The organism is Bradyrhizobium diazoefficiens (genome assembly GCF_016616885.1).
In the GTDB taxonomy this organism is placed as follows: domain Bacteria; phylum Pseudomonadota; class Alphaproteobacteria; order Rhizobiales; family Xanthobacteraceae; genus Bradyrhizobium; species Bradyrhizobium diazoefficiens_F.
In genome coordinates this window covers 1138541-1196211 of the sequence record NZ_CP067102.1, presented here as the reverse complement: position 1 = coordinate 1196211, position 57671 = coordinate 1138541, and the positions used below count along the sequence as shown (strand labels likewise).

Annotated in this window: 50 protein-coding genes, 1 tRNA gene and 1 pseudogene (2 of these 52 running past the window's edge); 23 read left to right on the top strand and 29 right to left on the bottom strand. The window is 64.3% G+C overall.

Going from position 1 to position 57671, the window contains the following annotated elements; all coding sequences use genetic code 11:
* On the top strand, positions 1-876 hold the 3' portion of the coding sequence (locus JJC00_RS05570; RefSeq protein WP_200471726.1) for an AMP-binding protein. Its footprint begins 687 nt before the window's first position; only the last 876 of its 1563 coding nucleotides appear in the window; its start codon lies off the left edge, out of view; it ends in the stop codon at positions 874-876.
* Between the two features lie 343 nt (positions 877-1219).
* Here the strand turns inward: JJC00_RS05570 and JJC00_RS05565 are convergent, their stop codons facing one another.
* The 7 genes from JJC00_RS05565 to JJC00_RS05535 all read right to left on the bottom strand — a co-directional run bounded on the left by JJC00_RS05565 (position 1220) and on the right by JJC00_RS05535 (position 6674).
* The gene (locus tag JJC00_RS05565; RefSeq protein ID WP_200471725.1) at positions 1220-1993 is read right to left on the bottom strand and encodes a thioesterase family protein; all 774 of its coding nucleotides are present in this window, start codon (positions 1991-1993) and stop codon (positions 1220-1222) included.
* An 11-nt stretch (positions 1994-2004) separates the two neighbouring features.
* Positions 2005-2973 carry an NAD(P)H-dependent flavin oxidoreductase gene (locus JJC00_RS05560; protein WP_200471724.1) on the bottom strand — a complete coding sequence of 323 codons (969 nt, stop codon included), beginning with the start codon at positions 2971-2973 and terminating at the stop codon, positions 2005-2007.
* A gap of 155 nt (positions 2974-3128) precedes the next feature.
* A complete protein-coding gene (locus JJC00_RS05555) occupies positions 3129-4529 on the bottom strand; it encodes an aspartate ammonia-lyase (RefSeq protein ID WP_200471723.1) in 1401 nt (466 codons plus the stop codon).
* Positions 4530-4566: 37 nt separating this feature from the next.
* Positions 4567-5097, bottom strand: coding sequence for a hypothetical protein (locus JJC00_RS05550; protein WP_200471722.1), 531 nt, complete (start codon positions 5095-5097; stop codon positions 4567-4569).
* Positions 5098-5145: 48 nt separating this feature from the next.
* Positions 5146-5748, bottom strand: coding sequence for a YqaA family protein (locus JJC00_RS05545; protein ID WP_200471721.1), 603 nt, complete (start codon positions 5746-5748; stop codon positions 5146-5148).
* A 36-nt stretch (positions 5749-5784) separates the two neighbouring features.
* Positions 5785-6189 carry a phosphoribosyl-ATP diphosphatase gene (gene hisE, locus JJC00_RS05540; protein ID WP_200471720.1) on the bottom strand — a complete coding sequence of 135 codons (405 nt, stop codon included), beginning with the start codon at positions 6187-6189 and terminating at the stop codon, positions 5785-5787.
* A gap of 107 nt (positions 6190-6296) precedes the next feature.
* A complete protein-coding gene (locus JJC00_RS05535) occupies positions 6297-6674 on the bottom strand; it encodes a hypothetical protein (protein ID WP_246774091.1) in 378 nt (125 codons plus the stop codon).
* Between the two features lie 227 nt (positions 6675-6901).
* On the opposite strand from JJC00_RS05535, the gene JJC00_RS05530 reads away from it, so the two are divergent.
* From JJC00_RS05530 to JJC00_RS05505, 6 genes and pseudogenes are all read left to right on the top strand, one after another.
* Positions 6902-7942, top strand: coding sequence for an ABC transporter substrate-binding protein (locus JJC00_RS05530; RefSeq protein WP_200471719.1), 1041 nt, complete (start codon positions 6902-6904; stop codon positions 7940-7942).
* A gap of 85 nt (positions 7943-8027) precedes the next feature.
* Positions 8028-9836 carry a glucan ABC transporter ATP-binding protein/ permease gene (locus JJC00_RS05525; protein WP_200471718.1) on the top strand — a complete coding sequence of 603 codons (1809 nt, stop codon included), beginning with the start codon at positions 8028-8030 and terminating at the stop codon, positions 9834-9836.
* A 186-nt stretch (positions 9837-10022) separates the two neighbouring features.
* A complete protein-coding gene (locus JJC00_RS05520; RefSeq protein ID WP_200471717.1) occupies positions 10023-11519 on the top strand; it encodes a D-alanyl-D-alanine carboxypeptidase family protein in 1497 nt (498 codons plus the stop codon).
* A 195-nt stretch (positions 11520-11714) separates the two neighbouring features.
* The gene (locus JJC00_RS05515; RefSeq protein ID WP_200471716.1) at positions 11715-13400 is read left to right on the top strand and encodes a long-chain fatty acid--CoA ligase; all 1686 of its coding nucleotides are present in this window, start codon (positions 11715-11717) and stop codon (positions 13398-13400) included.
* A 17-nt stretch (positions 13401-13417) separates the two neighbouring features.
* Positions 13418-13995: pseudogene (locus tag JJC00_RS05510) on the top strand (DUF924 family protein).
* Positions 13996-14103: 108 nt separating this feature from the next.
* On the top strand, positions 14104-14589 hold the full coding sequence (locus tag JJC00_RS05505) for a peroxiredoxin (RefSeq protein WP_007597501.1): 486 nt from the start codon (positions 14104-14106) through the stop codon (positions 14587-14589).
* A gap of 193 nt (positions 14590-14782) precedes the next feature.
* On the opposite strand, the gene rnhA is transcribed toward JJC00_RS05505, so the two are convergent.
* The 3 genes from rnhA to ispH are packed head-to-tail and all read right to left on the bottom strand — an operon-like array spanning position 14783 to position 17214.
* On the bottom strand, positions 14783-15247 hold the full coding sequence (gene rnhA, locus JJC00_RS05500; protein WP_200471715.1) for a ribonuclease HI: 465 nt from the start codon (positions 15245-15247) through the stop codon (positions 14783-14785).
* Positions 15244-16239: a homoserine kinase gene (locus JJC00_RS05495; protein WP_200471714.1), complete on the bottom strand. Its 996-nt coding sequence runs from the start codon at positions 16237-16239 to the stop codon at positions 15244-15246. The genes rnhA and JJC00_RS05495 overlap by 4 nt, the downstream gene beginning before the upstream one ends.
* A gap of 6 nt (positions 16240-16245) precedes the next feature.
* Positions 16246-17214, bottom strand: a complete 969-nt coding sequence (ispH, locus tag JJC00_RS05490; protein WP_200471713.1) for a 4-hydroxy-3-methylbut-2-enyl diphosphate reductase — start codon at positions 17212-17214, stop codon at positions 16246-16248.
* Positions 17215-17479: 265 nt separating this feature from the next.
* On the opposite strand from ispH, the gene JJC00_RS05485 reads away from it, so the two are divergent.
* Positions 17480-18175: a DUF1013 domain-containing protein gene (locus JJC00_RS05485; RefSeq protein WP_200471712.1), complete on the top strand. Its 696-nt coding sequence runs from the start codon at positions 17480-17482 to the stop codon at positions 18173-18175.
* Positions 18176-18291: 116 nt separating this feature from the next.
* Here JJC00_RS05485 and JJC00_RS05480 read toward each other — a convergent pair whose 3' ends face one another.
* From JJC00_RS05480 to JJC00_RS05465, 4 genes are all read right to left on the bottom strand, one after another.
* The gene (locus JJC00_RS05480) at positions 18292-18561 is read right to left on the bottom strand and encodes a hypothetical protein (protein ID WP_148749945.1); all 270 of its coding nucleotides are present in this window, start codon (positions 18559-18561) and stop codon (positions 18292-18294) included.
* A gap of 156 nt (positions 18562-18717) precedes the next feature.
* Positions 18718-20628, bottom strand: a complete 1911-nt coding sequence (locus JJC00_RS05475; RefSeq protein WP_200471711.1) for a propionyl-CoA synthetase — start codon at positions 20626-20628, stop codon at positions 18718-18720.
* A gap of 184 nt (positions 20629-20812) precedes the next feature.
* Entirely contained in the window at positions 20813-22189 is a 1377-nt protein-coding gene (locus JJC00_RS05470) for a tetratricopeptide repeat protein (RefSeq protein WP_200471710.1), read from the bottom strand.
* A 108-nt stretch (positions 22190-22297) separates the two neighbouring features.
* Positions 22298-23062 (bottom strand): tetratricopeptide repeat protein, encoded by a 765-nt coding sequence (locus JJC00_RS05465; RefSeq protein ID WP_200471709.1) that lies wholly within the window; start codon positions 23060-23062, stop codon positions 22298-22300.
* A gap of 70 nt (positions 23063-23132) precedes the next feature.
* Here JJC00_RS05465 and JJC00_RS05460 point away from each other — a divergent pair, with 70 nt between their 5' ends.
* Both JJC00_RS05460 and JJC00_RS05455 read left to right on the top strand, forming a co-directional pair.
* Positions 23133-24710, top strand: a complete 1578-nt coding sequence (locus JJC00_RS05460; RefSeq protein ID WP_200471708.1) for a cation:proton antiporter — start codon at positions 23133-23135, stop codon at positions 24708-24710.
* A gap of 198 nt (positions 24711-24908) precedes the next feature.
* Positions 24909-25679 (top strand): hypothetical protein, encoded by a 771-nt coding sequence (locus JJC00_RS05455; RefSeq protein WP_200471707.1) that lies wholly within the window; start codon positions 24909-24911, stop codon positions 25677-25679.
* 62 nt (positions 25680-25741) lie between these two features.
* Here the strand turns inward: JJC00_RS05455 and JJC00_RS05450 are convergent, their stop codons facing one another.
* Entirely contained in the window at positions 25742-25987 is a 246-nt protein-coding gene (locus tag JJC00_RS05450) for a hypothetical protein (RefSeq protein ID WP_200471706.1), read from the bottom strand.
* Positions 25984-26466, bottom strand: coding sequence for an L-2-amino-thiazoline-4-carboxylic acid hydrolase (locus JJC00_RS05445; protein WP_200471705.1), 483 nt, complete (start codon positions 26464-26466; stop codon positions 25984-25986). The genes JJC00_RS05450 and JJC00_RS05445 overlap by 4 nt, the downstream gene beginning before the upstream one ends.
* A gap of 476 nt (positions 26467-26942) precedes the next feature.
* Here JJC00_RS05445 and JJC00_RS05440 point away from each other — a divergent pair, with 476 nt between their 5' ends.
* Entirely contained in the window at positions 26943-28229 is a 1287-nt protein-coding gene (locus tag JJC00_RS05440) for a heme-binding protein (RefSeq protein ID WP_200471704.1), read from the top strand.
* Between the two features lie 26 nt (positions 28230-28255).
* Here JJC00_RS05440 and JJC00_RS05435 read toward each other — a convergent pair whose 3' ends face one another.
* From JJC00_RS05435 to cpdR, 3 genes are all read right to left on the bottom strand, one after another.
* A complete protein-coding gene (locus tag JJC00_RS05435) occupies positions 28256-28483 on the bottom strand; it encodes a DUF2945 domain-containing protein (RefSeq protein WP_200471703.1) in 228 nt (75 codons plus the stop codon).
* 201 nt (positions 28484-28684) lie between these two features.
* Positions 28685-28759 (bottom strand) — tRNA-Val (locus JJC00_RS05430).
* A gap of 75 nt (positions 28760-28834) precedes the next feature.
* Positions 28835-29194 (bottom strand): cell cycle two-component system response regulator CpdR, encoded by a 360-nt coding sequence (gene cpdR, locus JJC00_RS05425; protein ID WP_007597092.1) that lies wholly within the window; start codon positions 29192-29194, stop codon positions 28835-28837.
* Positions 29195-29520: 326 nt separating this feature from the next.
* On the opposite strand from cpdR, the gene JJC00_RS05420 reads away from it, so the two are divergent.
* The 3 genes from JJC00_RS05420 (at position 29521) to JJC00_RS05410 (ending at position 32636) form a co-directional block, all read left to right on the top strand.
* Positions 29521-30411 (top strand): N-formylglutamate amidohydrolase, encoded by an 891-nt coding sequence (locus tag JJC00_RS05420; protein WP_200471702.1) that lies wholly within the window; start codon positions 29521-29523, stop codon positions 30409-30411.
* A 525-nt stretch (positions 30412-30936) separates the two neighbouring features.
* Positions 30937-31719, top strand: coding sequence for a histidinol-phosphatase (gene hisN, locus JJC00_RS05415; protein ID WP_200471701.1), 783 nt, complete (start codon positions 30937-30939; stop codon positions 31717-31719).
* A 122-nt stretch (positions 31720-31841) separates the two neighbouring features.
* Complete coding sequence (locus JJC00_RS05410) at positions 31842-32636, top strand: dienelactone hydrolase family protein (RefSeq protein WP_246774090.1); 795 nt, start codon at positions 31842-31844, stop codon at positions 32634-32636.
* Positions 32637-32678: 42 nt separating this feature from the next.
* Here the strand turns inward: JJC00_RS05410 and JJC00_RS05405 are convergent, their stop codons facing one another.
* A complete protein-coding gene (locus JJC00_RS05405; protein WP_200471700.1) occupies positions 32679-33572 on the bottom strand; it encodes a LysR substrate-binding domain-containing protein in 894 nt (297 codons plus the stop codon).
* A gap of 96 nt (positions 33573-33668) precedes the next feature.
* Here JJC00_RS05405 and JJC00_RS05400 point away from each other — a divergent pair, with 96 nt between their 5' ends.
* On the top strand, positions 33669-34421 hold the full coding sequence (locus tag JJC00_RS05400) for a sulfite exporter TauE/SafE family protein (protein ID WP_200471699.1): 753 nt from the start codon (positions 33669-33671) through the stop codon (positions 34419-34421).
* 29 nt (positions 34422-34450) lie between these two features.
* Here the strand turns inward: JJC00_RS05400 and JJC00_RS05395 are convergent, their stop codons facing one another.
* A complete protein-coding gene (locus JJC00_RS05395) occupies positions 34451-35083 on the bottom strand; it encodes a LysE family translocator (protein ID WP_200471698.1) in 633 nt (210 codons plus the stop codon).
* A gap of 228 nt (positions 35084-35311) precedes the next feature.
* Between JJC00_RS05395 and JJC00_RS05390 the strand changes: the two genes are divergently transcribed.
* Together JJC00_RS05390 and JJC00_RS05385 are read left to right on the top strand one after the other, a co-directional pair.
* The gene (locus tag JJC00_RS05390) at positions 35312-37102 is read left to right on the top strand and encodes an adenylate/guanylate cyclase domain-containing protein (RefSeq protein ID WP_200471697.1); all 1791 of its coding nucleotides are present in this window, start codon (positions 35312-35314) and stop codon (positions 37100-37102) included.
* 165 nt (positions 37103-37267) lie between these two features.
* Positions 37268-40075, top strand: coding sequence for a di-heme-cytochrome C peroxidase (locus tag JJC00_RS05385; RefSeq protein WP_200471696.1), 2808 nt, complete (start codon positions 37268-37270; stop codon positions 40073-40075).
* Positions 40076-40131: 56 nt separating this feature from the next.
* On the opposite strand, the gene JJC00_RS05380 is transcribed toward JJC00_RS05385, so the two are convergent.
* Positions 40132-41079, bottom strand: a complete 948-nt coding sequence (locus JJC00_RS05380) for an alpha/beta fold hydrolase (protein WP_200471695.1) — start codon at positions 41077-41079, stop codon at positions 40132-40134.
* A 236-nt stretch (positions 41080-41315) separates the two neighbouring features.
* Between JJC00_RS05380 and JJC00_RS05375 the strand changes: the two genes are divergently transcribed.
* Together JJC00_RS05375 and JJC00_RS05370 are read left to right on the top strand one after the other, a co-directional pair.
* Positions 41316-41777, top strand: a complete 462-nt coding sequence (locus JJC00_RS05375; protein ID WP_200471694.1) for an Hsp20 family protein — start codon at positions 41316-41318, stop codon at positions 41775-41777.
* Positions 41778-41929: 152 nt separating this feature from the next.
* Positions 41930-42700 (top strand): alpha/beta fold hydrolase, encoded by a 771-nt coding sequence (locus tag JJC00_RS05370; protein ID WP_200471693.1) that lies wholly within the window; start codon positions 41930-41932, stop codon positions 42698-42700.
* 58 nt (positions 42701-42758) lie between these two features.
* On the opposite strand, the gene JJC00_RS05365 is transcribed toward JJC00_RS05370, so the two are convergent.
* Complete coding sequence (locus JJC00_RS05365) at positions 42759-43511, bottom strand: hypothetical protein (RefSeq protein WP_200471692.1); 753 nt, start codon at positions 43509-43511, stop codon at positions 42759-42761.
* Between the two features lie 487 nt (positions 43512-43998).
* On the opposite strand from JJC00_RS05365, the gene gltB reads away from it, so the two are divergent.
* Both gltB and JJC00_RS05355 read left to right on the top strand, forming a co-directional pair.
* Positions 43999-48732: a glutamate synthase large subunit gene (gene gltB / locus JJC00_RS05360; protein ID WP_200471691.1), complete on the top strand. Its 4734-nt coding sequence runs from the start codon at positions 43999-44001 to the stop codon at positions 48730-48732.
* Positions 48733-48878: 146 nt separating this feature from the next.
* Positions 48879-50330 (top strand): glutamate synthase subunit beta, encoded by a 1452-nt coding sequence (locus JJC00_RS05355; protein ID WP_200471690.1) that lies wholly within the window; start codon positions 48879-48881, stop codon positions 50328-50330.
* Between the two features lie 88 nt (positions 50331-50418).
* Here the strand turns inward: JJC00_RS05355 and JJC00_RS05350 are convergent, their stop codons facing one another.
* Positions 50419-52164: an outer membrane beta-barrel protein gene (locus tag JJC00_RS05350; RefSeq protein WP_200471689.1), complete on the bottom strand. Its 1746-nt coding sequence runs from the start codon at positions 52162-52164 to the stop codon at positions 50419-50421.
* Between the two features lie 193 nt (positions 52165-52357).
* On the opposite strand from JJC00_RS05350, the gene JJC00_RS05345 reads away from it, so the two are divergent.
* Entirely contained in the window at positions 52358-53365 is a 1008-nt protein-coding gene (locus JJC00_RS05345) for a KpsF/GutQ family sugar-phosphate isomerase (RefSeq protein ID WP_200471688.1), read from the top strand.
* A gap of 11 nt (positions 53366-53376) precedes the next feature.
* On the opposite strand, the gene JJC00_RS05340 is transcribed toward JJC00_RS05345, so the two are convergent.
* Positions 53377-53928: a carboxymuconolactone decarboxylase family protein gene (locus tag JJC00_RS05340; RefSeq protein WP_200471687.1), complete on the bottom strand. Its 552-nt coding sequence runs from the start codon at positions 53926-53928 to the stop codon at positions 53377-53379.
* 71 nt (positions 53929-53999) lie between these two features.
* On the opposite strand from JJC00_RS05340, the gene JJC00_RS05335 reads away from it, so the two are divergent.
* Complete coding sequence (locus tag JJC00_RS05335; protein WP_200471686.1) at positions 54000-54338, top strand: winged helix-turn-helix transcriptional regulator; 339 nt, start codon at positions 54000-54002, stop codon at positions 54336-54338.
* A 21-nt stretch (positions 54339-54359) separates the two neighbouring features.
* Here JJC00_RS05335 and JJC00_RS05330 read toward each other — a convergent pair whose 3' ends face one another.
* The 4 genes from JJC00_RS05330 to hemH form a co-directional block, all read right to left on the bottom strand.
* On the bottom strand, positions 54360-54803 hold the full coding sequence (locus JJC00_RS05330) for an NfeD family protein (RefSeq protein WP_200471685.1): 444 nt from the start codon (positions 54801-54803) through the stop codon (positions 54360-54362).
* 57 nt (positions 54804-54860) lie between these two features.
* Positions 54861-55862, bottom strand: a complete 1002-nt coding sequence (locus JJC00_RS05325; RefSeq protein ID WP_200471684.1) for an SPFH domain-containing protein — start codon at positions 55860-55862, stop codon at positions 54861-54863.
* Positions 55863-56069: 207 nt separating this feature from the next.
* A complete protein-coding gene (locus JJC00_RS05320; RefSeq protein WP_200471683.1) occupies positions 56070-57038 on the bottom strand; it encodes an ABC transporter substrate-binding protein in 969 nt (322 codons plus the stop codon).
* 25 nt (positions 57039-57063) lie between these two features.
* On the bottom strand, positions 57064-57671 hold the 3' portion of the coding sequence (hemH, locus tag JJC00_RS05315) for a ferrochelatase (RefSeq protein ID WP_200471682.1). It continues 430 nt past the right edge of the window; 608 of the gene's 1038 nt are visible here — the last part of the coding sequence; its start codon lies beyond the right edge, outside the window; it ends in the stop codon at positions 57064-57066.

The following is a 57671-nucleotide window of genomic DNA, read 5'->3' as shown; positions in this document are numbered from 1 at the left end:
GGCGGCACCGTGCACATGCTGAAAGGTTTCGATCCCGAGGCTGTGCTCGCGACGATCGCGCGCGAGCGCATCAACTTCACGCTGTTCGTGCCGACCATGATCTATGTGCTGCTCGATCATCCCGCACTGAGCAAGACCGATCTCTCCTCGCTCGAGCTTGTGCTCTACGGGGCGTCCGCGATGTCGCCGAGCCGGCTGATCGAAGGCATCGATCGCATCGGCCCGGTGTTCTCGCAGCTCTATGGCCAGACCGAATGCTATCCGGTTTCAGTACTGCGCAAGAGGGATCACGATCCCAAGACGCCCGAGCTGTTTCTGTCGTGCGGTTTCCCGATTGCGGCCTGCGAGGTCAAAATTCTCGACGACAATGACCAGGAAGTGAAGACCGGTGACGTCGGCGAGATCTGCGTGCGCGCGCCGCATGTCATGGCGGAATACTGGAAGCGGCCTGACGTCACCGCCGAGACGTTGAAGAACGGCTGGGTCCACACCGGCGACATCGCGCGCCAGGACGAGCGCGGCTACATGTTCATCCTCGATCGCAAGAAGGACATGATCGTCACCGGCGGCTTCAACATTTTTCCGCGCGAGGTCGAGGACGTGCTGTCGCAGCACGCCGACGTCGCGATGGTCGCGGTCGTCGGCGTCCCCGACGAGAAATGGGGCGAGGCCGTCACTGCCATCGTCGTGCCGCGCGAGGGCGCAAAGCCCGATCCGGACGAGCTGATCAATATGGTGCGGACGCGTAAGGGTTCCGCGCATGCGCCGAAACAGATCCAGTTCGTCAAGCAGCTCCCGATGACCGGCGTCGGCAAGGTCGACAAGAAGGTACTGCGGGCGGGCTTCTGGAGCGGGCGGGACCGGATGGTGGGGTAAAACCCCGGGATTTTACGGAGTCGTTGTGGCTCCGACACCACAATGCGCGACGGAGTGCGCGTCCACGACGGCCTCGCGATTGCCGGCGAATCAGAGAATCAACTAGACCGCTGGACGGGGCTGGGAAGCGGAGTAAGCAATGAGAGTCGCTTCCCTGGAAAGTGCAGTCGCCGCGGTCACGTTGATCACGGCTATCATCGTGGTGCTGTGGGAGATCAAGATCTTCTACGGGGTATGAACAGGCAGGATGCCCTGGTCGAACACGACCAAGCATCCCTTCCGCGGCGGCGGAAGCCTGCCGTTCCATCGGCTCACGCCGCAACAGCAACGATTGCGGTGAGGCTTACCGCTTCTCGATCACCAGGCTCTGCACCGCACGGCCAAAGTATCCTTGGCGGTCGGCGAGCCGCGACATCGCAAGGCCGGTGCCATCGGGGCCGATCCAGGATTCGCCGTCGAGCAAGATCCAGTCGCCGACCGGCTGGCGCGCCAGGCTCACCGAGAGGTCGGCGTTGATGTAGGTCCAGGTGCGGAAGTCGAGGGTCGAGGCGGTGCCGTTGGAGAAATCGGCGGCGACCACGGCGCGCATCGTCTGCGAGACCGCCTCGCCCTCGACCAGCGGATGGTCGAGGCGAAACCAGATCGCGCCGGCACCGGCCTGGCCGAAGCGGCCGCGCGCGGCGCGCATCGAGACCATGCCCGCGAACGGACTGGTCGCGCCATGGCCGTCCTCGACCAGCGAGTCCTCGGGCGATGGCAGCGTGACCGGCAAATCCTTGACGTCATCGGGCAGCCGCTGCGACTGCCGCTTGATCTTGAGCACGGTGGCGCCGACGACCTGCACGCCGTCGGCAAGCAGCCTGACCTCACAGAGCTGTATCTTGCGGCCTTCGCGCAAAACCTCGGTCTCGATGGTGAGTGGCGCCACCGGCACCGGGCGCATCAGATCGATGGTGACGCGCGCGATGTTCATCGGCACGGGCGTCGGAATCCGCTCCGCCGCCCACGTCACCAGCGCTGATGGTGCCGATCCGTGCTGCATGCGCCGGTCCCACGGACCGGCGGCATCGGGGCTGGTGACGACGCTGTTGCCGTCGACGCGATAGATGGCGCTCATTGCCAACGCCATCACAACGGCGGATCGATCGCCTCGTCGTATTCCTTCTTGAAGCGCGCGATCATCTCGGCGGCGGGCACGATGCCCTCGACGCTGCCGATGCCCTGGCCGGAGCCCCAGATCTCCTTCCAGGCCTTCGGCTTGGCGCGTTCGCCGGAGGCATCGGTGCCGAAGTTCATCTTGGAGGGATCTGAGGTCGGCAGGTTTTCCGGATCCATGCCGGCGGCGAGGATCGAGGGCTTCAGATAATTGCCGTGCACGCCGGTGAATAGATTGGAGTAGACGATGTCGTCGGCCGTCGAGCCCGCGATCATCTCCTTGTACTTCTCGACTGCGTTGGCTTCCTTGGTCGCGATGAAGGCCGAGCCGATATAGGCGAAATCGGCACCGAGGATGCGCGCGGCACGGATCGCCTTGCCGTTACCGATGGCGCCCGACAGCGCGATCGGACCGTCAAACCACTTGCGGGTCTCAGCAACGAAAGCCAGCGGCGAGATGGTGCCGGCATGGCCGCCGGCGCCGGCCGAAACCAGGATCAGGCCGTCGGCGCCCTTCTCGATCGCCTTGTGGGCGAATTTCTGGTTGATCACGTCGTGGAAGACGATGCCGCCCCAGCGGTGAACGGCCTGATTGAGCTCCTCGCGCGCGCCGAGCGAGGAGATGATCATCGGCACCTTGTACTTGGCGCAGAGCTGCATGTCGTGGTCGAGCCGGTTGTTCGACTTGTGCACGATCTGGTTGACCGCAAACGGCGCCGACGGCTTGTCGGGATGGGCGCGGTCATAGGCCGCGAGCTCCTCGGTGATCCGCGCCAGCCACTCGTCGAGCAATTCCGGCGGCCGCGCGTTCAGCGACGGGAACGAGCCGACCACGCCGGCCTTGCACTGCGCGATCACGAGGTCGGGCACCGAGATGATGAAGAGCGGCGAACCGATCACGGGGATCGACAGGCGTCCCTTGAACAGAGCAGGCATGGACATTGCGGAACGATCCTTGGTTGGCAGACGCATTGAAGGTTGGGAGCCATACCAACAAGGCAATCTTTCCACTGTCAAGTATTGCGTTGTGACGCCGTGGCGGACGCCGTTACCGCAATTCCAACGCGCGGAATTCGCTCCTCGCGCGGCAGGCAGCGTTAGCCAAGCAAATCCGGATTGATCAGCCGCTCGAACGAGAACATCTCGTCCCATTTTTCCTGCGTCAGCAGCTTGCGCTCGGTCACCACGATCTGGTGCAGCGACTTGCCGCTCTTGTAGCCCTCGCGCGCGATCTCAGCGCATTGCTTGTAGCCGAGCAGCGGCTTCAGCACCGTGACGATGCCGAGCGAGTTCAGCACCATGTTGCGAGTGTGCTCCTCGTTGGCGGTGATGCCGACGACGCAGTTCTCGCGCAGGCTGTTGACCGCGCGCTCCATGGTGCGAATCGAGAAGAACAGCGCGAACGAGATCACCGGCTCCATCACGTTGAGCTGGAGCTGGCCGGCGCTGGCTGCGAGCGTCACCGTGGTGTCGAGGCCGATGACGAGGAAGCTGGTCTGGTTGACCACCTCGGGGATGACAGGATTGACCTTGCCCGGCATGATCGAGGAGCCAGGCTGCAATTGCGGCAGGTTGATCTCGTTGAAGCCGGCGCGCGGGCCCGAAGCCAGCAGGCGAATGTCGTTGCAGATCTTTGTCAGCTTGCTCGCGGTGCGCTTGAGCACGCCGGACAATTGCACATAGGCGCCGGTGTCCGAGGTCGCCTCCACGAGATCGCCGGCGAGAATGAAGTCGACACCGGTCAGCGCGCTCAGATGCCGGACCGCGAGTTTGGGATAGCCGACCGCCGCGGTGACGGAGGTGCCGATCGCGGTGGCGCCGAGATTGATCTCGCGCAGCAGCGCGCGCGCCTCCGAGATGCGTTCGACCTCCTCGCCGATCGTGGTGCCCCATCCGCGGAATTCGGCGCCGAGCGACATCGGCACCGCGTCCTGCAGATGCGTGCGCCCCATCTTCAGCACGCGCTCGAATTCGCGCCCCTTGGTGAAGAACGCTTGCTGGAGTTGGCGCAGCGCCGTCATGTAGCTCTCGAGCCGCAGGACCAGCGCCAGCCGAAACGCGGTCGGATAGGTGTCGTTGGTCGACTGGCCGTAATTGACGTGGTCGTTCGGGCTGACGTGCTGGTAGTCGCCCTTTTTGAAACCGAGCGATTCCAGCGCGAGGTTGGCGATCACCTCGTTGGCATTCATGTTGGTCGAGGTACCGGCGCCGCCCTGGATGAAGTCGGTGACGAACTGGTCCATCATGTCGCCGGCGATGACGCGGTCGCAGCCGAGGATGATCGCATCGGCGACCTTGGCGTCGATCGCGCCGAGATCGCGGTTGGCCATGGCCGCAGCCTTCTTCACGTAACCCAGCGCCTTCACGAAGTAAGGCTCCTGGTTCATGGGAATGCCGGTGATGTGGAAGTTCTCCTTCCCGCGGATGGTCTGGACGCCGTAGTAGATGTCGTCGGCGATCTCACGCTGTCCGAGGAAGTCCTGCTCCGTGCGGCTCATGGGCGCTCCTTGCTGCTCGCGCGCGGTGTCACTTGCATCAGTTCTGGCACAGCGCGCTGGTGACGAACGTATCGGTGCGGCAATCGTCCGGCTTGCGCTGCCGCCCAGGAATCAAAACCTTGGCCGAGCATTTTTCGACGGCGTCCGCGTTTAGGCTCTTGCCTTCGCGATAGCCCTTGCTCTGGCAAAGCTGATCGGCCGCGGGCTTGCAGTCGGGCCCACCGTTTGGCGAGGCCGGACAGACCATGCGCCCCGACACCATGGTGGACGGCCGCGCCAGGCGCGACAAATCGTTCATGGTCTCGCTCGGGCTTTTGATCGGCGGCAGGATCGAGGGCAGCTTGTCGAACAGCTTGCCCATTTCGTTGATCAGCCCGGGATTGTCCTCGCGCGACGGCGGAGCGGGCGTCGAAGGCGGCGGCGCGGCCTGCGGCCCCTGCTCCTGCAAGCCAAGCGACGGCGGCGCCGATTGCGACCATCCGGTCTCGCCGGCACCGAGCAGGAGCAGCAGCACTGCTGACATCAGCGTCCCAAGCCGCAAGCCCGGATTGCCGGATCGAACCATCATGACGGCAACCGTAGCCGAAGCCGGCCCAGCGGCAAAGCCGCCACTGCCCTAGATCAACTTGATTGCAACGACAAAGCCCAGCACCAGCACCGCGACACCGAGCGCCACCCACAGGCCGAGATGTTTCTCGATCCGGACCCGGATCCAGTCGCCATAGCGGTTGAGCAGGATCGCCACGATGAAGAAGCGCCCGCCGCGCGCGACGACCGAGCACAGGATGAAAAGAATGAGATTGTAGCCGGCAAAGCCCGAGGTGATGGTGACGAGCTTGTAGGGGATCGGCGTCAGGCCCTTGAGCAGGATGATCACCGCGCCCCACTCCGCGTAGGAGGCGCGGAAAGCATCGACCTTGTCGCCGAGACCGTAGACCTGGATCAGCCAATGGCCGACCGAGTCGAACAGCAGCGCGCCGATGGCGTAGCCGAGCAGGCCGCCGATCACAGACGTCACGGTGCAGATCGCCGCGTAGAGCCAGGCGCGCTGCGGGCGCGCCAGTGACATCGGGATCAGCATCACGTCCGGGGGAACGGGAAAGAACGAGCTTTCGGCGAAAGCCACGGCACCCATGATCCAGAGCGCGTAAGGCTTGTGAGCGGCGTCGATGCACCAGTCGTAGATACGTTTCAGCATGGCGCCGCGATGAAGCACCATGGGACGGATTTGTCCATCGCCAGTTTTGTGACGGTTTTAGTGCCGCTTGCGCCCCGCGCGGCCCTCGAGCGCGACAATTGGCCGCCGGGCAGAGATGCTCGGTGACGCGACTTTGGGCAGCTTTATCGGCGACTTCGGCAGCTTTTCGGCAATGCCCAACATGTCCTCACGCCGCGACATTTCCCGCCAGACGTCTTCGGGGCGCACGCCGGCGGAAGCCCAGAGCACGGTGAGGTTGTAGAGCAGATCGGCACTTTCCCGCACCACGGCCTCACTGTCGCCGTTGACCGCATCGATCACGACCTCGATCGCCTCTTCGGCCAGCTTCTTCGCCATTTTGGAGGGCCCACGCTGAAACAGCCGGGCAGTGCGCGATGTTGCCGGATCAAGGTCCCTGGCCGCGAGCACAGCCAGATATAGCCGCTCAAGCGAATCACTCATGGTCCTGAAAAAATACTCTAAACCAATGTGAGAGGCGTTAACACCTGACCATAAAAGCAAAAATCAAGCCGGCGCGACAAGCGCGCCGGCCTTTCGTGGTCAACGACTTACCAACAATTCGCGCCGCCTCGGCTGCAAGTGGCAAAGGGGTCGCGACCGACGCTGCCATTGCCCGGGTACTCGCGACTATGGCTGTAGTAATAGCTCGGGCCACTGTAGTAGACCGGGCCCTCATCGTAATAGACCGGACCGCCGCCGTAATAGGCCGGGGCATCATAGGCGTAGGCGTCACGGGTCGCGGCAATCGCAAGGCCGGTGCCGATGGCGCCGGCAATGGCTGCGCCGGCAAAGGCCGCGCCGCCGCCACCATGCCAGTGGCGGCCGCCTGCGAACGATGCGGTGGGGGCGACGGTGGTCAGCGCCAGCACCGCGGCGGTGGCGAGAACAGCCTTGCGGCCGGCAAATTTAGAAAATCGGTCGAACATGACGTGGACCCTCCTTGGGACCTTCATTGGTGCCTCGAGACAGGCTCATGTGTTTCAAACACCCGCATCCCATGTTGGGTTCCCCAACCCCAACAGAAGATGAACGGGGTTGCGTGATCGTGACGCAACCACCGCTCATCTGCCGTTCATGTTGATGCGGAGACAGTGTTCGTATGCCGGCGCTGCGAGCGTCACGAAACCACAACAATGCGGAACCGGCGCGACCGATGGTTGGATTCAAGACGATCGTCTCTCACTGCCTGCTGGTCCTCTCGATCGTGCTTGCCGCACGCGACGTCGATGCGGGCGAGGCCGCCGCGCCGTCTGTGGCGATCCACTTCACCTTCGACCGCCCGGTCGATGCGAGCATGGCGCCCTTCTTCATGGCCGCGAAGGACGGCAAGTTCGGCGCCGAGCACCTCAACGTCTCCTTCAACAACACGGCTGGATCGCCGGAAGCACTTGCGCGCGTCGCCACCGGCAATAGCCAGCTCGCGCTCGTCGACATCAACGAGCTCATTCGTTTTCGCGACAAGGCCGATGCGCCGCCGGTCAAGGCCGTGTTCGTACTGTTCAACCGCGCGCCCTATGCGATCGTCGCGCGCAAGAGCCGTGGCATCCATCTGGTCTCCGATCTCGGCGGCAAGACCGTCGGCGTGGCCGACACCGATCTGTCGATCCGGCTGTGGCCAGCGCTGGCACGGCAGAACGGCATCGACGTCGCGCATGTCAAATTCTTCAAGATGAGTGCGGCGGTGCGCGAGCCGGTGCTCTCGGCAGGACAGGTCGACGCCGTCGCCGGCTTCTCCTATCTCTCGGCCGTGAATTTGCGCGACCGCGGCGTGCCGGCCGACGATCTCGCCGTGCTGCGTTATGCCGATTATGGTTGCGAGGCCTACGGTTTTGCGGTCGTCGCCAATCCCGCCTTCGCCATGGCGAAGCCGGACGCACTGAAGGGTTTTGTCCGCGCGCTGATTGCGGGCATCAACGCAACTGCGAAGGAGCCGGCACGCGCGGCCGACGAGGCCGCCGGCCGCATCGACGACGGCGATCGCGACCTCGAGCTCGCGCGCCTGCGCACGGTGCTCGCCGACAACATCCTGACCGACGAGGTCCGCCGCAACGGCCTCGGCGGCGTCGATCCGGCACGCCTGGATCGTTCGATCGACCAGATCGCGGAGGATTTCAGATTCCGCAAGCGTCCAGCGGCGGGCGACATCTTCGACGGCCGGTTCCTGCCACCGGTCGAAAGCCGGCTCATCAATTGAGCAAAACCGGCAGCTTCCGCTGTATCTCGCGGGCAATCCCTGCTTAGAATATCGGCTCCGTGACCTGCCCGAGTTGCTCGCCCGCATGCCCATCCTCCGCCTCTACACCCGCGTTCTCGAGCTCCTCGGCAAGGAGGCGCGGCTGGGCTGGCTGCTGGCATTCGCCAACCTTCTGCTCGCAGGCTCGCAGTTCGCCGAGCCGGTGCTGTTCGGCAGGATCGTCGACGTGCTGTCCGGCAAGGCGGTGGCTGGCTCGAATTCGGCCTGGCCGTTCCTCATGGCGTGGGTGGCGTTCGGGCTGTTCACCATCGCCTGCAGCGCAATCGTGGCGTTGCAGGCCGACCGGCTCTCCCACCGCCAGCGCCAGGCAGTGCTGACCAGCTATTTCGAGCACATCCTGCAACTGCCGCTGACCTTCCATTCCGGCACCCATTCGGGCCGGCTGATGAAGGTGATGCTCAACGGCACGGACGCGCTGTGGCGGCTCTGGCTCGGCTTCTTCCGCGAGCACTTTGCCGCGATCCTGTCGGTGGTAGTGCTGCTGCCGCTGTCGCTGTACCTGAACTGGCGGCTTGCGATCCTGCTGTTCGTGCTCTGCATCGTCTTCACCGCGCTGACGACCTTCGTCGTGCGCAGGACCTTCGGGATGCAGATGGCGGTCGAGGAGCAATACAGCGAGCTCTCCGCGCGCGCCTCCGACGCGCTCGGCAACGTCGCGCTCGTGCAGAGCTTCGTACGCGTCGAATCCGAGGTGCAGGGCTTGCGCTCCGTCGCCGACCAGCTGCTCGCGGCGCAGATGCCGGTGCTGTCATGGTGGGCGCTCGTCACCGTGATCACGCGCGCTTCGACCACCATCACCGTGCTCGCGATCTTCACGCTCGGCATCGCGCTGCATGACCAGGGCCTGACCTCAGTCGGCGAGATCGTGATGTTCGTGAGCTTCGCAACGCTGCTGATCCAGAAGCTCGAGCAGGTCGTGAGCTTCATCAACAACGTGTTCATGGAAGCGCCGCGCCTGCGTGAGTTCTTCAACGTGCTCGACGCGGTGCCTGCAGTGCACGACCGGCCGGATGCGATCGATGCCGGCCGGCTCTCCGGCCTCGTCGAGTTCAACGAGGTCACCTTCTCCTACGATGGCAAACGGCCGGCGATCGAGGATCTCTCCTTCACCGCGCTGCCCGGCCAGACCATCGCGCTGGTCGGCCCAACCGGCGCCGGCAAGTCGACCGCGATTGCGCTGCTGCATCGCGCCTTCGATCCGCAATCCGGCTTCATCAAGATCGACGGCATGGACGCGCGCGGCGTCACGCTGACATCGCTGCGGCGAAACATCGGCGTCGTGTTCCAGGAAGCGCTCTTGTTCAACCGCTCGATCGCGGAGAATTTGCGCGTCGGCAAGCCTGACGCGACCGAGGCCGAGATGCGCAAGGCCGCCGAGCGCGCACAGGCGCTCGACTTCATCGAGCGCAGCGGCGGCTTCGAGACCAATGCCGGCGAGCGCGGCCGCATGCTCTCCGGCGGCGAACGGCAGCGGCTGTCGATCGCACGTGCGCTCTTGAAGGACCCGCCGATCCTGATCCTGGACGAAGCGACCAGCGCGCTCGATGCCCTCACCGAGGCCAAGGTGAACGCTGCTCTCGATGAAGTGATGAAGGGCCGCACCACCTTCGTGATCGCCCACCGCCTCTCCACCATCCGCAATGCGACACGGATCCTGGTGTTCGAGAACGGACGGGTGATCGAAAGCGGAACTTTCGATGAACTCGTAGCCAAAGGCGGCCATTTTGCCGAGCTCGCCAGGGCCCAGTTCATGGTGCAGGAGCGGGCACAGGCGAATGTGCGGGCCAGTGCGAGTGGCGCCGAGGCCGCGGCCTCTGCCGCCAAATCCCCTTAACAAGTCCCCGTGGCACCGTCGAAATTCAGCCTATTTCATTGCGGAATACGCAGCGGAAACCCCTATTCTCGACGCACGAGCCGGTATAGGTTTGCGCTGCCGCGAGCGGCGCTGGATTTCAAAACCGAACATCAGATCACGAGAACCGTCCGGAACCGGCGGATCTCCAAGGACCGGAATCGGATAGTGCACGCCTTTCGCCCGCTGCTTCGCAAATCCCTGTTCAACCTGTTCGCCGCGACGCTGGCCGTCGGCGCGTTGCTCGCACCGCGCGTCGCAAGTGCTGAAGCGCTGCTTCTGATCGAAGCCGACAGCGGCAAGGTGCTGCAGGCCGAGAACGCGACCATTCCCTGGTATCCGGCCTCCGTCACCAAGATCATGACCGCCTATGTGACGCTGAAGGCGGTGAAGGACGGCAAGATCACGCTCGACTCGATGCTGACGGTATCGCCGACGGCCGCCTCGCAATCGCCCTCGAAGATGGGCCTGCGTCCGGGAACGCAGCTCACCGTCGACAACGCGCTGAAGATGATGATGGTCAAGTCGGCGAACGACATGGCCGTGGTGCTGGCCGAAGGCATCGGCGGCTCGGTCGACGGCTTCTCCGTGATGATGAACGACACCGCGAAGAAGCTCGGCATGACGCAGACGAACTACGTCAATCCGAACGGTCTGCCTGCGGACGGACACGTCACCTCGGCGCGCGACCTCGGCATTCTCGCGCGCTCGTTCCTGCGCGACCTGCCGGAATACGAATACTTCGTGCACATTCCGGCGATCCGCTTCGGCAAGCGCGTCACCGGTAATTTCAACAAGCTGATTGGCCGCTATCCCGGCGCCGACGGTTTCAAGACCGGTTTCATCTGCGCCTCCGGCTACAACCTCGTGGCCTCCGCCACGCGCAACGGCCGCCGCCTGATCGCGGTGGTGCTTGGCGCCAATTCCGGCACCGCGCGCGCGGTGAAGGCGGCACAGCTGCTCGAGCGCGGCTTCAGCCAGGATAATCTGTCGTGGCTCCGGCCTTCGCTCGGCACCGTCGAGAACCTCGTGCCGGTCGACGCCTCGCCGCCGAACTTGCGCGAGGAGATGTGCGGCGGTCACCGCAAGCGGCCGGCCAGCGACGACGACGATGCGCTGATCGCGACCAATGGCGGCGGCACGAGCGGTTCTGCCACCGGCGGCGAGGCCCAGGTGACGTTCTTTACCGCAGGCCTCCAGCCGCCGCTGATGAAGGCGTCCGAGCTGATGGCCTCGGCGCCCGCGGCTGCAGAGCCCGTCGTGGTCTACACCGGCCCGACCCGCACCGGCGCTGCCCTGGTCGCGGCGGTCGCAGCCGACTCCGACCAGCAGAACCCGCCGAAGGCGCGTGGCAAGAAGTCGCGTATCGCCAAGAAGCCCGACGCCGGCAGTGATGCCAAGACCGACGCAAAGACTGACGCCAAGACTGATGCCAAGACGGCCGCGGTGAAACCGTCGGCCACCAAGCCAGACGCGACGGCCAAGAGTAACACCAAGAGTGACACCAAGAGCGCGGCCAAGTCGGCGGCGAGCAAGCACGCCGCGGCCAAGCCTGAGGCAGCGGCCAAGCCTGCGGAGAAGCCAGCGGCGAGTGGCGATCAGGCGGCCAAGCCGGCCAAGCCCAAGGCTGCCACCAAGCCGAAACCCGCGCCCAACAACAGCTAGATTAACGCTCCAGGCCCGCCAGGCTACGCCCGCACTTCGCACCTGCGGCAGCGATTTGCGACGATTCCAGTAGCCACTTTTCGGCCTTTGCCCTAAGCCTCGACCGCTTGCCAGCCGTTCCGGCAGGCTCGATACTGCCGGCAACGAGGCAAGCCCGAGACACAACGGGCTCTGGTGCAAGAGAGGGGAGTTTCCATGGAGCGCATCTGGCTCAAGCAATATCCGCCCGGCGTGCCCGCTGATATCGAGCCGACGCAATACGCATCGCTGGTCGACCTCCTCGAGGAGAGTTTTGCGAAGTTCGCCGATCGCAAGGCGTTCATCTGCATGGACAAGGCGATCAGCTATCGCGACCTCGACCAGATGTCGCTGGCGCTCGCTGCTTACCTGCAGGGACGCGGCCTGCAGCGCGGCGCGCGCGTCGCGATCATGATGCCGAACGTGCTGCAATATCCCGTTGCCACCGCCGCCGTGCTGCGCGCCGGCTTCGCCGTGGTCAACGTCAACCCGCTCTACACCCCACGCGAGCTCGAGCATCAGCTCAAGGATTCCGGCGCCGAAGCCGTGATCGTGCTGGAGAACTTTGCCCATACCGTCGAGCAGGTGATCGCCAAGACGCCGGTCAAGCACATCATCGTCGCCAGCATGGGCGATCTGCTCGGCTTCAAGGGCGTAATCGTCAATCTCGTCGTCCGGCGCGTCAAGAAGATGGTGCCGGCCTGGTCGCTGCCAGGCGCGGTCTCGTTCAACGACGCGCTTGCGGCCGGCCGTGGCCAGACCTTCAACAAGCCAAAGCTGTCGCCCGGCGACGTCGCCTTCCTGCAATATACCGGCGGCACCACTGGCGTCTCCAAGGGCGCTACGCTGCTTCACCGCAACATCGTCGCCAACGTGCTGCAGAACGACTCTTGGCTGCAGCCGGCGCTGGCCTCGCCGCCCCATGTCGATCAGCTCATGATCGTCTGCGCGCTGCCGCTCTATCACATCTTCGCACTGACGGCCTGCTACCTGCTCGCGGTGCGCGCCGGCGGCTGCAATCTCTTGATCCCCAACCCGCGTGACATCGCGGGCTTCGTCAAGGAGCTGGCAAAATACCAGGTCAACAGCTTCCCGGCGGTGAACACGCTCTACAACGGCCTGATGCACCACCCCGATTTCAAGAAGCTCGATTTCTCCAAGCTGAAGATCTCGAACGGCGGCGGCATGGCGGTGCAGCGACCGGTGGCCGAGCAGTGGAAGGCGATCACCGGGTGCTCGATCGCGGAGGGCTATGGCCTGTCGGAAACGGCGCCGACGCTGACTTGCAACACTGCGACCAATTCCGAGTTCAACGGCACGATCGGCATCCCCGTGCCCTCGACCTGGATCTCGATCCGCGACGACGACGGCAACGAGGTCCCGCTCGGCCAGCCCGGCGAGATCTGCGCCAAGGGTCCGCAGGTGATGTCGGGCTACTGGAACAGGCCGGAGGAGACCGCGAAGGTCATGACCGCGGACGGCTATTTCCGCACCGGCGACATCGGCGTGATGGACGAGAAGGGCTACACCAAGATCGTGGATCGCAAGAAGGACATGATCCTGGTCTCCGGCTTCAACGTCTATCCGAACGAGATCGAGGAGGTGATCGCGAGCCATCCGGGCGTGCTCGAATGCGCGGTGATCGGCGTTCCCGACAGCGGGTCCGGCGAAGCGGTGAAGGCTTTCATCGTGAAGAAGGACCCGAACCTCACGGCGGAGGACGTCATCAAGTTCTGCCGCGAGCAGCTCACCGGCTACAAGGTGCCCAAGCAGATCGAATTCCGTGCCGATCTGCCCAAGACCAATGTCGGCAAGATCCTGCGCCGCGAGCTGCGCGACGAGAAGAAGGCTGAGGCAGCGTAAGGCCGCCTCTCTGGTTCATGGCTGACATCGGCAACATGACGCCGGCCGGCATTCTCGCCTTCTGGCGCGAAGCGGGTCGCGAGCGCTGGTACAAGCACAGCGATGCTTTCGACGCGGAGGTCCGCCGCCGCTTTCTTCCGCTCTGGCAGAATGCCGCCGCAGACGAACTGGCCTCGTGGGAAGGCAGCGACGACGGCGCGCTCGCGCTCGTTATCGTGCTCGACCAGTTTCCCCGCAACATGTTCCGCGGCACGCCGGAAGCCTTCGCCAGCGACGCGCTGGCGCGCGAGGTCGCCCGCCGCGCCATCGAAAGAGGCACGGACCGCAGGATCGATCCCCTCCTGCTCGAATTCCTCTACATGCCCTTCATGCATTCCGAGCATCTGTCCGATCAGTTGCATTGCGTGGCGCTGTTTGAAAATACCGCCAATGCCGAAAACCTGAAATACGCCCGGGAGCATGCTGATATCATTCCTCTTCTGGATACTGCGCCAGCAGCCGCGACGAGCGCTTCCCCCACCGCAACCACCTGCTCGGCCGCGACACCACCGCGGAGGAGCGGGCTTTCCTCGACGGCGGCGGTTTTGCCGGCTGATGACATAACGGTGAAGAGGCGCCGGCCCCTCAGCTTCCCTCGCCCGCAATATTGTGCAGGCCCGCGCCACGGTCTAAAAAGCCCTACCGATTTTCAGGGAGACTGACGATGGCGATCCAGACTGGCGACAAGCTGCCCGAGGCGAAATTCCGCGTGATGACGGCGGAAGGCCCGCAGGTGAAGACCACCGACGATATCTTCAAGGGCAAGAAGGTGGCGCTGTTCGCGGTGCCCGGCGCCTACACCGGCACCTGCCACAAGATGCATCTGCCGAGCATCTTCCTCAACGCCTATGCCATGAAGGACAAGGGCGTCGACACCATCGCGATCGTCTCCGTCAACGACGCTTTCGTCATGAACGCCTGGAAGCGCGATACCGACCAGCGCGACGAGGCGATCTTCCTGGCCGACGGCAATGCCGACTTCGCCAAGGCGATCGGCATGGAGCTGGACGCCTCCGGCAACGGCCTCGGCATCCGCTCCAAGCGCTATTCGATGCTGGTCGAAGACGGCGTGGTCAAGAAGCTGAACTTGGAGGCGATGCCCGGCAAGGTCGAGGTATCAGGCGGCGATACGCTGCTGGGGCAGCTGTAAGGCTGCAGCTGTCAGGCCATCACGGCTTTCAGCGACAAATGACACTGTCATGCCCCGCCTTGTGCGCAATTGCGCACTGGAGCGGGGCATCCAGTATTCCAGAGGCGTCGAGATTCATCACAACTGCCGCGGCGTACTGGATCGCCCGCCTTCGCGGACGATGACAGTTGAGAGTGGAGCGCCGACCGCGCGCCTACTCCCCCACCCGCTGCTGCAACCGCGCCTTCACAATCCCATCCCGCGCAAGCTGATCCGCCCGCTCATTCTCAGGATGCCCGGCGTGGCCTTTCACCCAGTGCCAGCGCACCTCATGCGCCTTCAGCGCGGCATCGAGGCGCTGCCATAGCTCGACGTTTTTGACCGGCTTCTTGTCGGCGGTGCGCCAGCCGTTGCGCTTCCAGCCGTGGATCCAACCGGTGATGCCCTGCCGGACATATTGGCTGTCGGTGTAGAGATCGACCGTGCACGGCTTCTTCAGCGCTTCGAGCGCCGAGATCGCCGCCATCAATTCCATCTGGTTGTTGGTGGTGTGCGGCTGGCCGCCGTTCAGCTCTTTTTCCTTGTCGCCGAACTTCAGGATCGCGCCCCAGCCGCCTGGCCCGGGATTTCCCGAGCAGGCGCCGTCGGTATAGATCGTGACGTTGGGAAGCGTGCTCACGCGACCAGTCCTGACGGCGTCAGCCCGTAGTCGCGCGCGCTGGAGACGCTCTGGTGGAAGCGCAGCTTGCGAAAATATTCGAGGGGATCCTTCGGCTTGACCAGCGCGCCCGGCGGCACGTTGAGCCAGTCGACCAGCCGCGTCAGCAGGAAGCGGATCGCAGCACCGCGCGCCAGCAGCGGCAGCGCAGCCTCTTCCGCTGTGGTGAGCTTTCGCACACGGCCATAGGCATTGAGGAAAGCGCGCGCCTTGGTGACGTTGAAGGAGTGATCCGGCTCGAAGCACCAGGCGTTCAGACAGATCGCGATGTCATAGGCCAGCATGTCGTTGCAGGCGAAGGTGAAGTCGATGATCCCCGAGAGCTTGTCGCCGAGGAAGAAGACGTTGTCGTTGAAGAGGTCGGCATGGATCACGCCCTCAGGCAGATTGGTCGGCCAGACCCCGCCCGAGAGATAATCGAGCTCGGCCGCGAGGAACGCACGTAGGTCGGGCTGCACCTCGTCGGCGCGATCCGCCGCGGCATTGAACAGCGGCCGCCAGCCCGCGACTGACAGCGCGTTGCCACGCTTGATCGCAAAGTTCTCGCCCGCCAGATGCATCCGGGCGAGGCCCTCGCCGACGCCGGCGCAATGCGTCGCGTTCGGCTTGCGTGGCCAGACGCCTTCGAGAAAGGTGATGATCGCAGCCGGCCGTCCCTGCAGCTCGTGCAGCGCCTCGCCGTCTTTCGCCTTCACCGGCAGCGGGCAGCTGACGCCGTGCTCGGCGAGATGCGTCATCAGCGCGAGGAAGAACGGCAGGTCGTTCTTCGCCACGCGCTTCTCATAGAGCGTGAGGATGAACGAGGCCTGCCGGTTTCCTTGGCTGGTGTGCAGCAGGAAATTGGTGTTCTCGACGCCTTCGGCGATGCCCTTGTAGGAGAGCAACTCGCCGAGATCGTATTGCTTCAGGAAATCCGCAAGCTCGTCGGCGGCAACGTCGGTGTAGACCGCCATGCAGATTTACTCGGCGGCGGCTTCGGGGCGCACCTGACGCGGCAGCGGGAAGAACTCGTTTTCTTCCGCGGCCGAGACCGTCTCCACATGCAGCGTGTAGCGCTCGGCGAACGCATCCATGATCTCCTCGACGATCACTTCCGGCGCGGACGCGCCCGCGGTGATGCCAAGGCTCTTGATGTTGCCGAACCTGGTCCAGTCGATGTCGGCGGCGCGCTGCGCCAGCACCGCGATCCCACAGCCCTCGCGCTCGGCGACCTCGCGCAGGCGCTGCGAGTTCGACGAGTTCGGCGCCCCGACAACGATGAGCGCGTCGACCACCGGCGCCACCTTCTTCACCGCGAGCTGGCGGTTGGTGGTGGCGTAGCAGATGTCTTCCTTGTGCGGCCCGTTGATGTTCGGGAAGCGCTCCTTGAGCAGCGCCACGATCTCCGCGGTGTCGTCGATCGACAGCGTGGTCTGGGTCACGAAGGCGAGGTTGTTCGGATCCTTCGGCGTGATGGTCTTGGCGTCCTCGGCGGTCTCGATCAGGGTGACCGCGCCGACCGGCAGCTGGCCGAGCGTGCCGACCACTTCAGGATGATGCGAATGGCCGATCAGGAATATCTCGCGGCCGCGCTTGAAGTGGATCGCGGCCTCGCGGTGCACCTTGGTCACCAGCGGACAGGTCGCATCGAGCGAGAACAAATTGCGGGACGTCGCGTCGGCAGGAACCGACTTCGGCACGCCATGGGCCGAGAACACCACCGGCGCGGTCGTGCTTTCCGGAATCTCCGCGAGTTCCTCGACGAAGATGGCGCCCTTCTTTTTCAACCCGTCGACGACGTACTTGTTGTGCACAATCTCATGGCGAACATAGACGGGGGCCCCGTATTTATCGAGCGCCCGTTCCACGGTGTCGATCGCCCGGACCACCCCGGCGCAGAAGCCGCGGGGAGAACAAAGCACGATCTTGAGGTCTGGTTTGGCTGACATTGAGCGATCTCGGGACCGAATCACCCATTCGCCTTCTGGCGGGGGACGGTCGATGGATGGAAAAGGGCCTAAAACGGTCTGCTTGGACTTTATCGCGACTTGAGAGGGAATTGGGCCCCCTTTCGGGCGCTGTCAAGGCACTATCTATAGCAGAACCATTGCGTGGCTGCCCCCTCCCGGCTTATATAGCGCGAATTCCCTGTCATCGCTGATGACCACCGGTTTCGCCTCCTGAGGGGTGGGCGAAGCACAAAGGAGATTTGCCATGAGCAACGCACCTCTGATGCCCAAGGCGACTGCCGTCTGGCTGCTAGACAACACCGCGCTGACCTTCGACCAGGTCGCCGATTTCACCAAGATGCACCCCCTCGAGGTGCGCGCGATTGCCGACGGTGACGCCGCGCAGGGCATCAAGGGCATGGACCCGATTTCCAATGGCCAGCTGACCCGCGAGGAGATCGAGAAGGGCGAGAAGAACCAGGACTACCGGCTCCGTCTCCAGGAGAGCAAGGTCGTGCTGCCGCCCCAGCCCAAGCGCAAAGGCCCGCGCTACACCCCGGTGTCGCGCCGCCACGAGCGCCCCAGCGCCATCCTCTGGCTGCTACGCAGCCATCCGGAGCTCAAGGACGCCCAGATCATGCGCCTAGTCGGCACCACCAAGAGCACGATCGCCAGCGTCCGCGACCGCACGCACTGGAACACGTCCCAGCTGACCCCGATCGACCCGGTGACCCTCGGCCTCTGCTCGCAGATCGAGCTCGATTTCGAAGTAGCGCGCGCGGCCAAGGAAAAGCCGATCGACGCAGCCTATGGCGGCGCCACCCTGCTGCCGGCGTCCGAGACCACCAAGAAGGACGAGTACGAACCGTCGGAAAAGTCGAGCGACGATCTCAACGTCGACGCCGTGTTCGCCAAGCTCAAGACACTGGGCGGCAAGAAGCACGAGCAAGAGGAGGAGTAGTCCTCGCTCCCTTCAGCTATCGAACGCAAACAAAACGCGGCAAGGAAACTTGCCGCGTTTTTTGTGCGTGATCTCTCCGGCGTCGTCTTGGTGAAAGCGAGAACGTCGTTGACGCCTCACGGCCGATCGGGATGGTTCAGCATGTATTCGCCGAGATCGCGCTGGCGACGATCGGCGCGTGAGGTGGCGGCGCTGCGCTGCACGTCGCGGTCCTTTCGGCAGGCCACATATTCCGGCGAGCCCACGGCGTAACCGCGGCTCTGGCACACCGCATCATCGTCGTCACCGCCCATCGCCGTCGGCGTCTGGTAACGCGCCGAGCAGGCGGAGAGAGCGATGGCGAGCAGGACGGCTGCAAGCAGGCGCGGCGCGGTGGCGAGTGGCATACGAGGTCCCCTGATGGCCGGCCCTGTTTAGCGCGGAATGCGGAGAATGTAAGTCGTTTGGCACCGTCATTCCGGGGCGATGCGAAGCATCGAACCCGTAATCTCGAGATTCCGGGTTCGGCTCTTCGAGCCGTCCCGGAAATGACGGTGCAAATTTCACACCCGCCCCTTCAGCGCCTCCCCGATCTCGTCCAGCACCTTGGGATCCTCGATCGTGGCGGGCATGGTCCAGGGCTCGCCGTCGGCGATCTTCTTGATGGTACCGCGCAAAATCTTGCCCGAGCGCGTCTTGGGCAGGCGGCCGACGGTGATGGCGAGCTTGAACGCGGCGACGGGGCCGAGCCGGTCGCGCACCAGTGCGACGATCTCCTTTTCGATCTCGGCGGGCGCGCGCTTCACGCCGGCTTTCAGCACCAGAAAGCCGCAAGGCACCTCGCCCTTGATCGCATCCTTGACGCCGAGCACAGCGCATTCGGCCACGTCTGGATGCGAGGCCAAAATCTCTTCCATGCCGCCGGTGGAAAGCCTGTGGCCGGCGACATTGATGATGTCGTCGGTCCGGCCCATGACGAAGACATAGCCATCCTCGTCCTTGTAACCGGCGTCGGACGTTTTGTAGTAGCCGGGGAATTCGGTGAGATAGGCTTCCTTGAAGCGGTCGTCCTGATTCCACAGCGTCGGCAGGCAGCCCGGCGGCATCGGCAGCCTGATGACGATCGAGCCCATCGTGTTGGGACCGACAGGCTTTGCCGCTTCGTCGACGACATCGACCTGGTAGCCCGGCATCGGCACCGTCGGCGAGCCGCTCTTCACCGGCAGCTGGCCAAGGCCCATCGGATTGCCGGCGATGCACCAGCCGGTCTCGGTCTGCCACCAATGATCGACTACCGGCACCTTCAGCTGCTGCTCCGCCCATTCCACCGTCGGCGGATCGGCCCGCTCGCCGGCGAGGAACAGCGTGCGGAATTTCGACAGGTCATATTGCCGGATGAACTTGCCTTCCGGATCCTCTTTCCGGATCGCGCGGAAGGCAGTCGGCGCGGTGAAGAAGGCGACCGCCTTGTGCTGGCTGATCACGCGCCAGAACGCGCCGGCGTCGGGCGTTCCGATCGGCTTGCCCTCATACATGATCGAGGTCGCGCCATGCAGTAGCGGGCCGTAGATGATGTAGCTGTGGCCGACCACCCAGCCGATGTCGGAGCCGCACCACCAGACCTCGCCCGGCTTGACGCCATAGAGATTGAACATCGACCATTTCACTGCGACCAGATGCCCGCCATTGTCGCGCACGACGCCCTTGGGAATGCCTGTCGTGCCTGACGTATAGAGAATGTAGAGCGGATCGGTCGCGGCGACGGGCACGCAAGGCGCTTTCTTGCCGTCGTTCATCGCCTTGCGGCGCAGGCTCGTCCAGTCATAGTCGCGCTTTGGCGTGAGGTCGCAGATAAGCTGCGGACGCTGCAGCACGATGCAGGCCTTCGGCTTCGCGGAGGCGAGCTTGATCGCCTCGTCGAGCAGCGGCTTGTACTGCACGATGCGGCCGGGCTCGATGCCGCAGCTTGCGGACAGAATGAGTTTTGGCTGCGCATCGTCGATGCGGGTCGCAAGCTCTTTTGCGGCAAAGCCGCCGAACACCACGGAATGCACCGCACCGATGCGCGCGCAGGCGAGCATCGCAACCACGGCCTCCGGCACCATCGGCATATAGAGGATGACGCGGTCACCCTTGGCGACGCCAAAATCCTGCATGACGGCGGCGAGCGCCTGCACCTCGGCCAGCAACTCGGTGTAGGTGAACTTCGTGACCGAATTGGTCAGCGGCGAATCATGGATCAGCGCGACCTGGTCGGCGCGGCCGCGTTCGACATGACGGTCGAGCGCGTTGTAGCAGGTGTTGACGACGCCGCCGGTGAACCAGCGGCCGTAGACGCCTTGCGAGGCATCGAATATCTTTTTCGGCGGTTCGATCCAGTCGATCTCTTTCGCCGCCTCGGCCCAAAAGCCCTCGGGGTCGGCCAGCGAGCGCGCATGGACCTCGTGATAAAGACTCTTTCCCTGGGCATTCATGCAAGCGCTCCCGTTCCCTTTATTGGCCTCGCCTTGACCTGACGGCAGGGTAGAAGTCCCGCCATGACAGGGATCAAGTGCCGGCCTTGTTTGAGCGGTATTTTCCCGGGAACGGGCCGCGGTTCAAGCTGAAAAGGGTGGTGCGTGGCCTTCCTCACCTCGTTCTTACGGCGGAGAGGCGAACCTACCCCTCCATCGCATTCAACCGCTGCAACCGGTCCTGCATGACCTTCTTCAGATCGTAGCCGGGGCGGCGGAAGCTGGCGTCGCGGGTGGCGAGGAAATCGTGCTGGGATTTGCGCAAATCAGCGGCCGAGCGCCGACTCATCGATTTCAGCGCGCGCTCGTAGGCCTCGGCGAGCTGGCGGTCGAGCATGCCAAGCTGCGGATCGGCGCAGATCACTTTCTCCACTTCGCGCTTCGCTGACGTGCAATCGAATGACGGGCCGTTGCCGGAATTCGCAGCCAACGGCTGCGGTGGCGCGGCGCCAAACTTCGCGATCTCCGCCATCATGGTGCGGCGGCCGTCCGCGGCGTTCGTGTTGCCAGGGTCGAGCCGCAGCGCCGTCTCGTAGTCGGCCAGCGCCTTCTTGCGGTCGCCCATCTTGGTATAGAGCACGGCGCGGTTGTTGTAGGTCTTCGCGAAATTCGGATCGAGTTTCAGCGTGTCATTGTAGTCGCTGAGCGCTGCGCCGAACTCGCCCTTGAATTGATAGGAATCGCCGCGGTTGGTGAAGAAATTCGGCCGCGGCGCCAGCCGCAGCGCCTGGTCGTAATCGGCGATCGCCTTGTCGTAGTCTTTCATCGCGGCATAGGAGAGCCCGCGATTGTCGTAATATTCCGGCACTTTCGGATCGAGCCTGATCGCCTCGCTGTCGTCGGCGATCGACTTGTCGAGCTGGCCGAGCTTCTTGTAGGCCGCGCCGCGATTGGTGTAGCTGCGCGCCCGGTTCGGATCGAGCAGCAAGGCCTCGCTGAGATCGCTCACCGCCTTGTCGTTGTCGCCGTTGAGATAATAGGTCGCCCCCCGGTCGGACCAGGCCTGCGCATAATCCGGCTTCAGCTTGATCGCCTTGTCGTAATCGGCAAGCGCCCGGTCGAGCCGGCGCTGGTTGGTATAGGCCACGCCGCGCAGCTCGTAGGCCTCCGCATCCTGCGGATCGAGCTCGATCGCCTTGCTGAGATCGGCCGTGGCGCGGTTGAGATCACCGCCCGCCTCGCGCAACAGGTCGCCGCGCAGGCGCCAGGCGCGCGCATTCTTGCCGTCGAGCGCGATGGCGCGGTCGATATCCCGCAGCGCCTGCGTGAGACCGCCAGAGGTCCGCGCATTGGCATCGGTCCGAACCAGCAGCGCGGCGACGCGATCGGGACTTGGATTCGAGGCCTGGTCGATGACGGCGCTGCATGCCGTGATGATTTCGGCCGGCGCCGCCTTGCTGCCCATCACGCAATCGGCGGCGGCTGAGCTTGGCGCCACCAGAACGAGGCTCATCGCCGCGCCAAGCAGGAAGGCGCGCAGCGAGGTTTTGGATATTTGCGCGGAAGAACGCGTGCCGCACATGGCGTAAAGCTCCGTGACATCAGGTTTTCACCATTGTCGCGGCGGACGAGGGATCGGTTCAAATCGGGCCTGTTCCGGCCATGACGACGTCTCAGGTGGCGGAGGTCCTCAGTACCCGTCCACGCCGTTCAGCTTTTGCAGCCGATCCTGCATCGCCTCCTTCAAATCATACCCCGGCCGGCCAAATCCGGCATTGCGACGCGCGATGAAATCATCCTGCTCGCGCTGGAGTGTCCTGGCCTCGCCCTCGTTGCGCGCCTCGCGCAGCACGCGCGCATTGGCGGCATAGACTTCGCGGTCGAGGTCGGCGAGTTCGCGGTTTGCGCAGATCGCCTTCTCGACCGGGCGGCGCGCGCCGGTGCAATTGAAGCTGGGCTTGCCGGCGACCGCCATCTGCGCGCCGATCCGCTCGAGCTCACGCGCGATCGCCTTGTGATTGGCCTTGGCTTTTTCGTGGTTCGGATCGATCCGGAGCGCCGTGCCGAAATCCTGCACCGCCTTGGGCTTGTCGCCCTTCTTCAGCCAGAGCTCACCGCGCGCATTGAAGACATCAGCAAGCGTGGGATCGAGCAACAGCGCGCGGCTGTCGTCGGCGACGGCCCGGTCGATCTGGTCATGCCGCGCCAGCAACGCGCCGCGCGCGATCAGCGCCTTGATCAAATCTGGTTTTGCCGTCTTCTCGTTGTCGACGACGGCGGCGCAAGCCGGGCCCGCTTTTTCCATGTCATCGGCCGCGGTTGCGGACAGGCATGCCGCGACGTCGACCTGCACGACGGCGGCCGGCTCGCCCCCGGTCGCGGCCCGAGGGGCGCCGAGCGAAAGCGCAGAGAGCCCCACGGCTCCGGACAAATGAAGAAGTTTTTGAAAATGCATGCTCGCTGCTATCGGAAAGTCTTGCCTTGAGGCCGTACTGTCCATCATACGGCCGGATTGGTGCTAGCTTGTGGCGCCGCTCAAATCGGGTTCGGGGATCGTCGTGTCGACATTCGAATGGATCATCGCGCTTCTGCTCGGCGCCGTTGCATTATCGGCGCTGGCGCGGCGGATCAAGGTCCCCTACCCGACCTTTCTCGCCATCGGCGGCGCGCTGATCGCTTTCGTGCCTGAGAGCCCGACCTGGGCGCTGGAGCCGGATCTGGCGCTGGCGCTTTTTGTCGCACCGGTGCTGCTGGATGCCGCCTTCGACACCTCGCTGCGCGATCTCCGCAACAACTGGGTTCCGGTCTCGACTCTGGTCGTGGCCGCGGTCGGCCTGACCACGGTCGGCGTGGCCTTTGTCGCGCATCGGCTGATGCCTGATATGCCCTGGGCCGCCGCGGTCGCACTCGGCGCCATCGTGGCGCCGCCGGACGCGGCAGCCGCGGTCGCGATCCTGAGCCAGGTCAAGCTGCCTTATCGCATGGTGAAGGTGCTGGAAGGCGAAAGCCTGCTCAATGACGCCAGTGCGCTGCTGATCTATCGCATCGCCGTCGGCGCGGTCGTCATGGAGCACCTGAAATGGAGCGAGGTCGCGCCGACGATCGCACTGGGACTTGTCGGCAGCGTGCTGGCCGGCCTTCTTGCGGGGCGCATTATCCCGCCCATCATGGAGCGCGTCAGGGAGGTGCCGAGCGCGATCATCCTGCAATTCGCCACCACCTTCATGGTCTGGATCGCCGCCGAGCATCTCGGCCTCTCCGGCATCCTCACCATCGTCGTCTATGCCATCACGATCGCGCAGACGGCGCCGGCGCGCATCCCGGCGCGGCTGCGCGTGCCGTCCTATGCGGTGTGGGAAACGACGGTGTTTGTGCTCAACGTACTCGCCTTCATGCTGATCGGCATGCAGATGCGCCCAATCTGGACGAAGCTGGACGAGGACGTGCGCTGGGAATATTGCGTCGCCGCAGCCTGGATCCTGCTCACGGTCATCCTGGTCCGGCTGCTCTGGATCACCTTCTACCGCACGACGCTACGCGTGCTGATCGCGCATGGCATCTATCACCCCAAGGATCCGAAGCAGGTCGCTTCGCCCAAGGGCGGCCTCATCGTCTCCTGGTGCGGCATGCGCGGCCTGGTCACGCTCGCGACCGCGTTCGCGCTGCCGGAGAATTTCCCTTATCGCGACTTCATCGTCTTCATCGCCTTCGCGGTGGTGCTGGGATCGCTGATCATCCAGGGCCTGACATTGCGGCCGCTGATCCTCGCTTTCGGCCTCAGGGATGACGACCCTGTTGGCATCGAGGTCGCGCGCGCACGCGCCATCGCCTATCGCGCCGCGCTCGATGCGATCGAGGACGATCCGTCGGAGGAGGCCGAAATCCTGCGGCTCGAATATCGCGCCATCCTGATGCAGGCCGACGATGATCCGCACGGCGGCATCGCCAACGGCGAATTGCCCGCCGATCCCCTGCGCCGCCGCGCCATCGAAGCCGCGCGCAAATCGATCTTCAGCCTGCGCGCCACCGAGGTAATCGGCGACGACGCATTTCACCGGATCGAAGAGGAGCTCGATCGCGCAGAATTGAGCGCTGGGGGATGATGTCGTCCCGGCCTAGGTGCGCAATTGCGCACCGGGGGCCGGGACCCATAACGACGGCGCACGGTTTTGGCACGAAAAGGGCAACTCCGAATCTTCGCCAAACACGATCCTGTGGTTATGGGTCCCGGATCTGCGCTTCGCTTGTCCGGGACGACAGTGGTGCTTGAACCAAACGCACCCTGCCCAGACTCATTTCCGATGACAACCTTGATCGACGACCGTCGTGTACGCGCGCGTGATGCGTCGCCTGCACGATATTTTTATCTCCACATGGCGCTGGCTTGTGCGGCCACCGCGTTTCTCGGCTTCGCGCCGACCTATTTCGTCCCGCTCGCCCACCGGACATTTTCCGCAAGCCCGGTGATTCATTTTCACGGACTGTTGTTCTTCACCTGGTCTCTCTATTTCGTGATGCAGACCTGGCTCGCGGCGTCCGGCCGCGTGGTCAATCACCGTTCGTTCGGCATCGTCGGCGTCTCGCTTGCGACCGCGATGACGATCTTCGGCTTCCTCGCCTCCGTGCATGTGATGAAGCATTCGGCGGCGCTCGGGCAGCTCGAGGCCGGCATCGGCTTCTCGATCGTGCCGATGAGCGGCATCGCGTTCTTTGCGGTGGTGTTTGTGCTTGCGATCATGAACACGCGCAAGCCGGAAGTTCACAAGCGACTGATGCTGCTTGCCGCAGTCTCGATCCTCGATGCCCCGATCGCGCGCTGGTTCATCACCTTCCTCGCACCTCCGGGACCGCCCGGCCCGCCGCCGGTGCCGGTGACGATCGCGCCGGCCGTGGTCGCCTCGCTCCTGCTCGTCGTCGCCATGGTGCGCGACTGGCGCGCGGAGGGTCGCGTGCATCCAGTCTACATTTACGGCACGCTCGCGCTGCTGACGCTGAAGGTGTTGAACTGGCCAATCAGCGAAAGCGCGGCGTGGCACGCATTCGCCGGCGGGATATTGGCGCTGGCGCAGTAGTCCACTGAACCGCTGCAACGAAAACTCAAATGCAAATCCGTCACCCGGAAGGGTGACGGTATCTACCACACCTCCGCGCCGGGGATTTTCTTACGCACCGCCATGCGCTGGATCCAGATGCAGCGACGGACGGATCGATTGGAGCGCCCCACCGCGGATATGCCCTCGCCGGCCTGAAGCAACGGGGCCACGGTCTCGCGCAACGCGCGGCAGCGCTGCAGCTCGGCCTGCCAGTCGATGATCGCCGCGCCGGCGCTTGATGCCATCAGCGCTAGAGCCGCCACGGCAAGACAAATCGTCCGCATCATTCCCCTCCCTTTGACCCGTCCGCGACGCGCCGATAGCGGAAGTCGCAATGATCGGCGCCTTGCATGATGGTCTGCGTGCGCGTGAGCCTGATGTCGGGGCCGAACCCTTCGGCGGTCGCAAAATCGGCGGTGCAGACCATGAGGAAGCCGAGCTCAGGCTCACCCAGCGCCTTGTAGAATTCGGCATAGGCGCATCGCTTCACGTCGAAAGCGAAAGCATCCTGCGTCTGCTCGATCACATCATAGGCAAGCGCGTCGTCGCGCGCGTAGGTCTTGAAGGCGGAGGCGACGGCCTGGCCGAGATTGGGTTCGTTCTTCGCTGTCCAAAACTCCTCGCCGTAGCGGCGATAGAGATCACCAAGCGTGTTGCGCACCAGCGCGTTCGCACGCGCCTCGCCGAGCTCGGCCTGCAGCGCCTTGACCAGCGGCACCAGGACCTGCGCCTGGATTTTTGCCTGTTCGATGACCGATATGCTCATGGACAGCCTGCTCGTCTTAGAGACGTCGATGTGCGCTTGATCGGGCTCGCGCTGCAAGCCGCTCGCGCCGATCGTTCTCCTTGCTGCAACTCTTTCACCTGTGAAATGGAACACACTTGAAACACCCCTCAGGTTGTATCATTCTCAAGATGTAACCAAGCCGAACGGGGCGTACGACCCCGCATCTATTTTCTCGATCATTTCATTCTCGAACGCCCCTTGGAAGCGTCGTTTCGCGCTGGGCGGCACGGACGATCCCAGCGACACACGACGGGCCAGGAAGGCCTCTGAAGAGATCGCGATCGGTTTCGAAAAATTCGAACGTCTCGCCGAACCCGGCGATGCGACGGCCGCCTCGTGCGTGCGCTCGCGCGCGGCACGGCCTGACGAGGACGAGACAGTCATCAGCTCGGAACGCCGGCCCGGAGAGCGCTGCCGTCGACAGTTGCGCCTACAGCCATCGAAAGGACCGCCCCATGGACGAACCCAAGCCGCTCACCAGCGCCTTCAACAGAACCGCAAACTTCTCCATCCACCAGGTCGATAGCGTGTTCAGGGCCGCCGCACACGCCGCTGCCGTCCCCGCTGCCGTGGCGGTCACCCTGCCGCCGACGCTTGGGCCGCTGTCGGCCTTCACCGGCACATTCACGGGACAGGGATTCAACACGATCTTCCGGCCCGACAGCGCGACGACGCCGACCCAGATGCCGGGGCCGATCAACACCACCGACCCGCCCGACAACGTGCTGGAGCTGAACCTCACCGACGAGACCATGTCGTTCTCCAACAGTCTCGGCTCGATCCCCAATCGCGGCTCGGGACCGCAGGCGGATGCCTTCCTGAACGGCGTGCCCTATCTCCAGACCATCAACGACGTGACCACGGGGACGCCGGTCGGCATTCACTTCGAGCCCGGCATCTGGCTCGCGGTGCCGCCCAGCACCAATCCCCACGAACCGTTCACCGTCGCGCGGATGGCGTCGATCCCGCACGGCACGACGATCACCGCGCAAGGCAGCGCGCTGCCGGCCATCGCCGGCAAGCCGACCATCGCACCGGTCGACATCACGCCGTTCTTCGGCGGCAATCCGGCCAACAAGTTCACGTTCCAGAATCAGACCGCGGCCAACAAGACGACACGCAGGCTGCCGCAGGACCTCACCGCGCTGATCGCCTCCGGCAAGCTCACCCAGGCCATGATCACCGATCCGAACACGGTGCTGCGCCATCAGATCGCGCATCAGACCATCAGCCAGACCATCATCATCGAGACCTCGACAAAACCCGGCTCGCCGCTGTCAGGCGGACCGTTGCCGGCCGTCCCTTCGCCTGGACCGCATCCGCAGACGCCGAACTTCGCCGGCGGCACCGCGAACATCGCGTTCCTGCAGGGCGTGCCGGTGCCGCCGCCGGGCGGCAATGGCGCCAACGCCAACGCATTTCAGATGGATGCCGTGTTCTGGATCGAGACTGTCATCTACGACATCGACGTGCCGCGCACCGCGTCGGGCGAGCCACCGATCATCCTCCAGCCGCTGCAGAACGGCACGGTGCCGCTGGTGCCGAGCTTCGTCGCCACGCTTCCGTTCGTGCCGAACAAGAGCTTTGCCGGCGGCCGCGTCCGGGTGGCGACGACGCAGATCCAGTATTCGCAGAAGGTGATGCTGGATTTCAACGGCCTGACCTGGCCGCACGTCTCGGTCGCGTCGCTCGTGCCGGCCGCGCCGGTGCCGATCCCGGAGCATTTGCTGCCGCTGACGTGAGTGGGTGGGCTTGCGGCGGCGTGAGATCAGGAGTGCAGCAGCCGTAGCGCCCGGCCCTTGTGCAGAGCGACGTGATCGGTCTTGTCGCTCTTGATCTCGTACTGGGGATCGTCCGCCGTCGCGTGGTGGACGTATCCCTTGTAGTCGACGTCCTTGGTGTGCACGCGCAGGATATGCCCGCGCACGCGGCCGGCCTCGGAATTCCAGCTGACGTGATCGCCGCGCTTGAAGGACCTGTTGGAGGCTTTGGGCATGGCGGAACAATGCCGGGCGTGCGGGCGCGTTCCAAGGTGAGGAGCAAGACGCACCAGTCCGTCTACGCTCTTCGAGCTACGCCGGACACGCTTCGTCTTGGGATGAGTGAAGCGTGCCTTGCCTCGCCGTACGGCGGCAGCCCGCCTGCGCCCTATGGGCTTCGGCGCGGCATCCTTCACTCGGCTATCGCGAGCGAAGGATGGTGGGCACGACAGGGATCGAACCTGTGACCCCTACCATGTCAAGGTAGTGCTCTCCCGCTGAGCTACGTGCCCTAATAGTCCACTTACGTCGGGTGGGGTCCCTATAACGGCTCGGGGGAGCCGGTGCAAGGACGGAAGGGGGCCAATTTAGGCGGCCAGCATCTTGTTCACTTCGCTCACCAATTCGCGCAGGTGAACGGGCTTCGACAGCACCTTGGCGTTCTTGGGGGCGTCCGAATCCGAGTTCAGGGCGACCGCGGCGAAGCCGGTGATGAACATGATCTTGATGTCGGGATCGAGTTCCGAGGCCCGGCGGGCGAGCTCGATACCGTCCATCTCCGGCATCACGATGTCGGTCAGGAGCATCTCGAACGGCTCTTCCCGCAACCGCTGATACGCGGCCATGCCGTTGTCATGGGACGAGACCTGAAAACCGGCGTTTTCCAGCGCCTTGACCAGGAAACGGCGCATGTCGTTGTCGTCTTCGGCGAGCAGGATTTTTGGCATGGCAGGAACGTCGATCCCCAGAGGATATGCAGAGGTCACTAAGCCCGACAGAGGGTAAATTTCGGGTGAAAATCTTTACCATGGGCCCGACCGGCGCGACCCCTTGTGAACCCGAATGCAGCATGAATCAATCGAGTCGCGCCTGCACATCCCCGCCTCCCTGCCCGCACGGTTAAGACATGTTCCAGCGCCGATCACATCTTTTCGCTTGGCAGAATGGTTGCGATTCCGGACAATGACGACACATAAGAGCCGCTCGACCGGCCGAATCACTCGATCTGGACCCATGCTGGATCGCGCGGCGTGAAGGGACGAAGCCTGAGAAGATGACCCGGTTTGACGGCGACGCGTCGCCAGCCTTCGAGATCGCGGAGCCCGCCGAGTGGCGCGCGCCTGTTATCTTCAACTCGCCCCACTCCGGCTCGACTTACCCGGACGAATTCCTCGCGGCGTCGCGCATCGACCTGCCGCAACTTCGGCGATCCGAAGATTCCTTCATGGACGAGCTGATCGGCCATCTGAGCGATCGCGGCTTTCCGACCGTGCGGGTGAACTTTCCCCGCTCCTTTGTCGACGTCAATCGCGAGCCCTATGAGCTCGACCCCCGCATGTTCACCGGCCGACTGCCGAGCTTTGCCAACACGCGCTCGATGCGGGTCGCGGGCGGGTTAGGCACCATTCCGCGCGTGGTCGGCGACGGCCAGGAGATCTATCGCGACCGCATCCTGGTCGACGACGCGCTGGCGCGGATCGAGACGCTGTACAAGCCCTATCATCGCGCGCTGCGCCGGCTGATCAACAAGGTGCACCAGATGTTCGGCACCGTGGTGCTGGTCGACTGCCATTCGATGCCGTCGGTCGGCGTCAGCAGGGACGAGCCGCGCCGGCCCGACATCGTGATCGGCGACCGCTACGGCACGAGCTGCACGCCGCTGCTGCCCGACCGCGTCGAGGAAACCCTGACGGGGCTCGGCTATTCGATCGGCCGCAACAAGCCCTATGCCGGCGGCTTCATCACCGAGCATTACGGCAACCCGGCGAGCGGGCTGCACGCGGTGCAGCTCGAGCTCAACCGCGCGATCTACATGGACGAGCGCCGCCGCGAGCGCGGTCCGCGCTTTGCGCAAGTGGCGAGCGACTTCGGCGTCCTTGCCGATGTGCTGGCGACCACGATCCCGTTCGGCGATCTCGGCCCGTTCCAGGCCGCGGCGGAATAGACGCGACTCTTTCTCGAACGATCGTGCTGTCGGCGGGAGGTGCGAATGCGTTTTCGCTTCGCGAGCGTACGCGCGCTAAACTGAAAACAGAGCCCCAAGAAAAAAGGGCCGCTTCTGATGAAGAAGCGGCCCAAGTCTAGGGAGGAAACGCCCAAGGAGGGCAGCGGTAACGCGAGAAGCGCTACCGCACCGCAACAATATGCGGCCGCGCCGCACAAAGTGCAAGGGCTTTTGAGCCATTTCCCATGCAAAAACACATGGCTCATTTGCTTCCAGCGAAATCCAGATTCAGTTTCTTTGATAAGGAATTTCAATGGGTTGATAGTCATTTGCATACGAACGAGGCATTCAAGGAACTAAGTTCTCAACACTGTGATCGATATTTGGCCAGCATATGGCTCGCCTGAGGCAGACGGTATCCGCATCCAAAATACCAGGGTGCAAATCAAGACAGCGCTGCACGCGAGAGGCGAATTGAGCTAGGCAGATAAAAACTTCACCCTACTTTCGTTTTGAGGATGCGTCGTGACGGTGATCGACTTCTCAGCCTTCATCGGACGGCTTGCCACCGTCTCCGGCGAAACCATCCTGCCTTTCTTCCGGACCTCGCTGTCGATCGACGATAAGAGCAAGACCAAGGATTTCGATCCGGTGACGGAAGCCGACCGCGCGGCGGAGGCGGTGATGCGGCGGCTGATCAAGGCCAGCTTCCCACAGCACGGCATCGTCGGCGAGGAATTCGGCAATGAGCGCGAGGACGCCGACTATGTCTGGGTGCTCGACCCCATCGACGGCACAAAGTCCTTCATCGGCGGCTTTCCGATCTGGGGCACGCTGATCGCGCTGCTGCACAAGGGCACGCCGGTCTACGGCATGATGCACCAGCCCTTTATCGGCGAGCGCTTTTCCGGCGACAACGGCTCGGCCAACTATAAAGGCCCCTCCGGCGAGCGCCGGCTTCAGGTCCGCCGTTGCGCCTCGCTGTCGGAGGCGACGACCTACACCACCTCTCCGCTGCTGATGAACGAGCGCGATCGCGCCATTTTCGGCCGAATCGAACAGGGTGCGCGGCTGTCGCGCTATGGCGGCGATTGCTATTCCTACTGCATGCTCGCGGCCGGCCATGTCGATCTCGTGGTCGAGACCGAGTTGAAGCCTTACGACATCGCGGCGCTGATCCCGATCGTGACCGGCGCCGGCGGCGTCGTCACCACCTGGGAAGGCAAGCCGGCCCAGGGCGGCGGCCGCATCGTCGCGGCCGGCGACGCCAGAGTTCACGAGGAAGCACTCAAACTGCTCAACGGGTAGGCCGCGCCCCACGTACCTGCGCCACGGAACCACGGGCCTGTCTCGCATAGCACTGCTCTCACAATCTGGCGCAGCGATGCCCGGCATGGCAATGTAATTGCCTCAAACCGCAGGAGGTCAACATGCGGACGACGATACTGGGCGCATTGTGCGCCGTCGCAATGGTTACGAGCGCCAACGCGGCCATCAAAGAGGAGCCGATCACCTATACGGACGGCGAAACAACGATGAAGGGCTTCGTCGTGCACGACGACGCCAGCGAGGCCAAGCGCCCCGGAATCGTGATGGTGCATGAATGGTGGGGCATCACCAATCACATCCACAACGAGGCACTGAACTTCGCGCAGAAGGGCTACACGGTCTTCATTGCCGACATGTATGGCGATGCCAAGACCGCCGACAACCCGAAGGACGCTGGCGCGCTCTCGGGTTCGGTGATGAAGAACACTGCGACGATGGAGACACGCTTCAAGGCAGCGCGGGACCTGCTTGCCAAACAGGCTTCGGTCAACCCCCAGCGAATCGGCGCGATTGGTTACTGCTTCGGCGGCGAGGTGGTCTTGAACATGGCACGTGCCGGCGCCGACCTCGCCGCGGTTGCGGGCTTTCACGCAACCCTTGGTCTCAATACGCCTGCGCCAGCGCCAGGGGTCGTCAGGGCGAAAATCCTGATCCTGAACGGCGCGGCCGACCCCTTCGTGAAGCGCGAGCAGTACGCTGCACTCAAGAAGGATTTCGACGCCGCCAAGGTTGACTATCGGATCATCGAATATCCGGGCGCCGTGCACGCCTTCACGAACCCCGAAGCAACCGAGCTTGGCAAGAAGTTCAACCTGCCGCTCAGATATGACGCCAAGGCGGATCAGGAAGCGACGGCCGAGGCGACCAAGTTCTTCGCCGCCGACCTCCAGAAGTAGACAGAAAGGCCACCTTCCGGGTGGCCTTTTCAACGACTTGCCTCACCTCTGAACCTCGGCGCGCAGATGATCCACCAATTGCCTGGCAGGGCGCGGCAACGCCTTGAAACTGCGGGCGCAGATTGTCAGTCTGCGGTTGGCCCAGCCATCGCGGATCCGGATCGCTACGATCGGCATCGATCGCGCGCAACGCTTCGCCGCAGTTTCGGGAACAACGGCGAGCCCGACATCGGCAGCGACCATCTGACAGATCGCATCGAAATCGCGCAAGCGGGCACGGACGCGCAGTCGCGCGCCGAGCTTCGCCGCATGTCGCGATATATGAACCTGTAATGCGGTCGAGGCCGTAAGCCCGACGAAATCGCAGTCCGTCACCTCCTGAAAGTCGATCTGGCGGCGGCTGCCGAACTCGCTCCGGCGGGCAGCCACCAAGGTGAGCCGGTCTTCGCTGAACAAGAAACGTTCGATGCTGTCGGGCAGCGCGTGCTCCGCGGCAAAGCCGAGATCGGCGGCGCCGCTCGCAATCGCGGTGGCGATATCGGCGCTCTCGCGCTCCTCGACGTCGACGTTGATGTCGGGATGCCCGCGCAGGAAGGTTGCGAGCGCCCGCGGCAGATGCTCCGACAGACCCGACGTGTTGGCAAGCAACAGCACGCTGGCACGAACGCCGCTGGCATAAGCGGCGAGATCGCCCTGCAACGCCTCGACCTGGTGGATCACGACCCTCGCATGATCGAGCAGGCTCTCGCCTGCCACGGTCAACTCGACGCCGCGTCGGCCGCGCTTGAGTAGCGCAACACCGAGCGCATCCTCGAGCCCCTTGATCCGCGCGCTGGCCGAGGCCAGCGCCAGATGCGAGCGCTCCGCGCCGCGGGTGATGCTGCGCTGGTCGGCGACCGCAATGAAGAGCTGGAGATCGACGAGATCGAAGCGCACCGTTGCTTCCTCCAAACTTAGCCTTCGCTATCCGCGAAGGCTGTCTCCGTAACCTCCAGATTGTGCCCAGGCGCGGCTTCGGTCAATGTGCGGGTCATGATCGACCCGCTTCTCATTCTCGTCGCCGCCGTCTTCCTGGTCGCCGGATTCGTCAAGGGTGTCGTCGGGCTGGGCCTGCCGACCGTGTCCATGGGCCTGCTCGCGGTGAACATGGCGCCCAGCCGCGCGATTGCGATCGTGATCGTGCCCGCCATCGTCACCAACGTCTGGCAGACTTTTGTCGGCCCGCATTTGCGCGACATCCTGAGGCGGTTGTGGCCGCTGATGATCGGCACCGTGATCGGATGCTGGCTCAATGCCGGCGCGCTGACCGGCCCCTATGCCCGCTACGGCACCGTAGTGCTCGGCATCCTGCTCGTGATCTACGCCATCATCGGCCTCAGCAAATTCAAGTTCCACGTCGCACCTGAGAACGAGAAATGGGTCGGCGGCGTGGTCGGCGTGATCACCGGCGTGATCTCGGCCTCGACAGGCGTGCAGGTGATCCCCTCGATGCCGTTCATGCAGGCGATCGGGATGGAGAAGGACGAGCTGGTGCAGGCGCTCGGCGTGTTCTTCACCACCGCAACGCTGGCGCTCGCCTTCAACTTGACTACCGGCGGATTGCTGACGCCGGCCAATGCCGTGCCGGGCGCCGTCGCCATGGCCATGGCCTTTGCCGGCATGTTCATCGGCCAGACGGTGCGGGCGAAAATGCCGGCGGAAGCGTTCCGCCGCTGGTTCCTGGTCGCGATGATCCTGCTCGGCGTCTATCTCGCCGGCAGCGCGCTGCTGAAGGAATTCGCCTGAGGCGAGATCCGCTCATCCGTTCGGATGAGCTACCGCGTCTGCAGCATGGCGACGCGGATGCCGAGATAGATGAAGAGACCGCCGAGCGCGCGGTTGACCCGGGCGATCACGCCCTCGGACTGCCGCAGCCGGTGGGCTGCCCCAGCCGCGAACGCTGCCAGCACCAGACACCACAACGTGCCCGTAAAGATGAAGATCAGGCCGAGCGTCAGGAAGGCGAGCGGCTTGTGCGGTGCATCGGCTGCGACGAATTGAGGCAGGAAGGCCAGGAAGAACAGCGCGACCTTGGGATTGAGCGCGTTGGTGAAGACGCCCTGCAGGAAGACCCGCCGCAGCGAGCTCCGCTCGGCCTCGTCCTTGACCGCCGCAAGCCGCGGCCGCGACCACAGCATCTGGAGGCCGGTCAGGACGAGATAGGCTGCGCCGACCAGCTTCAGGATCGAGAACGCGGTGGACGAGGCCATCAAAAGCGCCGAAAGGCCGATCGCGGCGCCCGCGACGTGGAAAAAGCAGCCGCAACTGATGCCGAAGGCCGCCGCCGCCCCGCCGCGCCAGCCCATCTGCATGCTGCGGCCGATCACATAGACCGTATCCGGCCCCGGCGTGAGGTTGAGCAGCACGCCCGATAGGATAAAGAGCCAGATTTCGTGAATGCCCAGCATGAGAAAGGCCCTCCCGCCGCCCGGCCGGGCGGTCTCAAGGGACTGGCCTTAATCGGTTCGCACCCCGCCGTCCACCACCGGGAATGCTTAGGATTTGCGTCGAATTTGCAATGCGGATCATACTTTCGCTCGGCCTCATCTGCTCTATAAAGGCACGGTTCTTGAAATGCAGGATTCGAGGCGACTGCCACGCCGTGGCCGGTCCCATATCCCTTGGAGCTCCGGATTATGGAAAGACGTCTGGCCGCCATCGTCTGCGCAGATGTCGCCGGCTATTCGCGGATGATGGGCAGCGACGAGGCCGGCACCCATGCCGCCTTCAAGGCCCATCGCAGCGCGATCCATCCGATCATCCTCAATCACGGCGGCCGCGTCGTCAAAAACACCGGCGACGGCTTCCTGCTGGAATTCCCCTCCATCGTCGGCGCCGCCGAGGCCGCGATCGCGATGCAGGTGCTGATGGCGGAGCGCAATCATCATCTGCCCGCCGACCGCGCCATGCAATTCCGGCTCGGCATTCATATGGGTGACGTCATCGCCGACGAGGACGAGGTGTTCGGCGACGATGTCAATATCGCCGTCCGCCTCGAATCGGTGGCAAGCCCCGGCGGGTTTGCGATCTCGGCCAAGGCCTACCGCGAGGCCAGCAAGCATCTCACCGTGCCGCTGGTCGACGCCGGCAACCACCGCTTCAAGAACATCAAGGATCCGGTCGGGGTCTTCACCTGGTCGCCGGAGGGTGCGCAGGCCGCGCAGGTCATGGATGCCCCGGCCCTGGCGCAGCAATACCGCACCGCGATCGTCGGCGTGCTGCCCTTCGCCAATCTCAGCGACGCCCAGGACGAATATTTCTCCGACGGCCTGACCGAGGACCTGATCCACGCGCTGTCGCTGCAATCGTTCTACCGCGTGCTGAGCCGCAACTCGACCTTCGCCTTCAAGGGCAAGAACGCGAGCACGCGCGTGATCGCGCGCGAGATCGACGCCACCTATCTGATCCAGGGCTCGGTGCGGCGCGCCGGCGCCAAGATCCGCGTCACCGCCGAGTTGATCGCGCCGGAGACGGGCGAGCAGCTCTGGACCGGCCGTTACGACCGCGATATCGGCGACCTCTTCGCGATGCAGGACGAGATCACGACCAATCTGTCTGCGGCCATCGCCACCGAGATCGTCCGGGCCGAGGCCTCCGCGCCCGCGCGCCCCACCAACGACATCACCGCCTGGGACCGCTTCCTGAAGGGCCTGTCGCATTACTACCGGCAGACCAAGGAAGATCTGAGCACGGCCGTCGACCTGTTCCGGGAGGCGATCACGCTCGATCCCAAACTGTCGATCGCGCATGCCTATCTGGCCACGATCCAGATCCAGAGCATCCAGTTCGGCTGGGTCAAGGGCACGCGCGAGATGTGGGCCGAGGCGATGCAGCACGCCGAAACCAGCGTGCGGCTCGACCCGCGCTCGTCGTTCGCATTCTCGATCCTGTCCTGGGCGCATGCGATGGAAGGCCATGACGAGGCGGCGATGGACGCCGCCAAGCGCGCGGTCGCGCTCAACCCCTACGACATGGGCGCGCGCGGCGTGCTCGGCATCTGTCATTTCGTCACCGGCGAGCACCGCCAGGCGATCGAGCTGTTCTCGATGGCCGCCCAGCGCGACAACAGCGACCCGCGCTATCAATGGGCGGCGCTGAACGCCTTCAGCCACTATCTCGTCCGCCAGTATGACGCGACCCTGTCGTGGGCCCGCGAGCAGCTCTACGTCAATCCGAACCACATGCAGGCGCTGGCGATCCGCGCCGCGGCACTGGCGCAATTGGGCCGGACCGGCGAGGCGGCCGAGGCGACGGACGTGCTGATGAGCAATTACCCGACCCTGAATGTGGACCGCCATTTGCGGAATTTTCACTGGAAGCGGGCCGAGGACATCGCGCATTATCGCGAGGGGCTGCTGAAGGCGGGCGTGCCTGCCTCCAAGCTCACTCTGGTCCAGAGCGGCATCAAACGCGCCGCCGAATCCTGAGGGCGGATCACGGCTCCTCGCGTCTGCTTTATTGACACAAGAGTGAATTCAGCCACACTTCGCCACACGCTGAAGTAGTATAGCCTGCTGTCTGTTTGTTAGGACTTTCTGCGCTTGATCGGCGCGTCTGCATTTCACGATTCGCTGTTTTCAGGATTTTGGGCCATGAACGACCGCCCCTCGAAGCCCCCCTTCGACCCCTCGATCCAGGTTTCGCCCAACAATCCCTGCCCGTTCCTGCGCGGCCTTGTCGGCGAGGGTCTTGTCGACGGCGGGACCGTCCCGCTCCGGACGCTGTCACAGACCATCGCGAATGCAAGCGGCGAGGCGGGGCTGAAGAAGGCCTCGGCCCGCGTTCAGGTCCGCGGCGTTGCGCTCATCGCCAATGGCGCCTGTCACATCCTGCAAAGCATCTTCTGGGGCGCGCAGCTCAATGCACTGCGCGGCGGCCCGCTCGACAAGCTCGGTGCCGGCTCGCGCATCCTCGGCGTCGACGGGCGCGTCAACGAAGACGAGATCGCGCGGCTCGCCGGTTTCGGCGGCACCTATGCCGATCCCGATGGCGGCACCGAGACCGGGCTCAATGCCTCGCAAATCCAGACCTTCATGGACGACAATCTCAAGCGCGCCGGCAATCAGTCGCGCTGGTACTACCCGATCCTGATGAAATTCGAATGGCCGGTCCTCCTCAAGATCATGGGCAAGGGTCAGGGTGATGACCGCTATCTCAGCGTGGCCGAGGTGAGGACATTGTTCAACGAGCGCAAATTTCCTGACCGGATCACCCAGCGGGTCGTCAGCCAGCCGGTCACTCCGCCCTCGCTCATCTTGCGCGTTGCTGGCGGTCTTGTCGCCGCGCTCCTCGTCTTTGGCGTCGTGGCGCTGCGCTTTCCCGATCAATTCCAGCCGATGCTGCCCGGCATCCTCGGGGACTTCGTGACGCCGCCATTGCCTGAGCACGTCGAGCCCCGGGCCGCGTACTGGCTCGAGCAAAACTGGGCGCTGGAGGACCGGCACTGGTTTCATCACGCCAGCCAGGGCACCGCCACCTTCCCGCTGCCCTATAGCTGGTTCATGGCGCTCGAGCAGCCGCGGCTTCATTTCTTCGCCAAGCCCGGGATGCTGCATGACAGCGACCATCTGCAGCGCTTCGGCTTCATCCCCAGCCCGCAGACGATCAACACCGACGACGCCACGTTGCGCCGGTTCGGCTATGCCAACGTCTACGACAAGACGAAGCCGGTGCCGGCGCGGCTCTGGGACCCGCCGGTTAACTGGGGCAGCCAGGCTGAAAACGTCGACGGTCTGCCCGTCGGCTTTGCGCGCATGACCGGCGTGCCCGATCCTGCGACCGGCCAGATCGGCGAGGACCGGATCGGCCTGACCTGCGCCGCCTGCCACACCGGCCAGATCCACTACAAAGGCATTGACATCCGCTTCGATGGCGGCCCGGCGATGACCGACCTGAGAAAGCTCGAGATCACGACCGGCCTGTCGATCGCCTACACGCTCTTCGTGCCGGGTCGCTTCACGCGCTTCGCCGACCGTGTGCTCGGCCCCTCCGCCAGCGATGCCGATCGCGATGTGCTGAAGCAGAAGCTGAGTGCGATCGGCACGTTCCTGGTCGACTGGGAGAAGACCTACAAGAAGATCATCGACGGCAAGACAAGGTTCAACGAGAAGACGAAGCGGGACGAGCAACAGCAGGACACCGAGGAAGGTTATGGCCGTCTCGACGCGCTCAACCGCATCGGCAATCAGGTCTTCTCCCAGGACATGACGCTCAGCGGCCTCGGCGGCTTCGAGAAGAATCTGCATGCCAAGGACGCACCGGTCAGCTTCCCGCCGATCTGGACCGTGCCCTGGCTCAAATTCGCGCAATATGACGCTTCCATCGAACAACCGCTGATCCGCAACGCCGGCGAAGCGCTGGGCGTGACCGCGCTGCTCAATTTGTCCGACAATACGCCCAAGGACGCGCTGTTCCGCTCGTCGATGGACATCAAGAATCTGAACTGGATCGAGGATCTGCTGAAGGGCTCGGCGCCCTATCCGAAAAAGCAGCTCTCCGGTCTGACGTCACCGAAATGGCCGTCGGACATCTTCGGCGATGATGCCTGGAAGATCGATGGCGACCGCGTCAGGAACGGCCGTAAGCTCTACGCGCAGATCTGCGCCGAATGCCATCTTGGACCAGTCAACGATCCCGCCTTCGACACCGAATTTCCGGACCAGAGCATCTGGTCCTCGTCGCGCTGGGAGACCATCGGCAACGACAAATTCCTGAACGAGGTCCAGAAAAGCGTCAAAGGCATGGGAACCGATCCCGCTCAGGCCAGCATTCTGGCGACGCGGACGGTTCAGGTCCCCGGCTTTCTCAAGCTCGATCCCACGCAGAAACTCAATGCCTGGTGGAGCTGCAATCTGCCGGATATCTCTTCGACCGACATGCCATACTCCGTCGGCCTGATGGTGCTCGTCGACATCGTCAGCCGCAAAGCGATGGACGATGCCAAGATCGACCCGAAGGTTCAGAAGGCCTGGTGGGGTGAGCGCAAGAACTGTCCGAATCCCGGTCCGCAGCCGGCCGATGAGAAGGAGCCGGGGCCCTGGTATCGCGCGCGCCCCCTCAACGGCGTCTGGGCCACCGCGCCTTACCTGCACAACGGATCGGTGCCCTCGCTCTACTGGATGCTGAGCCCCGCGGCCGAGCGCCCCAAATCGTTCTGCATGGGTGGCGGTCGCGACTACGATCCGAAGCAGGTCGGCTTCGCGGTCGTCGACGGCGAGAGCTGCAAGTCCGGACAGTCGCGCTTCTCGACGCGAGCGTCTGATGGCACCGAGATGGTCGGCAACAGCAATGCCGGCCACTCGTTCGATGGCACGCCGGGCCCCGGCAAGGACGGCACCGTCGGCCGCGTGCTCAAAGAGCAAGAGCGCTACGATCTGATCGAGTATCTGAAGACCCTGTAGCTCGCCTTCTCACCTCGCCCCGCAAGCGGGGCGAGGTGCGCACCGTCACAGCCCCCTCACTTGAACAGCGGCGTACCCGGCACGAACGCATCAAACGCGGCCCAGAATTGGGAGCGGTAGCGGTCCTGCTCCTGCAGGATCTCGTGCTTCGAGCCGGCGATGACGAGGTGGGAGCCGGCGCGCAAGTGGTAGGCGAACTCCTCGATCGCCGCGGTCGACACCACGGTGTCGCTGGAGGCCGCCAGCATCAGGATCGGCTGGCGGATCTCTGATGGGTAGTTCATGCCCTTGAAGACGTGCATCGCGCGGAAGGCGGTATCGGCCCAGGCGACCGTGGGTGACGCCAGGCCGAGCGTCGGATCCTCCTCCAGGATCGCCGCGTTGCGCGCATAGCGCACGGGATCGCTGGTCAGGGGATTGTTGATGAAGGGCGACAGCCCGGTGAGATGGTCGCTGCCGCCGGGAACGTAACCGCCGCCTCGCCCCAGCATGCGCATCGTCTTCAACAAGGCCCGCACCGGAAACGAGGTGGCGCGACCGGGCAGGTCGATCATTGGCGCGGAGAGCACCATGCGGTCGAACCAACGCTTTTGCGCATGTGCCAACCGCAGCAGCACTGCGGCGCCCATGGAATGCGCCAGCGCGAAGAACGGCGGTGGACAATCCGGCAGCACCACCTGCTGCACGAAGGTCTCGACGTCGATCTCGTAGTCGGCGAAGTTGCGCACATAGCCTTTGCGCGGATCGCGCAGCCGGCGTGAGGAATGGCCCTGCCCACGCCAGTCGAACATTGCCACCGCAAAGCCGCGATCGCGCAAATCGCGCACGGTCTCGAAATATTTCTCGATCTGCTCACTGCGCCCGGTGAAGACGCAGACGGTGCCCTTGCGGTTCGCCGGCGGCGCCCAGCGCGCAAAGCGCAGCTCGACGCCGTCAGGCGTCTTGATGGTGCCGCTGACGACGTCTTCGGGAACGGGATTGGACGGAATCGAGACCAGCGTCATGAGTGGAAGTGCTTGAGCGCCAAGTGCTGTGAATCAAGTGCTGCAAATCAAGGGGTGGGAGCGCCGAAAAGGGGCGAGTCACCGCCCTCTTGAACGCCGTCTGGACTCACCCATATCACTTTGGTGCAGGCCGCTACCAGTGTTTCGGAACCGGAACATCAGGCTGCACACAGACTAAAGCCCGGCCCGATTGGCGGGCGGATTACCTGAACAGTCGCTCAATGGAGGACTTGACCATGCGTACCTACGATCTCACCCCGTTCTATCGTTCCACCGTCGGCTTCGACCGCCTCTTCAACCTGCTCGACCAGACGAGCTCGGACGGCAGCCCCGGTTATCCCCCCTACAACATCGAGCGCACCGGCGAGAACGCCTATCGCATCACCGTTGCGGTTTCCGGCTTCGCCAAGGATGAGCTCTCCATCGTCGCGAAGGAAAACACGCTGACGATCAAGGGCGATAAAGTCGCCAACGAGAACTCGAAATCCGACGTGCTCTATCGCGGCATCGCCGCCCGTGCCTTCGAGCGCGCCTTCCAGCTTGCCGACTTCGTGCAGGTGAAGGACGCCTCGCTGGAGAACGGCCTGCTCCACGTCGACCTTGTGCGCGAGATTCCCGAAGCCAAGAAGCCGCGCCAGATCGCGATCAACACCGGCGCGTCGAGCGCACAGGTGATCGAGAGCTCGGTCGCCGCCTAAGCGCGCATCAACTTTCAGGTTGCGAAAACGCCCCGGTGCCCCGGGGCGTTTTTTCGCTTTGCAGCGCATCACAGGACGGTGAGGATGTGTAACGCCGCCGCCTCGCGCTCCGTCCTTTGGGTATCGCACCCAAAAATGAACGGAGAACGATCGTGACTTTCTGGCGCAGCCTTTTCGTCGCCGCGAGCCTGCTGGCGGCCCCCATCAGCCTCGCTCACGCACAGCCCCCGCAGACCGCGAAGGCGAAGAACGTCGTGCTGGTGCATGGCGCCTGGGCTGATGGCTCGAGCTGGTCGGAGGTGATCCCGATCCTTCAGGCCGCCGGCCTCAACGTTATCGCCGTGCAGAATCCGCTGGGATCGCTCGCCGAGTCGGTCGAGGCAACCAAGCGTGTACTGGCCGAGCAGGATGGCCCGACGGTGCTGGTCGCGCATTCCTGGGGCGGCACCGTGATCAGCCAGCTTGGCACCGATCCGAAGGTCACCGGCCTCGTCTACATCGCCGCGCGCGCTCCCGATGCCAACGAGGATTTTGTGGCGCTGTCGAAGCAGTTTCCGGCGGGCCCTGCGCGCGCCGGCATCGTCGAGCGCGACGGCACCACCAAGCTTTCGGAAGACGCCTTCCTGAAATATTTCGCCAACGGCGTCGCGCCGGAACGCGCGAAGGAGCTCTACGCCGTGCAGTGGCCGACGGCCGCCTCGATCTTCGCCGGACGCACGACGGAGGCCGCCTGGCATTCGAAGCCGAGCTGGTACGCGGTCTCGAAGAACGACGGCACCATCAACCCCGATTTCGAACGCTTTCTCGCCAAGCGCATGAATGCGACCACGATCGAGCTCGATGCCGGCCACCTCTCGCTGGTGTCGCATCCGAAGGAAGTGGCGAATCTGATTCTCGAAGCGGCAGGGTATCCGCGCAGCTGAGGACAGTTGCTGTGACGCAAAAGCGCCCGAGGTCTTCGGGCGCTTTGTTTGCCGATGATTAATCCAACCCCTGCGCCGCCGGCATGTCCTGTGTCGGCAAAATGGTAGAGGCCGACTTGGCCTGGCCGATGGTCGGCGCAGCGGCCTGCGGAGCGGCCTCGGTGGGCTTGGCCTGCACGGCGGCGGTCTGCTGGGCGGGTTGAGCTTGCGGCGTTGTGGGCTCGGCGGGCCTTGCGGCCGCCACTGGCGTCTCGGCGCGCGGCGGAGCGGCCTTGGGCAGAGGGACGGTGCGGCTGGCGACATGCGGGATCGAAGCCGGCGGGCGCGGCGGTCCACCGCGGACCATGGTCGGTGGCGGCAGCGCGCTTTGCGGCCGGTAAGGTGCAACCGAAGGCTCCTCATAGGCCGGCGCCATGCCATAGGCATCAGCGGCCGGCATGAAGCGGATAATCCGGCCGTCGCGGGCATCAATCACGAGCCGGCCGTCGTCGCCGCGGCGGTCGATCACCGCGATGGTGTAGACGGCGCCGCGCAGGCGCGGGATGCCGAGCGGCGAGAAGCCGTTTTCGCGCAGTAGCGCGTAGACCTCGGTGACCGGCAGCAGCGCCGGCGCCGGGCCGCGTTCCTCATAGCCATAGCCGTAACGCGGCGGCGGTGGCGGCGCGGCTTCGCCCGGCCCATAGGGCCCGTCGAAATCCGACACCGCGATCGTGGTCCCGCCAAAAATACCGCTCGCCGGAACTTGTGCCTGAGCAGCGTTTGCAGCTAGCGCCAGCATGGCGGCGGCCACACATCCTGTGAAAAACTTCATGGTCGACACGCTCCTGTCAGGCCCCCCGCTCGCGCTCTTTCGCTTCTTGCGGCGTGGCGCGCCTTTCGAAGGGCTGATCCGAAGCATCATTGGGGATTTCGGCGCCGCTTGGGCCGGATCGCGGCGCGTTTGCTTCAAAACCGGGGCCGCGCGCCATGCGGAAAGCGCTGATTGACACTTTGGGAATCGGGACTTTCGCGCGCTTGTGTGATAGACAAAAATTTGGCAAGGTGATGGTTAGGACAGGAAGACTGTCTCAATTTTGCTTGCGATTCCGGCACAGGGATTGCGGCGAAAATCGGCACTTTCGAGCGCCGGCAAGGTACCAGGCAAAGCCGTTCTCGGGGACGAAGAACGCCTAGGCCTGAATTTAAGAAAATGCGGCTCGCAACGGACGAGCGGTGACCCAGAGGCGGGTGCCGCGGAACGCCCAAGGTGCGCCGAAGATGGCGGTGAGGCAGCTTGCCGCATGGAGAGGATTGGAACAATGAACGGGTCGCAATTCGAGCGCGCAAACATCGTGGCAGAAGAGCTGTCGGCGACGGTCGCCTCGAAAACGACCGATCCGATTCAGGAACACAATTCGCGCCCGCCGGCCGAAGGTCTCTACGACCCGAGCCTGGAGAAGGATTCCTGCGGCGTCGGCTTCATCGCCAACATCAAGGGCAAGAAGTCCCACGAGATCGTCTCGGACGCGCTCAGCATCCTCTGCAATCTCGAGCACCGCGGCGCCGTCGGTGCCGACCCCCGCGCCGGTGACGGCGCCGGCATCCTGGTGCAGATCCCGCACGCCTTCTTCAGCCGCAAGGCCAAGGAGCTTGGCTTCGCGCTGCCTCAGCCTGGCGAATACGCCATCGGCGCACTGTTCATGCCGCGCGACACCGCCTGGCGCAACGTCATCAAGAGCATCATCGCCGACCAGATCAAGGAAGAGGGCCTGACCCTGCTCGGCTGGCGCGACGTGCCGACCGACAATTCCTCGCTCGGCGTCACCGTGAAGCCGACCGAGCCCGCCTGCATGCAGGTGTTCATCGGCCGCAACGGCACCGCCAAGACCGAGGACGAGTTCGAGCGCCGGCTCTACATCCTGCGCAAGTCGATCTCGCAGGCGATCTACCAGCGCCGCGACCGCGGGCTTGCGGGCTATTACCCCTGCTCGATGTCCTGCCGCACCGTGATCTACAAGGGCATGTTCCTCGCCGACCAGCTCGGCAAGTATTATCCCGATCTGCACGAGAAGGACTTCGAGAGCGCGCTCGCGCTGGTTCACCAGCGTTTCTCGACCAACACCTTCCCGGCGTGGTCGCTGGCGCATCCCTACCGCATGATCGCGCATAACGGCGAGATCAACACGCTGCGCGGCAACACCAACTGGATGGCGGCGCGCCAGGCCTCGGTGAGCTCCGAGCTGTACGGCAAGGACATCAATCGGCTCTGGCCGATCTCCTACGAGGGCCAGTCGGACACCGCCTGCTTCGACAACGCGCTCGAATTCCTGGTGCAGGGCGGCTACTCGCTGCCGCACGCCGTCATGATGATGATCCCGGAGGCGTGGGCCGGCAATCCCTTGATGGATGAGAAGCGCCGCGCCTTCTACGAATATCATGCCGCCCTGATGGAGCCGTGGGACGGCCCGGCTGCGATCGCCTTCACCGACGGCCGCCAGATCGGCGCCACGCTCGACCGCAACGGTCTGCGGCCGGCGCGCTATCTCGTGACCAAGGACGACCGCATCGTGATGGCGTCCGAAATGGGCGTGCTGACGATCCCCGAAGACCAGATCATCACCAAGTGGCGCTTGCAGCCCGGCAAGATGTTGCTGGTCGACCTCGAGCAGGGCCGCCTGATCCCGGACGACGAGATCAAGGCCGAGCTCGCGCGCAGCCATCCCTACACGGAGTGGCTGGAGCGGACCCAGATCGTGCTGGAAGAGCTGCCGAAGGTGCCGACCACCGGCGTGCGCTCGAACTTGTCGCTGCTCGATCGCCAGCAGGCGTTCGGGTACAGCCAGGAGGACATCGCGATCCTGATGACGCCGATGGCGGCCACGGGCGAGGAAGCCGCGGGATCGATGGGCAACGACACGCCGATCTCGGCGCTGTCGGACAGGGCCAAGCCGCTGTTCACCTACTTCAAGCAGAACTTTGCGCAGGTCACCAACCCGCCGATCGACCCGATCCGCGAGGAGCTGGTGATGAGCCTGGTCTCCATCATCGGACCGCGGCCGAACCTGTTCGATCTTCAGGGCCTGGCCACCACCAAGCGCCTCGAAGCGCGCCAGCCGATCCTGACCGATGCAGATCTCGAAAAGATCCGCTCGATCTCGGAGGTCGCCGACTCGCACTTCAAGTCGCGCACGCTGGACACGACGTTTCACGCCGGTCTCGGCGCGGCCGGCATGGACCAGGTGCTCGACGAGCTCTGCGCGCGCGCCGAGAGCGCGGTGCGCGAGGGCGTCAACATCATCATCCTGTCCGACCGCATGGTCGGCACCGATCGGGTTCCGATCCCGTCGCTGCTGGCCTGCGCCTCCGTGCATCACCACCTGATCCGCACCGGCCTGCGCACCTCGGTCGGTCTCGTCGTCGAATCCGGCGAACCGCGCGAAGTGCATCACTTCGCCTGCCTCGCGGGCTACGGCGCTGAAGCGATCAACCCTTATCTCGCGTTCGAAACCATCATCGCGATGAAGGACCGCCTGCCCGGCTCGCTCGACGACTACGAGATCGTCAAGCGTTACATCAAGTCGATCGGCAAGGGCCTCTTGAAGGTGATGTCCAAGATGGGCATCTCAACCTACCAGTCCTATTGCGGCGCGCAGATCTTCGACGCGGTCGGCCTCAAGGCGGACTTTGTCGGAAAGTTCTTCGCCGGCACGCACACCCGTGTCGAGGGCGTGGGCCTTGCCGAGATCGCGGAAGAAGCCGTGCGTCGTCATGCTGACGCGTTCGGCGAGGCGTTGGTCTACAAGACCGCGCTCGATGTCGGCGGCGAATACGCCTATCGCAGCCGCGGCGAGGACCATGCCTGGACCGCCGAATCGGTCGGGCTGCTTCAGCACGCCGCTCGCGGCAATTCGCTGGAGCGCTATCGCGCCTTCGCAAAGATTCTCAACGAGCAGTCGGAGCGTCTGCTGACGCTGCGCGGCCTGTTCCGGATCAAGAACGCGGACGAAGAGAAGCGCAAGCCTGTCCCGCTCGACCAGGTCGAGCCGGCCAAGGACATCGTCAGACGTTTCGCCACGGGCGCGATGAGCTTCGGCTCGATCTCGCGCGAGGCGCACACGACATTGGCGATCGCCATGAACCGGATCGGCGGGAAGTCGAACACCGGTGAAGGCGGCGAGGAAGCCGACCGCTTCAAGCCGATGCCGAACGGCGACAGCATGCGTTCGGCGATCAAGCAGGTCGCCTCGGGCCGCTTCGGCGTCACGACGGAGTATCTCGTCAACTCCGACATGATGCAGATCAAGATGGCGCAGGGTGCCAAGCCCGGCGAGGGCGGCCAGCTGCCCGGCCACAAGGTCGACGCGACCATCGCAAAAGTGCGTCACTCGACGCCGGGCGTCGGCCTGATCTCGCCGCCGCCGCACCACGACATCTACTCGATCGAGGATCTGGCGCAGCTCATCTACGACCTCAAGAACGTCAACCCGACGGGCGACGTTTCGGTCAAGCTCGTCTCCGAGATCGGCGTCGGCACGGTGGCCGCAGGCGTCGCCAAGGCCCGCGCCGACCATGTCACCATCGCGGGCTTCGAGGGCGGCACCGGCGCCTCGCCGCTGACCTCGATCAAGCATGCCGGCTCGCCCTGGGAAATCGGCCTCGCCGAGACCCACCAGACGCTGGTGCGCGAGCGGCTGCGCAGCCGCATCGTGGTCCAGGTCGACGGCGGCTTCCGCACCGGCCGTGACGTCGTGATCGGCGCGCTGCTCGGCGCCGACGAGTTCGGCTTCGCCACCGCGCCGCTGATCGCGGCCGGCTGCATCATGATGCGCAAGTGCCATCTCAACACCTGCCCGGTCGGCGTCGCCACCCAGGACCCCGTCCTGCGCAAGCGCTTCACCGGCCAGCCCGAGCACGTGATCAACTACTTCTTCTTCGTCGCGGAGGAAGTCCGCGAGATCATGGCCTCGCTCGGCTTCCGCACCTTCAACGAGATGGTCGGCCAGGTTCAGCTGCTCGACCAGACCAAGCTGGTGGCGCACTGGAAGGCCAAGGGCCTCGATTTCTCCAAGCTCTTCGTCAAGCAGAAGGAAGAGAAGGGCCAGAAGATCTATCACTCCGAGCGCCAGAACCATCATCTGGAGGCAGTGCTCGACCGCACGCTGATCGAGAAGGCGCAGCCCTCGCTCGACCGCGGCGCGCCGGTGAAGATCGAGGCCGTGATCAACAGCACCAACCGCTCCGCGGGTGCGATGCTGTCCGGCGCGGTCGCCAAGATCTACGGCCATGCCGGCCTGCCGCAGGACACCATCCATGTCAGCCTCAAGGGCACTGCCGGCCAGGCGTTCGGTGCCTGGCTCGCCAATGGCGTCACCTTCGAGCTTGAAGGCGAAGCCAACGACTATGTCGGCAAGGGCCTCTCGGGCGGCAAGATCATCGTCAAGCCGCCGGCCAACAGCAGCATCGTGCCGGAAGAGAGCATCATCGTCGGCAACACCGTGATGTACGGCGCCATCCAGGGTGAGTGCTACTTCCGCGGTGTCGCCGGCGAACGCTTCGCCGTGCGCAACTCCGGCGCGGTCGCGGTCGTCGAAGGCGCGGGCGATCATTGCTGCGAATACATGACCGGCGGCATCGTGGTCGTGCTCGGCAAGACCGGGCGCAATTTCGCGGCCGGCATGTCCGGTGGCATCGCCTATGTACTCGACGAGACAGGCGGCTTCGACAAGCTGTGCAACATGGCGATGGTCGAGCTCGAGCCGGTGCTGTCGGAAGAGATGATCAACGCCGGCACCTATCATCACTCCGGTGACCTCGAGGCGCATGGCCGGGTCGACGTGTTCAAGGATCTGCTCGACTCCGACGTCGAGCGTCTGCACGTCCTGATCACGCGCCATGCGAAGGCGACCGGCTCTAAGCGTGCCGCCGACATCCTTGCCAATTGGAAGGAATGGCTGCCCAAATTCCGCAAAGTGATGCCGGTCGAGTACCGGCGCGCGCTGCGCGAAATGGCCGCCAACGCGGACGCCGAGCCGAAAATCGCGATCGGGGCGTAGGAATATCAGCGCCCGTCATTGCGAGCGTAGCGAAGCAATCCAGACTTTTTCCTCGGATACAGACTGGATTGCTTCGAAGCTCACGCTCCTCGCAATGACGGTGGGGAAGCAACAGACGAATTTAAGCGGTAGGGACTGCGGGTTTAATGGGCAAGATCACGGGTTTTCTCGAAATCGAACGGCATGACCGCAAGTACACGCCGGTGGCCGAGCGCGTGAAGCATTACAACGAGTTCGTCGTTCCCTTGACCGAGAGGGAAACACGCGACCAGGCCGCGCGCTGCATGAATTGCGGCATTCCCTATTGCCACGGCACCGGTTCGGTCGCGCCGGGCACGCCCGGCTGCCCGGTCAACAACCAGATCCCTGATTTCAACGACCTCGTCTATCAGGGCAACTGGGAAGAGGCCTCGCGCAATCTGCACTCGACCAACAATTTCCCGGAGTTCACCGGCCGCATCTGCCCTGCGCCGTGCGAAGCCTCCTGCACGCTCAACATCGACGACAATCCCGTCACCATCAAGACCATCGAATGCGCGATCGTCGACCGCGCCTGGGACAATGGCTGGCTGAAGCCGGAAGTGGCCGCCGTGAAGACCGGCAAGAAAGTCGCCGTGATCGGCTCGGGCCCGGCCGGCATGGCCTGTGCGCAGCAGCTCGCGCGCGCCGGTCACGACGTGCACCTGTTCGAGAAGTTCGCCAAGGCCGGCGGCCTTCTTCGCTATGGCATTCCCGACTTCAAGATGGAGAAGGGAATCATCGACCGCCGCGTCACGCAGATGGAAGCCGAAGGCGTCACCTTCCACTACAACAGCCATGTCGGCGCTGACGGCAATGTCGATCCGCGCGAGATGCTCAACCAATACGACGCGATCGCGCTGACCGGCGGTGCGGAAGCCCCGCGCGACCTGCCGATCCCCGGCCGCGAGTTCGACGGCATCCACTATGCCATGGACTTCCTGCCGCAACAGAACCGTCGCGTCTCCAGCGAACCGTTGAACGGCGTCACCGAGATTCTGGCCGGTGGCAAGCATGTCGTCGTCATCGGCGGCGGCGACACCGGCTCGGACTGCATCGGTACTTCGCTGCGCCAGGGCGCGCTCTCCGTGACCCAGCTCGAGATCATGCCCGCCCCGCCCGAGCGCGAGAACAAGGGCCTGACCTGGCCGAACTGGCCGCTGAAGATGCGGACGTCGTCGAGCCAGGCCGAAGGCGCGATCCGCGAATACGCCGTGCTGACGCAGAAGTTTTCCGGCGAGAACGGTAAGGTCAAGAAGCTGCACTGCGTGCGCGTCGACGACAAGTTCAAGCCGATTGAAGGCACCGAGTTCGAGCTCGATGCCGAGCTGATCCTGCTCGCAATGGGCTTCGTCCACCCCGTCCACGAGGGCCTGTTGAAGCAGCTCGCGGTCGACCTCGATCCGCGCGGCAACGTCAAGGCCAACACGCTGGACTACCAGACCTCGCGCCCGAACGTGTTTACGGCCGGCGACATGCGCCGCGGCCAGTCGCTGGTGGTGTGGGCGATCCGCGAAGGCCGGCTGTGTGCACGGTCGATCGATACGTTCCTGATGGGGAAGACGGATCTGCCGCGGTAGGCGCGGCTCGCTACGCCGCTAAATTTTCAACCGGTGTCATCGCCCGCGAAAGTGAGTGGCGAGAGCGCGAACGAGATCCATCGCCCGGCTAATTCTGCAGCCTCACCCCGACCATCATCACGGTCCCCTGCGAGCTCGAGCCCGGCTGGTTCGAATCCAGGATGTCGTGGCGCAGCGTGCCCTTGATCCAGATGTTGCGGTTGAGCTTGTAGATCAGGTTGCCTTCGAGCGAGTAGGTCTTGTCGTTGCGATTCTGGCCTTGATAGTCGTAGGTGCCGTAGGTGAATTTGCCGATCGCGGTGAGCCAGCGGCGGAAGTCGTGGTCGACTTCGGCGGCATAGATGTGCACCAGCACGCCCGATGAGCCGGGGATCGTGGTTTCCGCGATCTGCGTGTCGGTGTTGAATTTCACCGTCGTCAGCCCGCTCGCGTTCCAGATCAGCGAGCCCGAGGTGAGGAAGCCCGAGAGCTGGCTTAGCCTGGGGTCGACATAGTTGCGCGCGGAATAGCCAACCGAGATCTCACCGGTGAGGATGCGCGAGAACTCGAAGGACGAGCCGACCTTGGCATAGCCGCCGGATGAATCGCGCAGATAGCCGTTGCGGTCGGCGGGCTGGTCGTGGACGCGGTTGTCCCCCTCGATCTCGACGAAGGGTTTTAGACCCGGCTTGAGCTCGTAGGAGAAACGCCCGACGCCCCCATACTGGTTGAAGTCGCGGTCGTCATTGCTGGAGGTCGAGCCGTCGGTGAGCTTGGAGTCGGTATAGGCCGTGCGATCAATGGTGGCGCCGGCCGCGACCTGGAAGCGGTTGAAGGTTTGGTCGAAGCCGAAGGTGCCGCCATAGGCGGCGTAGACAGGATATTTCTGCAGGCCGGCCTGCACGTTCGGGCTGCCGGGATTGTCGGTGGCAAGGCGCAGGCGCAGCTGCGAGGTCAGCTTGAGATCGCGATCGACATCGAAGCGGCCGTCGACATGGCCGGTGAAATCGGGGCGGTCGATCTCAACCGGCGACGGCGAGGCAAGTCCGTCGATCGTCGCCGGCATGTTGTTGGTGTAGCCGGAGAACGAGCCGCGCAAATCGGCGACCAGCGCGTGGCGCTCCCAGTCGGACATCACGAGAAGATCAGGCGCGACGACATAGACCGGCGAGCCGACCGGCTTCTGCAGGCGCGCGGGATTGGTGTCGTAGCCGGTGGACAGTTCGAGCCCGCCCTTGATCAGAAAACTGCCGGCGTAATCGCCGACCGCGCCGAAGGCATCGTCGTCGGCCTTGAGGCGACGGCGCTGCGGCTGGCCGGGCACGGTGCCCGCCATCGCCGGCGGCACCGGCGTCTTGTTCGCGGTCTCCGACGGCGGCGGCGCAATGCGGGGCGCACCGAGAGGGGACAGCGTCGGTGTCGCCGACGGCACCGGCGAGCCCGGACCTGCGGGCTTCTTCGGCTTCGGCTGCCCCGGATAGAGCTTTGGCTGCTGACGCTTGCGATTGAGCGAATCGTAACCGGAGCCACTCGCGCCGTTGGCGGCCGGCAGGCCGTAGGTCGGGATCTGGCCGACGCGCGACGGCGCGGGCGCATCGCTTTTCTTGCGCCGATCGTCGTTGGGATCCGGCGGCGCCGGGAGCGCATCCGACGGTGCCTGCGGCACGCCCGCCGTGCGTCGCGTCGGCAGCGTGTCAGGCGCGGCAAAGCCGCCGCGGTTGGGATTGAACAGGTCGGGCGTGAGGCTCTGGGCGGCCACAGGGCCGCTTTCCAGCGCGGTCAGCAGCAGGCATGGCAAAGCGGCGCGAAAAACGTACGCGCGACTGCTCCGGCCCCTACCTGGAGGCGACCCCACGATGGAAGAACTCCAACGAAATCAGACACTTCATCGACAGCCTTCCGCGAACTCGCGGGAACCATCGTTAATGGAGTTAAAACAATTATGGTTAATGACCCGTTGAGGGTCTTGGAGCTCGCGTCGCCTCACGGGCCGGGGCGTGCTAAGCAGACCGGCAACGGGCCGACGCCCCTCCTTCCTGGACCAGAACATGCCGAGTTCGAAACCGCTGATGACCTCATCATCCAGCTCCACCCCGACAAGCGTCGAATCCGCGCTCCGCACGCTGGAGACGGAGAGCGGCGGCATCAACGCGCTTGCCGCCGCCCTGCGCGGCCCGCTGGGCGAGGCATTCGCCAAGGCGGTCGACCTGATCCGCAACGCCAAGGGCCGCGTCATCGTCACCGGGCTGGGCAAGTCCGGCCACATGGCGCGCAAGATCGCGGCGACCCTGGCCTCGACAGGCACGCCGGCCTTCTTCGTTCACACCGCTGAAGCCGCCCATGGCGACCTCGGCATGATCACCACCGACGACGTCATCATGGCGCTGTCCTGGTCCGGCGAGCAGCCGGAGATGAAGACCCTCGTCAATTACTCGGCACGCTTCGCGATCCCGATGATTGCGGTGACGTCGAACGCGGCGTCCTCGCTCGGCCAGGCCGCCGACATCGTGATCGAGCTGCCGAAGGCGCGCGAAGCCTGCCCGCACAACCTGGCGCCGACCACATCGACCATGATGCAGGTCGCCATCGGCGATGCCATCGCCATCGCGCTGCTCGAAGGCCGCGGCTTCACCGCGCTGGAATTCGCCCATTTCCATCCCGGCGGCAAGCTGGGCGCGATGTTGAAATTCGTCCGCGACTACATGCGCACCGGCGGGGAGATCCCGGTGAAGCCGGAAGGCACCAAGATGTCGGACGCGGTGATGGAGATGTCGGCCAAGGGGCTCGGCTGCGTCTGCATCGTCAACGAGACGAACGAGGCCGTCGGCATCATCACCGACGGCGATTTGCGCCGTCACATGCGGCCGGATCTTTTGACGGCGTCGGTCGACGACATCATGACCAGGCAGCCGAAGACGGTGCCGCCCTCGATGCTCGCGACCGAAATGATCGAGGTGCTGAACACCCGCAAGATCACGACGCTAGTGGTGACCGAGGCGGACAAGGTGGTCGGCATCGTGCATCTGCACGATCTGTTGCGCGCGGGCGTGGCGTAGGGTGCCTCTCTCTACGCCGGAAACCGCGCCGCGTTCTCCTCCAGCGGCAGCTTCAGGCCGTTCGCCAGATACGACACCGTGCGGTAGAAGCCGCACAGCAGCATGACTTCCAAAATCTGCGCCTCATCGTAGTGCGCCGACAGCGTGGCGAACTCGGCGTCTGTGAAGGTCGCGCTGATGTGCAACGCGTCCACCGCCGCGATCAAGGCCTGCTCGGCCGGTGACCAGCAGGGTGAATTCGCGTCGCCCGCGACAGTCGCGCGGACCTCATCCTCAGTGAGGTTCGCCGGCGCCGCAAAGGTCGCGACATGCACACCCCATTCATACTCGCACTTGTTCAGCGCGCAGGTGCGATCGATGACGATCTCGCGCTGGCGCAACGACAGCGCACCGGGATCGAGCAGTCCCCCGGCGCGAAACTTGTCCCAGGCGCGGGTGTGGCCGGCCATCACCCGGAACAACACCAGCGGCGGCGCGCCGCGCATGATGCGATCGAACTGCGCCTGGATCTCCGGGGGATAAGGCGGCGCGAGCGGGGCAATACGCGGCGAGGGGGATGACATGTGCTTCTTCCTTGCTACAATTACTGTAGCATCATGCTACATTATATGTAGCAAGATGCAAGAGGAGACCAATGGGGAAACAAGCAGCATCAGGGGAGCGCCGCGTACGCGGCTCGCGTACCGGGCGGCCGATCATGGCGCTGCTCGATCTCCTGGGCCGGCGCTGGAGCCTGCGGATCCTGTGGGAATTGCGCGAGGCTCCCCTCACCTCGCGCGCATTGCGCACGGCCTGCGACGAGGCTTCGCCCACGGTGCTGCAGACCCGACTGACGGAGTTGCGCGAGGCGGGGTTTGTGGAACTGGGCGATAACGGCGGTTATGGGCTGACGGCGCTGGGGCGGGACTTGTGCGAGACGTTCATGCCGCTGCACCGGTTTGCTGAGAGGTGGAGCCGCACGAGAGGCGTCTAAGTCCGGCGCAATGACAGCGAATTACGCCGCCGCCACCGTCAGATTCGCACCATCCACCTGCACGACCTTCACCCGCGTGCCCGCCGGTGTATCCGGGCCTGCCACGCGCCACACCGTGTCGCCGATACGCATGGTGCCGTTGCCGTCGATGATCGGCTTTTCCAGCGTGAACTCGCGGCCCAAGAGCGCCTCGCTGCGCTTGTTGAGGAAGGGGCTTGCGCTCACGTCGAGCTTCGGCCGGGCGAGCCGGCGCCACACCGGCACAGCAGCGGCTGCGAACACCGCGAACATCACGAGCTGAATTTGCCAGGATATGACAATTGCGAACGAGGTCAGGCCGACCAGAAGCGCGGCGAGCCCGAGCCAGAACAGGAACACGCCCGGCGCAATGACCTCCAGCGCCATCAGGATGAAGCCGAAGATCAACCAATTCCAGTTGCCGAGCGATACGAACATGTCGGTCATGACACGACCTCTAAAAATTGGCGCATGCCCCTATCGGAGGGCCATGCGCTGATCCTATCACTGTCGCGGCGGCACCGCCGGCGGCGTCGGAGCGGAGGATGGCACCGACCCGCCGCGACGGGCGGCAGCAGCAGCAGACACCGCGCTTTCGCCGAAGGTCGCCTTGGCGATCTCGCCGATGCCGGCGAGCGAGCCCAGCATGCCCATCGCCTCAACCGGCAGCATGATGACCTTCTGGTTCGGCGATTCCGCCAACTGGCCGAACGCCTTGATATATTTGTCGGCGATAAAGTAGTTCAACGCCGCCACGTCACCCTTGGCAATGGCATCGCTAACCATTTGCGTGGCCTTGGCCTCGGCTTCCGCCGACCGCTCGCGCGCCTCGGCGTCGCGGAAGGCGGCCTCGCGGCGGCCTTCGGCCTGGAGGATCTGGCCCTGCTTGGCACCCTCAGCGCGCAGGATCTCGGACTGGCGCGCACCTTCGGCTTGAAGGATGTCGGCGCGCTTGACGCGCTCGGCCTTCATCTGTCGGCCCATGGCCTCGACGAGGTCGGCAGGCGGCACGATGTCCTTGATCTCGATGCGGTTGACCTTGAGGCCCCACGGCGAGACCGCGGCATCGACCACGCGCAATAGGCGTTCATTGATCTCGTCACGGTGCGACAGCACCTGGTCGAGATCCATCGAACCCATCACCGAGCGGATGTTGGTCATCGTCAGCACGATGATCGCCTGCTCGAGATTGGCAACCTCGTAGCTCGCCTTGGCGGCGTCGAACACCTGGAAGAAGGCGACACCGTCCACCGTCACGGTGGCGTTGTCCTTGGTGATCACCTCCTGCTCGGGGATGTTGATCACCTGCTCCATCATGTTGATCTTGCGCCCGACGCGATCGAAATACGGCACGATGAGATTGAGCCCGGGGCTCAGCGTCTGGGTGTATTTGCCGAACCGCTCGATGGTCCAGTCATAGCCTTGCGGCACCGTCTTCACGCCGGCAATCAGCGTAACAATCACGAGCAACACCAGAACAATCGCGAAAATATCGAAACCGCTCATAATTCCTCCAAGGCGGGAAAGCCCCTTCCCGCGCTGCCATTGGTCGGGACCAGGACCCTACCGGTTCAGCGGTTGCGAGTAACGTCGGCATCCACGCCATTCTGCACAAGACGCGACGAGAGGGAATGGTCACGATTATGTATTTACGAAGGGCTCTTGAATGCGTCCAGGCGCAGACCTAACGGCAAGAGTTAACGGATTGCGACGCTACTCGATGACGTCGTGCGCGGTTGCGATCAGACTGGCCGGGACCGTGACGCCCAGCGCGTTGGCGGCCTTCAGATTGATGACGAGCTCGAGCTTGGTGGGGTTCTGGACCGGCAGGTCCGCGGGCTGCGCACCCCTGAGGATGCGGTCGATGTAGCTGGCGGCGCGGCGGAGCTGCTCGGCGCTGTCGGTGCTGTAGGACATCAACCCGCCCTCGTCGACGAAGGTGCGGCTCCAGAACATCGCCGGCGCGCGCGCTTGCGCAATGGCCGCCAGCAGAGGCGTGCGATTGGCCATGGTGAAGAAGTCGGGCAGCACCAGGAAGCCGCCATCTCTGTGCGAGGCCAGCGCGGCAAGCGAGGCTGCGTCATGGACCGGCGAGGGCTCGACCGTCACACCGAGCGTCCGTGCGGCGTCTTCGATGGTGCGCAGCATCAGGGGCGCGAACGGCGCGGTGGCGGGATTGTAGACGACGAACACGCGGGACACTTTTGGCGTGACCTGCGCCAGCATCTCCAGCCATTTGCCCGCCAAGGGACCGTCGTAATCGGTGAAGCCGGTGATGTGACCGCCGGGATGGGCAAGGTTTTGGACAAAACCCTGGCTGACGGGATCGGTGACCACGGCAAACACGATCGGGATTGTCGTGGTGCGCTGGCGCAATTCCTCCACCGAGGGCGTGCCGAGCGCGAGCAGGATATCGGGCTTGAGCGCGATCAGATCGTCGGCAAGCTGCGCGATACGGGCGCGATCGCCGGCGCCGCTGCGCCAGTCGACCCTGAGATTGGCTTGCCCCTTCCAGCCATGGACGGCGAGCGCCTCGGCCAGGCGGGCTTGCCCGATCACGTCGTCGGAGGCGATGACCGCGAGCACCCCAAGCCGCCGCGTCGCATTCGGCTGCTGCGCCAGCACTGAAGCCGGCAGCACCGTGACCGTCCCAAGAAGCGCCAGGCATTCGCGGCGGTTCATGGCGCGCTCCTCGGATCCAGGCACATTAGAGCCAGCCTTGCAGCTCGCGCAGCACCAGCGTGCGGATCACGTCCATGCCGGGATCGCTGTCGTTGAGGCAGGGGATCGCGGAAAACTGTTCGCCGCCATTGTGCCTGAAGATCTCGGCATTCTCCTGCGCGATCTCCTCCAGCGTCTCCAGGCAGTCCGCGGAAAAACCCGGTGTCACCACCGCGATGCGGCGCACGTCTTCCTTGGCGAGACGTTCCATCGTCTTATCGGTGTAGGGCTGCAACCACTCGTCATTGCCGAAGCGCGACTGGAAGGTCAGCAGCAGTTTTGTCGCGTCCATGCCGAGCCGACGGCGCAGCGCCTCGGTCGTGGCGACGCAGTGGCTCTGATAGGGATCGCCCTTGTCGACATAGGATTTCGGCATGCCGTGGAAGGAGGCGACGATCAGCTCCGGCTTGAACGGCAGCGTGGCCAGATGCGTCTCGATCGAGACGGCGAGCGCCTCGATATAGGACTCGTCCTCGTAATAGGGCGGCGTCACCCGCAGCGTCGGCTGATTGCGCAGCCGGGCGAGCACGCGGAACACCTCGTCGCAGACCGTCGCCGAGGTCGAGGCGGAGTATTGCGGATAAAGCGGCACGG

Coding starts and splice junctions, on each gene's coding strand:
- JJC00_RS05530 (WP_200471719.1), top strand. CDS start 6,902: ATGGTTGGATTCAAGACGATCGTCTCTCACTGCCTGCTGGTCCTCTCG.
- JJC00_RS05355 (WP_200471690.1), top strand. CDS start 48,879: ATGGGCAAGATCACGGGTTTTCTCGAAATCGAACGGCATGACCGCAAG.
- JJC00_RS05475 (WP_200471711.1), bottom strand. CDS start 20,628: ATGAATGCCCAGGGAAAGAGTCTTTATCACGAGGTCCATGCGCGCTCG.
- JJC00_RS05480 (WP_148749945.1), bottom strand. CDS start 18,561: ATGCCACTCGCCACCGCGCCGCGCCTGCTTGCAGCCGTCCTGCTCGCC.
- JJC00_RS05565 (WP_200471725.1), bottom strand. CDS start 1,993: ATGAGCGCCATCTATCGCGTCGACGGCAACAGCGTCGTCACCAGCCCC.
- JJC00_RS05435 (WP_200471703.1), bottom strand. CDS start 28,483: ATGCCCAAAGCCTCCAACAGGTCCTTCAAGCGCGGCGATCACGTCAGC.
- JJC00_RS05505 (WP_007597501.1), top strand. CDS start 14,104: ATGGCGATCCAGACTGGCGACAAGCTGCCCGAGGCGAAATTCCGCGTG.
- JJC00_RS05380 (WP_200471695.1), bottom strand. CDS start 41,079: ATGACGCTGGTCTCGATTCCGTCCAATCCCGTTCCCGAAGACGTCGTC.
- JJC00_RS05345 (WP_200471688.1), top strand. CDS start 52,358: ATGCCGAGTTCGAAACCGCTGATGACCTCATCATCCAGCTCCACCCCG.
- JJC00_RS05340 (WP_200471687.1), bottom strand. CDS start 53,928: ATGTCATCCCCCTCGCCGCGTATTGCCCCGCTCGCGCCGCCTTATCCC.
- JJC00_RS05550 (WP_200471722.1), bottom strand. CDS start 5,097: ATGATGGTTCGATCCGGCAATCCGGGCTTGCGGCTTGGGACGCTGATG.
- gltB (WP_200471691.1), top strand. CDS start 43,999: ATGAACGGGTCGCAATTCGAGCGCGCAAACATCGTGGCAGAAGAGCTG.
- JJC00_RS05535 (WP_246774091.1), bottom strand. CDS start 6,674: ATGTTCGACCGATTTTCTAAATTTGCCGGCCGCAAGGCTGTTCTCGCC.
- JJC00_RS05555 (WP_200471723.1), bottom strand. CDS start 4,529: ATGAGCCGCACGGAGCAGGACTTCCTCGGACAGCGTGAGATCGCCGAC.
- JJC00_RS05545 (WP_200471721.1), bottom strand. CDS start 5,748: ATGGTGCTTCATCGCGGCGCCATGCTGAAACGTATCTACGACTGGTGC.
- JJC00_RS05390 (WP_200471697.1), top strand. CDS start 35,312: ATGGAAAGACGTCTGGCCGCCATCGTCTGCGCAGATGTCGCCGGCTAT.
- JJC00_RS05420 (WP_200471702.1), top strand. CDS start 29,521: ATGACCCGGTTTGACGGCGACGCGTCGCCAGCCTTCGAGATCGCGGAG.
- ispH (WP_200471713.1), bottom strand. CDS start 17,214: ATGTCAGCCAAACCAGACCTCAAGATCGTGCTTTGTTCTCCCCGCGGC.
- JJC00_RS05485 (WP_200471712.1), top strand. CDS start 17,480: ATGAGCAACGCACCTCTGATGCCCAAGGCGACTGCCGTCTGGCTGCTA.
- cpdR (WP_007597092.1), bottom strand. CDS start 29,194: ATGCCAAAAATCCTGCTCGCCGAAGACGACAACGACATGCGCCGTTTC.
- JJC00_RS05450 (WP_200471706.1), bottom strand. CDS start 25,987: ATGATGCGGACGATTTGTCTTGCCGTGGCGGCTCTAGCGCTGATGGCA.
- JJC00_RS05395 (WP_200471698.1), bottom strand. CDS start 35,083: ATGCTGGGCATTCACGAAATCTGGCTCTTTATCCTATCGGGCGTGCTG.
- JJC00_RS05515 (WP_200471716.1), top strand. CDS start 11,715: ATGGAGCGCATCTGGCTCAAGCAATATCCGCCCGGCGTGCCCGCTGAT.
- JJC00_RS05385 (WP_200471696.1), top strand. CDS start 37,268: ATGAACGACCGCCCCTCGAAGCCCCCCTTCGACCCCTCGATCCAGGTT.
- JJC00_RS05410 (WP_246774090.1), top strand. CDS start 31,842: ATGCGGACGACGATACTGGGCGCATTGTGCGCCGTCGCAATGGTTACG.
- JJC00_RS05330 (WP_200471685.1), bottom strand. CDS start 54,803: ATGACCGACATGTTCGTATCGCTCGGCAACTGGAATTGGTTGATCTTC.
- JJC00_RS05325 (WP_200471684.1), bottom strand. CDS start 55,862: ATGAGCGGTTTCGATATTTTCGCGATTGTTCTGGTGTTGCTCGTGATT.
- JJC00_RS05375 (WP_200471694.1), top strand. CDS start 41,316: ATGCGTACCTACGATCTCACCCCGTTCTATCGTTCCACCGTCGGCTTC.
- JJC00_RS05320 (WP_200471683.1), bottom strand. CDS start 57,038: ATGAACCGCCGCGAATGCCTGGCGCTTCTTGGGACGGTCACGGTGCTG.
- JJC00_RS05525 (WP_200471718.1), top strand. CDS start 8,028: ATGCCCATCCTCCGCCTCTACACCCGCGTTCTCGAGCTCCTCGGCAAG.
- JJC00_RS05560 (WP_200471724.1), bottom strand. CDS start 2,973: ATGTCCATGCCTGCTCTGTTCAAGGGACGCCTGTCGATCCCCGTGATC.
- JJC00_RS05335 (WP_200471686.1), top strand. CDS start 54,000: ATGGGGAAACAAGCAGCATCAGGGGAGCGCCGCGTACGCGGCTCGCGT.
- JJC00_RS05440 (WP_200471704.1), top strand. CDS start 26,943: ATGGACGAACCCAAGCCGCTCACCAGCGCCTTCAACAGAACCGCAAAC.
- hisE (WP_200471720.1), bottom strand. CDS start 6,189: ATGAGTGATTCGCTTGAGCGGCTATATCTGGCTGTGCTCGCGGCCAGG.
- JJC00_RS05400 (WP_200471699.1), top strand. CDS start 33,669: ATGATCGACCCGCTTCTCATTCTCGTCGCCGCCGTCTTCCTGGTCGCC.
- JJC00_RS05470 (WP_200471710.1), bottom strand. CDS start 22,189: ATGTGCGGCACGCGTTCTTCCGCGCAAATATCCAAAACCTCGCTGCGC.
- JJC00_RS05445 (WP_200471705.1), bottom strand. CDS start 26,466: ATGAGCATATCGGTCATCGAACAGGCAAAAATCCAGGCGCAGGTCCTG.
- JJC00_RS05495 (WP_200471714.1), bottom strand. CDS start 16,239: ATGGCGGTCTACACCGACGTTGCCGCCGACGAGCTTGCGGATTTCCTG.
- JJC00_RS05365 (WP_200471692.1), bottom strand. CDS start 43,511: ATGAAGTTTTTCACAGGATGTGTGGCCGCCGCCATGCTGGCGCTAGCT.
- JJC00_RS05465 (WP_200471709.1), bottom strand. CDS start 23,062: ATGCATTTTCAAAAACTTCTTCATTTGTCCGGAGCCGTGGGGCTCTCT.
- JJC00_RS05455 (WP_200471707.1), top strand. CDS start 24,909: ATGACAACCTTGATCGACGACCGTCGTGTACGCGCGCGTGATGCGTCG.